The 56,244-nt window shown below is 70.5% G+C and carries 55 protein-coding genes and 1 riboswitch (2 of these 56 running past the window's edge); of the genes, 39 read left to right on the forward strand and 16 right to left on the reverse strand.

What is annotated here, in order from left to right; translation table 11 throughout:
- Together ABTX78_RS03240 and ABTX78_RS03245 are read left to right on the forward strand one after the other, a co-directional pair.
- Positions 1–201, forward strand: the 3' end of a protein-coding gene (locus ABTX78_RS03240) for a citrate synthase/methylcitrate synthase (RefSeq protein ID WP_352205108.1). It extends 948 nt beyond the left edge of the window; only the last 201 of its 1,149 coding nucleotides appear in the window; its start codon lies beyond the left edge, outside the window; the stop codon is at positions 199–201.
- Between the two features lie 52 nt (positions 202–253).
- On the forward strand, positions 254–1,363 hold the full coding sequence (locus ABTX78_RS03245) for a CobW family GTP-binding protein (RefSeq protein ID WP_352205109.1): 1,110 nt from the start codon (positions 254–256) through the stop codon (positions 1,361–1,363).
- A 37-nt stretch (positions 1,364–1,400) separates the two neighbouring features.
- Here ABTX78_RS03245 and ABTX78_RS03250 read toward each other — a convergent pair whose 3' ends face one another.
- A complete protein-coding gene (locus ABTX78_RS03250; protein WP_352205110.1) occupies positions 1,401–3,851 on the reverse strand; it encodes a DNA gyrase/topoisomerase IV subunit A in 2,451 nt (816 codons plus the stop codon).
- A gap of 164 nt (positions 3,852–4,015) precedes the next feature.
- Between ABTX78_RS03250 and ABTX78_RS03255 the strand changes: the two genes are divergently transcribed.
- From ABTX78_RS03255 to ABTX78_RS03270, 4 genes are all read left to right on the forward strand, one after another.
- Positions 4,016–5,359, forward strand: a complete 1,344-nt coding sequence (locus tag ABTX78_RS03255) for a M16 family metallopeptidase (protein ID WP_352205490.1) — start codon at positions 4,016–4,018, stop codon at positions 5,357–5,359.
- 26 nt (positions 5,360–5,385) lie between these two features.
- On the forward strand, positions 5,386–6,753 hold the full coding sequence (locus ABTX78_RS03260; RefSeq protein WP_352205491.1) for a M16 family metallopeptidase: 1,368 nt from the start codon (positions 5,386–5,388) through the stop codon (positions 6,751–6,753).
- A 259-nt stretch (positions 6,754–7,012) separates the two neighbouring features.
- Positions 7,013–7,184, forward strand: a riboswitch (cyclic di-AMP (ydaO/yuaA leader).
- Positions 7,185–7,197: 13 nt separating this feature from the next.
- Positions 7,198–7,983, forward strand: a complete 786-nt coding sequence (locus tag ABTX78_RS03265; RefSeq protein ID WP_352205111.1) for a M23 family metallopeptidase — start codon at positions 7,198–7,200, stop codon at positions 7,981–7,983.
- 316 nt (positions 7,984–8,299) lie between these two features.
- Positions 8,300–8,977: a GntR family transcriptional regulator gene (locus tag ABTX78_RS03270; protein WP_352205112.1), complete on the forward strand. Its 678-nt coding sequence runs from the start codon at positions 8,300–8,302 to the stop codon at positions 8,975–8,977.
- 209 nt (positions 8,978–9,186) lie between these two features.
- On the opposite strand, the gene ABTX78_RS03275 is transcribed toward ABTX78_RS03270, so the two are convergent.
- Positions 9,187–9,468, reverse strand: a complete 282-nt coding sequence (locus ABTX78_RS03275) for an HPr family phosphocarrier protein (RefSeq protein ID WP_313943649.1) — start codon at positions 9,466–9,468, stop codon at positions 9,187–9,189.
- A 163-nt stretch (positions 9,469–9,631) separates the two neighbouring features.
- Here ABTX78_RS03275 and ABTX78_RS03280 point away from each other — a divergent pair, with 163 nt between their 5' ends.
- The 4 genes from ABTX78_RS03280 to ABTX78_RS03295 all read left to right on the forward strand — a co-directional run bounded on the left by ABTX78_RS03280 (position 9,632) and on the right by ABTX78_RS03295 (position 15,092).
- Positions 9,632–12,502 carry a bifunctional acetate--CoA ligase family protein/GNAT family N-acetyltransferase gene (locus ABTX78_RS03280; protein ID WP_352205113.1) on the forward strand — a complete coding sequence of 957 codons (2,871 nt, stop codon included), beginning with the start codon at positions 9,632–9,634 and terminating at the stop codon, positions 12,500–12,502.
- A 37-nt stretch (positions 12,503–12,539) separates the two neighbouring features.
- Positions 12,540–13,124 carry a DUF5998 family protein gene (locus ABTX78_RS03285; protein ID WP_352205114.1) on the forward strand — a complete coding sequence of 195 codons (585 nt, stop codon included), beginning with the start codon at positions 12,540–12,542 and terminating at the stop codon, positions 13,122–13,124.
- On the forward strand, positions 13,124–14,359 hold the full coding sequence (locus ABTX78_RS03290; RefSeq protein WP_352205115.1) for an alkaline phosphatase family protein: 1,236 nt from the start codon (positions 13,124–13,126) through the stop codon (positions 14,357–14,359). Before ABTX78_RS03285 ends, ABTX78_RS03290 begins: the two co-directional genes overlap by 1 nt.
- A 67-nt stretch (positions 14,360–14,426) precedes the next feature.
- Positions 14,427–15,092, forward strand: a complete 666-nt coding sequence (locus ABTX78_RS03295) for a thymidine kinase (RefSeq protein WP_313943644.1) — start codon at positions 14,427–14,429, stop codon at positions 15,090–15,092.
- On the opposite strand, the gene ABTX78_RS03300 is transcribed toward ABTX78_RS03295, so the two are convergent.
- Positions 15,067–15,834, reverse strand: a complete 768-nt coding sequence (locus tag ABTX78_RS03300; protein ID WP_352205116.1) for a VOC family protein — start codon at positions 15,832–15,834, stop codon at positions 15,067–15,069. The genes ABTX78_RS03295 and ABTX78_RS03300 overlap by 26 nt on opposite strands.
- A 227-nt stretch (positions 15,835–16,061) precedes the next feature.
- Between ABTX78_RS03300 and ABTX78_RS03305 the strand changes: the two genes are divergently transcribed.
- Positions 16,062–16,889: a sulfurtransferase gene (locus ABTX78_RS03305; RefSeq protein WP_352205117.1), complete on the forward strand. Its 828-nt coding sequence runs from the start codon at positions 16,062–16,064 to the stop codon at positions 16,887–16,889.
- A 121-nt stretch (positions 16,890–17,010) separates the two neighbouring features.
- On the opposite strand, the gene sepH is transcribed toward ABTX78_RS03305, so the two are convergent.
- Complete coding sequence (sepH, locus tag ABTX78_RS03310; RefSeq protein ID WP_352205118.1) at positions 17,011–18,054, reverse strand: septation protein SepH; 1,044 nt, start codon at positions 18,052–18,054, stop codon at positions 17,011–17,013.
- A gap of 482 nt (positions 18,055–18,536) precedes the next feature.
- On the opposite strand from sepH, the gene ABTX78_RS03315 reads away from it, so the two are divergent.
- Positions 18,537–19,388: a hypothetical protein gene (locus ABTX78_RS03315; RefSeq protein WP_352205119.1), complete on the forward strand. Its 852-nt coding sequence runs from the start codon at positions 18,537–18,539 to the stop codon at positions 19,386–19,388.
- Positions 19,389–19,481: 93 nt separating this feature from the next.
- Here the strand turns inward: ABTX78_RS03315 and ABTX78_RS03320 are convergent, their stop codons facing one another.
- Both ABTX78_RS03320 and ABTX78_RS03325 read right to left on the reverse strand, forming a co-directional pair.
- Positions 19,482–20,804 (reverse strand): D-arabinono-1,4-lactone oxidase, encoded by a 1,323-nt coding sequence (locus ABTX78_RS03320; protein ID WP_352205120.1) that lies wholly within the window; start codon positions 20,802–20,804, stop codon positions 19,482–19,484.
- Positions 20,761–22,008: an MFS transporter gene (locus ABTX78_RS03325; RefSeq protein WP_352205121.1), complete on the reverse strand. Its 1,248-nt coding sequence runs from the start codon at positions 22,006–22,008 to the stop codon at positions 20,761–20,763. The genes ABTX78_RS03320 and ABTX78_RS03325 overlap by 44 nt, the downstream gene beginning before the upstream one ends.
- A gap of 137 nt (positions 22,009–22,145) precedes the next feature.
- Here ABTX78_RS03325 and ABTX78_RS03330 point away from each other — a divergent pair, with 137 nt between their 5' ends.
- Positions 22,146–23,273: a ferrochelatase gene (locus ABTX78_RS03330; protein ID WP_352205122.1), complete on the forward strand. Its 1,128-nt coding sequence runs from the start codon at positions 22,146–22,148 to the stop codon at positions 23,271–23,273.
- 22 nt (positions 23,274–23,295) lie between these two features.
- The gene (locus ABTX78_RS03335) at positions 23,296–24,096 is read left to right on the forward strand and encodes an inositol monophosphatase family protein (RefSeq protein ID WP_352205123.1); all 801 of its coding nucleotides are present in this window, start codon (positions 23,296–23,298) and stop codon (positions 24,094–24,096) included.
- 117 nt (positions 24,097–24,213) lie between these two features.
- Here the strand turns inward: ABTX78_RS03335 and ABTX78_RS03340 are convergent, their stop codons facing one another.
- Complete coding sequence (locus ABTX78_RS03340; RefSeq protein ID WP_313943635.1) at positions 24,214–24,399, reverse strand: hypothetical protein; 186 nt, start codon at positions 24,397–24,399, stop codon at positions 24,214–24,216.
- 333 nt (positions 24,400–24,732) lie between these two features.
- Here ABTX78_RS03340 and ABTX78_RS03345 point away from each other — a divergent pair, with 333 nt between their 5' ends.
- From ABTX78_RS03345 to ABTX78_RS03360, 4 genes are all read left to right on the forward strand, one after another.
- Entirely contained in the window at positions 24,733–25,386 is a 654-nt protein-coding gene (locus ABTX78_RS03345) for a response regulator transcription factor (RefSeq protein ID WP_313943634.1), read from the forward strand.
- Positions 25,387–25,390: 4 nt separating this feature from the next.
- Positions 25,391–26,629, forward strand: coding sequence for a sensor histidine kinase (locus ABTX78_RS03350; protein ID WP_352205124.1), 1,239 nt, complete (start codon positions 25,391–25,393; stop codon positions 26,627–26,629).
- Positions 26,630–27,023: 394 nt separating this feature from the next.
- Positions 27,024–27,320 carry a DUF4193 domain-containing protein gene (locus ABTX78_RS03355; protein ID WP_005310959.1) on the forward strand — a complete coding sequence of 99 codons (297 nt, stop codon included), beginning with the start codon at positions 27,024–27,026 and terminating at the stop codon, positions 27,318–27,320.
- A gap of 13 nt (positions 27,321–27,333) precedes the next feature.
- Entirely contained in the window at positions 27,334–28,263 is a 930-nt protein-coding gene (locus tag ABTX78_RS03360) for a hypothetical protein (RefSeq protein WP_352205125.1), read from the forward strand.
- A gap of 21 nt (positions 28,264–28,284) precedes the next feature.
- Here the strand turns inward: ABTX78_RS03360 and ABTX78_RS03365 are convergent, their stop codons facing one another.
- A complete protein-coding gene (locus tag ABTX78_RS03365; protein WP_352205126.1) occupies positions 28,285–28,743 on the reverse strand; it encodes a DUF3093 domain-containing protein in 459 nt (152 codons plus the stop codon).
- A 58-nt stretch (positions 28,744–28,801) separates the two neighbouring features.
- Between ABTX78_RS03365 and ABTX78_RS03370 the strand changes: the two genes are divergently transcribed.
- From ABTX78_RS03370 to ABTX78_RS03400, 7 genes are all read left to right on the forward strand, one after another.
- The gene (locus ABTX78_RS03370; RefSeq protein ID WP_502993748.1) at positions 28,802–29,455 is read left to right on the forward strand and encodes a PaaI family thioesterase; all 654 of its coding nucleotides are present in this window, start codon (positions 28,802–28,804) and stop codon (positions 29,453–29,455) included.
- Positions 29,452–29,967, forward strand: coding sequence for a dUTP diphosphatase (gene dut, locus ABTX78_RS03375; protein ID WP_352205492.1), 516 nt, complete (start codon positions 29,452–29,454; stop codon positions 29,965–29,967). Before ABTX78_RS03370 ends, dut begins: the two co-directional genes overlap by 4 nt.
- Before the next feature lies 1 nt (position 29,968).
- Positions 29,969–30,751, forward strand: coding sequence for a DUF3710 domain-containing protein (locus tag ABTX78_RS03380; protein ID WP_352205127.1), 783 nt, complete (start codon positions 29,969–29,971; stop codon positions 30,749–30,751).
- A gap of 307 nt (positions 30,752–31,058) precedes the next feature.
- Entirely contained in the window at positions 31,059–33,602 is a 2,544-nt protein-coding gene (locus tag ABTX78_RS03385; protein ID WP_352205128.1) for an ATP-binding protein, read from the forward strand.
- Between the two features lie 86 nt (positions 33,603–33,688).
- Entirely contained in the window at positions 33,689–34,378 is a 690-nt protein-coding gene (locus tag ABTX78_RS03390) for a response regulator (RefSeq protein ID WP_352205129.1), read from the forward strand.
- 76 nt (positions 34,379–34,454) lie between these two features.
- Positions 34,455–34,871 carry an OB-fold nucleic acid binding domain-containing protein gene (locus ABTX78_RS03395; RefSeq protein ID WP_352205130.1) on the forward strand — a complete coding sequence of 139 codons (417 nt, stop codon included), beginning with the start codon at positions 34,455–34,457 and terminating at the stop codon, positions 34,869–34,871.
- Positions 34,872–34,874: 3 nt separating this feature from the next.
- Entirely contained in the window at positions 34,875–35,612 is a 738-nt protein-coding gene (locus tag ABTX78_RS03400) for a DUF3159 domain-containing protein (protein WP_340475881.1), read from the forward strand.
- Between the two features lie 91 nt (positions 35,613–35,703).
- On the opposite strand, the gene ABTX78_RS03405 is transcribed toward ABTX78_RS03400, so the two are convergent.
- Together ABTX78_RS03405 and ABTX78_RS03410 are read right to left on the reverse strand one after the other, a co-directional pair.
- Complete coding sequence (locus tag ABTX78_RS03405; protein WP_327679386.1) at positions 35,704–36,375, reverse strand: potassium channel family protein; 672 nt, start codon at positions 36,373–36,375, stop codon at positions 35,704–35,706.
- A complete protein-coding gene (locus tag ABTX78_RS03410; protein ID WP_352205131.1) occupies positions 36,375–37,043 on the reverse strand; it encodes a potassium channel family protein in 669 nt (222 codons plus the stop codon). The genes ABTX78_RS03405 and ABTX78_RS03410 overlap by 1 nt, the downstream gene beginning before the upstream one ends.
- Before the next feature lie 184 nt (positions 37,044–37,227).
- Here ABTX78_RS03410 and ABTX78_RS03415 point away from each other — a divergent pair, with 184 nt between their 5' ends.
- Both ABTX78_RS03415 and ABTX78_RS03420 read left to right on the forward strand, forming a co-directional pair.
- Entirely contained in the window at positions 37,228–39,276 is a 2,049-nt protein-coding gene (locus ABTX78_RS03415) for an APC family permease (protein WP_352205132.1), read from the forward strand.
- A 101-nt stretch (positions 39,277–39,377) separates the two neighbouring features.
- Positions 39,378–40,706, forward strand: a complete 1,329-nt coding sequence (locus tag ABTX78_RS03420) for a class I SAM-dependent RNA methyltransferase (protein ID WP_352205133.1) — start codon at positions 39,378–39,380, stop codon at positions 40,704–40,706.
- A gap of 787 nt (positions 40,707–41,493) precedes the next feature.
- Here the strand turns inward: ABTX78_RS03420 and ABTX78_RS03425 are convergent.
- From ABTX78_RS03425 to ABTX78_RS03450, 6 genes are read right to left on the reverse strand one after another with little or no spacing between them, the layout of a single operon-like run.
- Positions 41,494–42,711 (reverse strand): methyltransferase domain-containing protein, encoded by a 1,218-nt coding sequence (locus ABTX78_RS03425; protein WP_352205134.1) that lies wholly within the window; start codon positions 42,709–42,711, stop codon positions 41,494–41,496.
- Positions 42,708–43,280, reverse strand: coding sequence for a dTDP-4-dehydrorhamnose 3,5-epimerase family protein (locus tag ABTX78_RS03430; protein WP_352205135.1), 573 nt, complete (start codon positions 43,278–43,280; stop codon positions 42,708–42,710). The genes ABTX78_RS03425 and ABTX78_RS03430 overlap by 4 nt, the downstream gene beginning before the upstream one ends.
- Positions 43,277–44,389: a DegT/DnrJ/EryC1/StrS family aminotransferase gene (locus ABTX78_RS03435; protein WP_352205136.1), complete on the reverse strand. Its 1,113-nt coding sequence runs from the start codon at positions 44,387–44,389 to the stop codon at positions 43,277–43,279. Before ABTX78_RS03435 ends, ABTX78_RS03430 begins: the two co-directional genes overlap by 4 nt.
- Positions 44,386–45,420 carry an NAD-dependent epimerase/dehydratase family protein gene (locus ABTX78_RS03440; protein WP_352205137.1) on the reverse strand — a complete coding sequence of 345 codons (1,035 nt, stop codon included), beginning with the start codon at positions 45,418–45,420 and terminating at the stop codon, positions 44,386–44,388. Before ABTX78_RS03440 ends, ABTX78_RS03435 begins: the two co-directional genes overlap by 4 nt.
- The gene (locus ABTX78_RS03445) at positions 45,420–46,829 is read right to left on the reverse strand and encodes an NDP-hexose 2,3-dehydratase family protein (RefSeq protein WP_352205138.1); all 1,410 of its coding nucleotides are present in this window, start codon (positions 46,827–46,829) and stop codon (positions 45,420–45,422) included. Before ABTX78_RS03445 ends, ABTX78_RS03440 begins: the two co-directional genes overlap by 1 nt.
- Entirely contained in the window at positions 46,826–47,872 is a 1,047-nt protein-coding gene (locus ABTX78_RS03450; protein ID WP_352205139.1) for a glycosyltransferase family 2 protein, read from the reverse strand. The genes ABTX78_RS03445 and ABTX78_RS03450 overlap by 4 nt, the downstream gene beginning before the upstream one ends.
- A gap of 492 nt (positions 47,873–48,364) precedes the next feature.
- Here ABTX78_RS03450 and ABTX78_RS03455 point away from each other — a divergent pair, with 492 nt between their 5' ends.
- From ABTX78_RS03455 to mpaP, 12 genes are all read left to right on the forward strand, one after another.
- On the forward strand, positions 48,365–49,324 hold the full coding sequence (locus ABTX78_RS03455) for an LLM class flavin-dependent oxidoreductase (RefSeq protein ID WP_352205140.1): 960 nt from the start codon (positions 48,365–48,367) through the stop codon (positions 49,322–49,324).
- A 17-nt stretch (positions 49,325–49,341) separates the two neighbouring features.
- The gene (gene mpaB, locus ABTX78_RS03460; protein ID WP_352205141.1) at positions 49,342–50,448 is read left to right on the forward strand and encodes a daptide biosynthesis RiPP recognition protein; all 1,107 of its coding nucleotides are present in this window, start codon (positions 49,342–49,344) and stop codon (positions 50,446–50,448) included.
- Positions 50,445–51,266, forward strand: a complete 822-nt coding sequence (gene mpaM, locus ABTX78_RS03465) for a daptide-type RiPP biosynthesis methyltransferase (protein ID WP_352205142.1) — start codon at positions 50,445–50,447, stop codon at positions 51,264–51,266. Before mpaB ends, mpaM begins: the two co-directional genes overlap by 4 nt.
- Entirely contained in the window at positions 51,263–52,441 is a 1,179-nt protein-coding gene (gene mpaD / locus ABTX78_RS03470; RefSeq protein WP_352205143.1) for a daptide-type RiPP biosynthesis aminotransferase, read from the forward strand. Before mpaM ends, mpaD begins: the two co-directional genes overlap by 4 nt.
- The gene (locus tag ABTX78_RS03475; protein ID WP_352205144.1) at positions 52,399–52,545 is read left to right on the forward strand and encodes a hypothetical protein; all 147 of its coding nucleotides are present in this window, start codon (positions 52,399–52,401) and stop codon (positions 52,543–52,545) included. Before mpaD ends, ABTX78_RS03475 begins: the two co-directional genes overlap by 43 nt.
- On the forward strand, positions 52,542–53,744 hold the full coding sequence (gene mpaC, locus ABTX78_RS03480; RefSeq protein WP_352205145.1) for a daptide-type RiPP biosynthesis dehydogenase: 1,203 nt from the start codon (positions 52,542–52,544) through the stop codon (positions 53,742–53,744). The genes ABTX78_RS03475 and mpaC overlap by 4 nt, the downstream gene beginning before the upstream one ends.
- Positions 53,745–53,840: 96 nt before the next feature.
- A complete protein-coding gene (locus tag ABTX78_RS03485) occupies positions 53,841–54,029 on the forward strand; it encodes a daptide-type RiPP (RefSeq protein WP_328861966.1) in 189 nt (62 codons plus the stop codon).
- A gap of 90 nt (positions 54,030–54,119) precedes the next feature.
- Positions 54,120–54,296 (forward strand): daptide-type RiPP, encoded by a 177-nt coding sequence (locus ABTX78_RS03490; RefSeq protein ID WP_328861967.1) that lies wholly within the window; start codon positions 54,120–54,122, stop codon positions 54,294–54,296.
- Positions 54,297–54,425: 129 nt separating this feature from the next.
- Entirely contained in the window at positions 54,426–54,620 is a 195-nt protein-coding gene (locus ABTX78_RS03495; RefSeq protein ID WP_328861968.1) for a hypothetical protein, read from the forward strand.
- Positions 54,617–55,351, forward strand: coding sequence for an ABC transporter ATP-binding protein (locus ABTX78_RS03500; RefSeq protein WP_352205146.1), 735 nt, complete (start codon positions 54,617–54,619; stop codon positions 55,349–55,351). The genes ABTX78_RS03495 and ABTX78_RS03500 overlap by 4 nt, the downstream gene beginning before the upstream one ends.
- A complete protein-coding gene (locus ABTX78_RS03505) occupies positions 55,344–56,087 on the forward strand; it encodes an ABC transporter permease (RefSeq protein WP_352205147.1) in 744 nt (247 codons plus the stop codon). The genes ABTX78_RS03500 and ABTX78_RS03505 overlap by 8 nt, the downstream gene beginning before the upstream one ends.
- Positions 56,084–56,244, forward strand: the 5' portion of a protein-coding gene (gene mpaP / locus ABTX78_RS03510; protein ID WP_352205148.1) for a daptide biosynthesis intramembrane metalloprotease. 1,561 nt of this gene lie beyond the right edge of the window; the window shows 161 of its 1,722 coding nt (coding positions 1–161); its start codon is at positions 56,084–56,086; its stop codon lies off the right edge, out of view. Before ABTX78_RS03505 ends, mpaP begins: the two co-directional genes overlap by 4 nt.

Here is a 56,244-nt window from a genome sequence, read left to right on the forward strand (position 1 = left end):
CTGCACACGAACGTGGAGTTCTACGCGGGCGTGGTCATGGAGCTGTGCGGTCTGCCCAGGGAGATGTTCACGCCGACGTTCTGCGCGGCGAGGGTGGTGGGCTGGAGCGCGAACATTCTGGAACAGTCGGAGGACTCCAAGATCATCCGCCCGGCGGCGAGGTATGTCGGGCCGCCGCCGGTGCTGCGGCAGGCGTCCTGAAGCGCGGTGCGCGGCCCGGAGTTGTCGGCCGCGTCCACTACGCTCGAGCCCCATGACCAGCAAACCCGTGCCCGTCATCGTCCTCGCGGGCTTCCTGGGATCCGGCAAGACCACCCTGCTCAACCACCTTCTCCGCGCGAGCCGTGGCACCCGTATCGGCGTCGTCGTCAACGACTTCGGGGCCATCGAGATCGACGCCATGACCGTGGCCGGGCAGCTCGGGGACTCCACCGTGTCCCTCGGGAACGGGTGTCTGTGCTGCGCTGTCGACGCGAGCGAACTCGACGTCTTCCTGGACCGGCTCACCCGCCCCGACGCGCGTCTCGACGTCATCGTCATCGAGGCGAGCGGGCTCGCCGAGCCACAGGAACTCGTGCGGATGGTGCTCGCCGGCGAGAACGAGCGCGTCATGTACGGCGGGCTCGTCGAGGTCGTCGACGCGGCCGAGTTCGACGCCACCCTGGAGCGGCACCCCGAGATCGCCCGGCACCTCGGCATCGCCGACCTCATTGTGCTCAACAAGGCTGACCGGGTCGGGGACGCGGCGGGGGAGCGGCTGCGGGAGCGGATCCGCGGGCTCGGCCGTGGGGCGCTGGTCAGTGCGACGTACGGGCGGATCGACCCGGAGCTGCTCTTCGAGTGCCGGCCCCGGGGCGAGCGCGTCGGCCAGCTCTCGTTCGAGGACCTGCGGGAAGAGGACGAGGACGCGGCCGGCGCCGGGGACGGGGACCGGGGCGACGGGTGCGAGGTCGGCGACGGCCACCGTCATGGGCGTGCGCACGGCGACCATCTGCACGCCGCCTACGAGAGCGTCTCCTTCACCGCGGACGAGCCGCTGCACCCGCGCCGGCTGCTGGACTTCCTCGACTCGCGGCCCGAAGGCCTGTACCGCATCAAGGGATTTGTCGACTTCGGCGCCCTCGATCCGCGCAATCGCTACGCCGTCCACGCCGTCGGCCGGTTCCTCCGGTTCCACCCGGAGCCCTGGCCGGCAGGCGAGCGGCGGCAGAGCGGGATCGTCCTGATCGGCTCGGGCATCGACACCGCGGCCCTGCGCAAGGAGCTCGACGCCCTCCCCGTGGCCGGACCGCAGGACGCCCCTGACGAACACACCCTGTGGGGCGTCCTGCGCTTCGTACCGGACGGGCCGGAGGGCTCGTAGAGCCCGCCGACCTGTCCATTCGGATCCAGCGCCTCGATCAGCTCGACGGGCCGGCCAGCACCGCCACCTGCGACGGCGGCGGGGTGCCCGAGCCGTCCCGGCGCGGGTCCAGGTCCGGGAGCCGCGCCGGGGTGCCGTTCGGCTGGGCCGCCCGGACCGGGTTCGCGCCCGCCCAGGCCAGCAGCAGGACGTCCTCACCCTTGAGGAAGCGCTGGCAGCGCACGCCACCGGTCGCCCGCCCCTTGCGCGGGTACTGGTCGAACGGCGTCATCTTCACCGTCGTGATGGAGTCGTCCAGCGCGCCGGTCGAGCCCGCGGCCGTGAACACCACCGCCTCCGCGGCCGGGTCCACCGCGGTGAACGAGATCACCTGTGCGCCGTCCGCGAGCTTGATGCCGGCCATGCCGCCCGCCGCCCGGCCCTGCGGCCGTACCTGCGAGGCCTGATAGCGCAGCAGCTGTGCGTCGGAGGCGATGAACACCAGGTCCTCCTCGCCGGTCCGCAGCTCGACACCGCCGACGATCCGGTCGCCCTCCCTGAGGGTGATGACCTCCAGCTCGTCCTTGTTCGCCGGATAGTCGGGCACCACCCGCTTGACGACACCCTGGAGGGTGCCGAGCGCGAGGCCCGGGGACGACTCGTCGAGCGTGGTCAGGCAGATCACCGTCTCGTCCGTCTCCAGCGAGAGGAACTCCGAGAGCGGCGCACCTCCCGACAGATTCGGCGCGGACGCGGTGTGCGGCAGCTGCGGCAGGTCGATCACCGAGATCCGCAGCAGCCGGCCCGTCGACGTCACCGCTCCCACATCGCCTCGCGCCGTCGCGGGGACGGCGGAGACGATCACATCGTGCTTGGCGCGCTTGACCTCGTCGTCCGGGATCGGCTCGCCGGTGACGGTACGCGCCAGCAGTCCGGTCGAGGACAGCAGCACCCGGCACGGGTCGTCCGCGACCTCCAGCGCCACCGCCGCGACCGGCGTGGCACCGGACTCCAGCAGCACCGTGCGCCGGTCGGTGCCGAACTTCTTGGCCACCGCGGCCAGTTCGCCCGAGACCAGCTTCCGCAGCTCGGCGTCCGAATCCAGGATCGCCGTCAGCTCGTCGATCTCGGTGTTCAGCCGGTCGCGCTCGCTCTCCAGCTCCAGCCGGTCGAACTTGGTCAGCCGACGCAGCGGGGTGTCGAGGATGTACTGGGTCTGGATGTCGCTCAGCGAGAAGCGCTCGATCAGTCGCTGCTTCGCCTCCGCGGAATTCTCGCTGGACCGGATGAGCCGGATGACCTCGTCGATGTCGATCAGCGCGACGAGCAGGCCCTCGACCAGATGCAGCCGGTCGCGGCGCTTGGTGCGGCGGAACTCGCTGCGCCGGCGCACGACCTCGAAGCGGTGGTCGAGGTAGACCTCCAGCAGCTCCTTCAGCCCCAGCGTCAGCGGCTGGCCGTCGACCAGTGCCACGTTGTTGATGCCGAAGGACTCCTCCATCGGCGTCAGCTTGTAGAGCTGCTCCAGGACGGCCTCGGGGACGAAGCCGTTCTTGATCTCGATCACCAGACGCAGGCCGTGCGCCCGGTCGGTGAGGTCCTTGACGTCGGCGATGCCCTGGAGCTTCTTCGCGGAGACCAGGTCCTTGATCTTCGCGATCACCTTCTCCGGGCCGACCGTGAAGGGCAGTTCGGTGACGACGAGTCCCTTGCGGCGGGGCGTGACGTCCTCGATCACGGCCGTGGCACGGATCTTGAAGGTGCCGCGGCCGGACTCGTACGCGTCCTTGATGCCGGCGAGGCCCACGATCCGGCCGCCGGTCGGCAGGTCCGGCCCCGGGACGTATCGCATGAGGGTCTCGAGGTCCGCGCCCGGGTGCTTGATCAGATGGCGGGCCGCGGCGATGACCTCGCCCAGATTGTGCGGCGGCATGTTCGTCGCCATACCGACCGCGATCCCGGACGCGCCGTTGACCAGGAGGTTCGGGAAGGCCGCCGGAAGAGCGACCGGTTCCCGCTCCTGGCCGTCGTAGTTCGGCGAGAAGTCGACGGTGTCCTCGTCGATCGACTCGGTCATCAGCGACGTCGCGTCGGCCATTCGGCACTCGGTGTAACGCATCGCCGCGGGCGGGTCGTCATTACCGAGCGAACCGAAGTTTCCGTGTCCGTCGACCAGGGGCACCCGCATGGAGAAGGGCTGCGCCATCCGCACCAGGGCGTCGTAGATCGAGGCGTCGCCATGGGGGTGCAGCTTGCCCATCACCTCGCCGACGACACGTGCACACTTGACGTATCCGCGGTCGGGCCGCAGGCCCATCTCGTTCATCTGGTAGACGATGCGGCGGTGCACCGGCTTCATGCCGTCGCGGGCGTCGGGCAGGGCGCGTGAGTAGATCACGGAGTACGCGTACTCGAGGAAGGAGCCCTGCATCTCGTCGACGACGTCGATGTCGAGGATCCGCTCCTCGAAGTCGTCGGGCGGAGGGGTCTTCGTGCTGCGGCGGGCCATCGCGGCTGCTGCTCCTTCACGTACCGGATCTGGATCTGACGCGGACCATTGTGGACCGTCCCACTGACAACGCAGACCACGACCCGGGAACTTCGCCAGGTGTCAGCCCGCTTGCATACAGTGGCAGCACTCTCCATATCGCGATCGAAGGGACGTACATGCCCATGGGTCACACGGCCACAGCGCAGGCCGGCTCCGGCGGCCTGACAGCGACTGAGCATCGGCTGGCCAACGGCCTGCGCGTGGTGCTCTCCGAGGACCACCTGACCCCGGTCGCCGCGGTCTGCCTCTGGTACGACGTGGGCTCGCGCCACGAGGTCAAGGGCCGTACAGGGCTTGCTCACCTCTTCGAGCACCTGATGTTCCAGGGCTCGGGCCAGGTGAAGGGGAACGGTCACTTCGAGCTCGTGCAGGGCGCCGGCGGCTCGCTGAACGGCACCACCAGCTTCGAGCGCACCAACTATTTCGAGACGATGCCCACCCACCAGTTGGAGCTCGCGCTCTGGCTGGAGGCCGACCGTATGGGCTCCCTGCTCGCCGCCCTCGACGACGAGTCCATGGAGAACCAGCGCGACGTCGTCAAGAACGAGCGCCGTCAGCGCTACGACAATGTGCCGTACGGCACGGCGTTCGAGAAGCTGACCGCCCTCGCGTACCCCGAGGGCCACCCGTACCACCACACCCCCATCGGCTCGATGGCCGACCTCGACGCCGCGACCCTCGAGGACGCCCGCGCCTTCTTCCGCACGTACTACGCGCCGAACAACGCGGTGCTGTCGGTCGTCGGCGACATCGACCCGGAGCAGACGCTCGCCTGGATCGAGAAGTACTTCGGCTCCATCCCTTCCCACGACGGCAAGCAGCCGCCGCGCGACGGCTCCCTGCCGGAGATCATCGGTGAGCAGCTGCGCGAGGAGATCCGGGAGGAGGTTCCGGCGCGTGCGCTGATGGCCGCCTACCGGCTGCCGCACGACGGGACCCGCGAGGCCGACGCCGCCGACCTGGCGCTCACCGTCCTCGGCGGCGGCGAGTCCTCCCGGCTGCACAACCGTCTGGTGCGGCGGGACCGCACGGCCGTCGCCGCCGGGTTCGGCCTGCTGCGTCTGTCCGGCGCGCCCTCGCTCGGCTGGCTGGATGTGAAGACGTCCGGTGGGGTCGAGGTCCCGCAGATCGAGTCCGCCGTCGACGAGGAGCTCGCGCGGTTCGCCGCCGAGGGCCCGACGCCGGAGGAGATGGAGCGCGCACAGGCGCAGCTGGAACGCGAATGGCTGGACCGGCTCAGCACGGTCGCCGGCCGCGCCGACGAACTGGCCCGTTACGCCGTGCTGTTCGGCGACCCGCAGCTCGCGCTGACGGCCGTCAACCGCGTGCTGGACATCACCGCCGAGGAGGTGCAGGCGGTCGCCCAGGCCCGGCTGCGCCCCGACAACAGGGCGGTGCTGGTGTACGAACCGGTCTCCGCCGACCAGGACGACCAGAGCGACCAGGAAGAAGGGGCGGACCAGTGAGCGACGCCGCCGAGCCGTTGACCGCGATGACGTTCCACCCGCAGCCGCAGGCGGGTACCGCCAGGCCGTGGGCCTTCCCCGCGCCCGACCGCGGCACCCTGGACAACGGTCTGACCGTCCTGCGGTGCCACCGGCCCGGTCAGCAGGTCGTGGCCGTGGAGATCTCTCTCGACGCCCCCCTCGACGCCGAGCCGGAGGGCCTCGACGGCGTCGCCACGATCATGGCGCGCGCCCTGTCCGAGGGCACCGACAAGCACTCCGCCGAGGAGTTCGCCGCCGAGCTGGAGCGCTGTGGGGCCACCCTCGACGCCCACGCAGACCACCCCGGCGTCCGGGTCTCGCTGGAGGTCCCGGTCTCCCGGCTCCCCAAGGCGCTCGGGCTGCTCGCCGAGGCCCTGCGTGCCCCCGCCTTCGACGACAGCGAGGTCGAGCGGCTGGTGCGCAACCGGCTGGACGAGATCCCGCACGAGATGGCCAACCCGGCCCGCCGCGCCGCCAAGGAGCTGTCCAAGCAGCTCTTCCCGGCATCGCTGCGGATGTCGCGCCCGCGTCAGGGCACTGAGGAGACGGTGGCCCGGATCGACGCCGCGGGCGTCCGGGCGTTCTACGACGCCCATGTCCGGCCCGCTACCGCGACCGCGGTGATCGTCGGCGACCTCACCGGGGTCGACCTCGACGCCGTGCTCGCCGAGACCCTCGGCGAGTGGACGGGCGACACCGCGCAGTCCCGGCCCGTCCCGGCGATCACCGCGGACGACACCGGTCGCGTGATCATCGTGGACCGGCCCGGAGCCGTGCAGACGCAGCTGCTGATCGGCCGCGTCGGCCCGGACCGCCACGACCGCGTCTGGCCCGCCCAGGTGCTCGGTGCGTACTGCCTCGGCGGCACGCTCACCTCCCGTCTCGACCGCGTGCTGCGCGAGGAGAAGGGCTACACCTACGGCGTACGGGCCTTCGGCCAGGTCCTGCGCTCGGCACCCGACGGCACGGGCGCCTCTCTGCTCGCCATCAGCGGCTCGGTGGACACCCCCAACACCGGCCCGGCGCTGGACGATCTGTGGAAGGTGCTGCGCACGCTGGCGGACGGGGGTCTCACCGACGCCGAGCGCGATGTCGCCGTGCAGAACCTGGTGGGTGTCGCCCCGCTGAAGTACGAGACGGCGGCGTCCGTCGCGAGCACCCTCGTCGATCAGGTCGAGCAGCACCTGCCCGACGACTACCAGGCGCAGCTGTATGTGCGGCTGGCCGAGACGGGCACGGTGGAGGCGACGGCAGCGGCCGTCAGCGCCTTCCCCCAGGACCGTCTCGTCACGGTGCTCGTGGGTGACGCGTCCGCGATCGAGGAACCGGTCAAGGCCCTCGGCATCGGTGAAGTGACGGTTGTCACCAGCTGATTGAGGCCGTCGCCCCGCTTCTGCTTCTCGGCGGAGCGGCTTCCGCCTCCCGGTGGAGCGGTCTTCGCGGTCCGGTGGGCGCGGCCAGGGAACCCCGGCATCACACGATGCCGGGGTTCCGCTGTTTGCCCGATTTGCTGCGGGGCTTCCCCTCTGCCCTGTGGCATGCGCTACAAACAGGGCTGTCTGTTTGGTGATTGAAAGTTGCCACGCTTAGCGTCGGTCCGGCTGTTCGCCAGTACCGCCGCATCCGCGGCACGGACAGCCATCGCCGAGTCCCCGTCAGGCGCGAGCCTGGGGAGCCGGGGACCCACACGCAGTCCCTGGGGTGAATCGGATGCCTTCGCAGCTGTGCCGCGGCGGAGGCGCCCGTAGGAGACCTTCCTGCTCCGAACCCGTCAGCTAACCCGGTAGGCGAGAAGGAAGGAAAGGACCAGCCACTTCATGGCGTTCGCCCGTCCCACCGGGAAGCACCGTGCCCCGAACCGTGTGACGCGCAGAGGCGCGAGCATCGCCGGCGTCGCGGCCCTTGCCACCACCGGCGTCATCGGAACCCTCGCCTCTCCGTCGCTGGCCGCCGAGACCGGATCCGCCGCGTCCGGCACCGTCACTCTCGAGAGCACCGGCCTGAGCACGGCCGTCGGCGCCGACTCGCTCGCCACCGAGATAGCCGACCAGGCCGCGGCGCAGGAGCAGGAGGCCGAAGAGGCCGTCGCCCGCGCCAAGGCCGCCGCCGAGGCCGAGCGCAAGGCCGAGGCCCGCGCCAAGGAGGCCCGCGAGGCCCGGGAGCGTGCCGCCCGCGCGGCCGAGCGCAAGCGCCTGAACGCCTTCGTGTCACCGGTCTCCGGCTCGTACGTCTCCACCGGCTACCGGGCCGGCGGAGCCGTCTGGTCCTCCGGCACCCACACCGGCATCGACTTCCACGCCGCCACCGGCACCCCGGTGCACGCGGTCGGCGCGGGCACCGTCGTCGAGGCCGGCTGGGGCGGCGCCTACGGCAACAACATCGTGATCAAGATGAATGACGGCTCGTACACCCAGTACGGCCACCTGTCGTCGCTGAACGTCTCGGTCGGCGAGACCGTGACCCCTGGCCGGCAGATCGGCCTGGCCGGCTCGACCGGCAACACCACCGGGCCGCACCTGCACTTCGAGGCCCGCAGTGGCGCCGAGTACGGCTCGGACATCGACCCGGTCGCGTACCTGCGCTCGCACGGCGTCACCATCTGAGCCGCGTGACCGTCTGAAGCCCGCGGATCGTCCGGGCCGGCGGATCATCTGAGCCCGCAGACCGTCCGGGCTCGCAGATCGTCCGGGCCGGCGGATCGTCCCGGCCGCACCCAAGGCCCCGGCCCACCGCCGGGGCCTTCCGCGTGGGCCGATGTGTGCGCAGGCGCGGGCATGTCGCGTGGTGGCAAGCCGGCGACTGGCCAAAAGATATCCATGAATGCCCGCCGGGCATCGGAAAATGTGGACCGCTGCAATAGAGTCACCGAACGGTCGTCAATCGGCTGCGTTTCGCGCGGATTAAAGCGGAGGTTCGGTCATGCGCATTCCCGCGCACTCGGTATGCACGGCGATCCGCGACGACATCGTCTCCGGTGTGTTCCGGCGCGGCAGCAGACTCACCGAGGAGCAGCTGGCCCGCCGTTACGGCGTCTCGCGCGTCCCGGTGCGCGAGGCCCTGCGGACGCTGGAGTCCGAGGGCTTCGTCACCACCCGGCGTCATGCGGGCGCGTGCGTGGCGGAGCCGACCGAGCGGGAGGCGGCCGACCTGCTGGAGGTGCGGATGCTGCTGGAGCCGTTGGGTGCGGCCCGGGCGGCACAGCGGCGCACCGAGGCCCATCTCAAGGTGCTGCGCGGCCTGGTCAGGCTGGGCCAGGAGCGTGCTCGCCGTGGTCAGGGCGAGGATCTGCGTTCGCTCGGCGGCTGGTTCCACGAGACGCTCGCCCAGGCTTCCGGCAGCCCGGGCCTGATCGCTCTGCTCACCCAGCTGCGGCACAAGATCGCCTGGATGTACGTCGTGGAGCAGCCGGCCGCGCCTGTCGAGTCGTGGGCGGAGCACGGCGCGATCGTGGACGCCGTCGCACGGGGCGACGCCGAACGGGCCCGGGCGCTGACCGCCCTGCACGCCGAGCGGGCGGCGGCAGCGCACCGGCCGCGGAGCACGGAACGCGTGAGGACTTCGCAACATTCCGTAAACACCGCGAGCGCCCGCAATTAACAGTCGCGCCGTATACAAAGAGGAAGCATTCCGCGGGGGCTTCTTTTCTGCTGTCCGGATTCCTTTCACGGGACCGGAAAGTCCGGCGGAGTCGTCCGAATATCCAAGGGTGCCCGGGAAATGGCGGACGAGCCGGTCCGGGAAAGGAAAAAGCCGCGGCTTCCCGTATTCGGGACGCCGCGGCTCCTGGCCGCCGGACCGTCGGGTGGTCAGACGGTCTCGGGAAGCTCGTCGAGGCCCTCGGCCACCAGCTTGGCGAGCCGGTCAAGGGCGGCGTCGGCGCCGTCCGCGTCGGAGGCCAGCACGATCTCCTCGCCACCCTGGGCGCCCAGGCCGAGCACGGCGAGCATCGAGGCGGCGTTGACCGGGTTGCCGTCGGCCTTGGCGATCGTCACGGGGACGCCGGAAGCCGTGGCGGCACGGACGAAGATGGAAGCGGGGCGGGCGTGAAGGCCCTCGGCCCAGCCGACGTTGACGCGGCGCTCAGCCATGGTGTTGCCCTTCAAGTCTTAGCGGTTGTCTAGACCAGTCTCTCATGTACGGTCGCGGGTCGGCACCGGCCCCGGGTCCGACCGCGGACGCCTGCGGGCCATCCTCAGACTGCCGCGCCCCAACACCCTCCGCGACCGGTGATCGCGCCGTACGCTTTCTGCCATGCAGACCCAGCCGGACCACGCCTACCCCGCTCACTGGGAAGCAGACGTGGTGCTGCGCGACGGGGGCACCGCGCGCATCAGGCCGATCACCACCGAGGACGCCGATCGCCTGGTCAGTTTCTACGAACAGGTCTCGGACGAGTCGAAGTACTACCGCTTCTTCGCCCCCTACCCCCGGCTGTCCGCCAAGGACGTCCACCGGTTCACCCATCACGACTACGTGGACCGGGTGGGTCTCGCGGTCACGGTCGGCGGCGAGTTCATCGCGACCGTGCGCTTCGACCGGATCGATCCCACGGGACGCCCGGCGAGCGCGCCCGCGGACGAGGCCGAGGTCGCGTTCCTGGTCCAGGACGCGCACCAGGGCCGAGGAGTGGCCTCCGCCCTGCTCGAACACATCGCGGCGGTGGCCCGGGAGAGGGGTATCCGCCGCTTCGCGGCCGAGGTGCTGCCCGCGAACAGCAAGATGATCAAGGTTTTCCGGGACGCCGGCTACACCCAGAAGCGCAGCTTCGAGGACGGCTCCGTCCATCTCACCCTCGACCTCGAACCGACGGCGGAGTCCCTCGCGGTGCAGCGCGGCCGCGAGCAGCGTGCGGAGGCGCGCTCGGTGCAGCGGCTGCTCGCGCCGCGCTCGGTCGCGGTCATCGGCACCGGCCGGGCGCCCGGCGGTGTGGGCCGTACGGTGCTGCGCAATCTGCTGGGGGCGGGCTACACCGGCCGTACGTACGCGGTGAACCGGGCTTTCCCCGAGTCGCAGACGGAGCTGGACGGAGTGCCGGCGTTCCGTTCGGTCGGCGCGATCGTCGCCGAGACGGCGGAGCAGGTCGACCTGGCGATCGTCGCCGTACCCGCCGAACGGGTGCCGGATGTCGTCGCCGACTGCGGAGAGCACGGCGTTCAGGGCCTCGTCGTGCTGTCCGCCGGGTACGCGGAGTCGGGTGCGCAGGGACGGCTCCTCCAGCGGGAACTGGTGCGCCGGGCCAGGTCGTACGGCATGCGGATCATCGGTCCGAACGCCTTCGGCGTCATCAACACCTCGCAGGCCGTCCGGTTGAACGCCTCGCTGGCGCCCGAGACCCCGGCCGCCGGCCGCATCGGTCTGTTCACCCAGTCCGGGGCGATCGGCATCGCGCTCCTCGCGGGGCTGCACCGCAGGGGCGCCGGGCTCTCCTCCTTCATCTCGTCCGGCAACCGCGCGGACGTGTCCGGCAACGACTTCCTCCAGTACTGGTACGAGGACCAGGACACCGATGTCGTCCTGCTCTACCTGGAGACGATCGGCAATCCGCGCAAGTTCTCCCGCCTCGCCCGGCGCACGGCGGCGGTCAAGCCGGTCGTCGTCGTCAAGGGCGCCCGGCACAGCGGCAGCGAGCCGCCCGGTCATGCGGTGCCGGTGACCCGTGTCCCGGACGCGACGGTCGGTGCGCTGCTCCGCCAGGCGGGTGTGATCCGGGTCGACACCGTCACGGAACTCGTCGACGCCGGCATCCTCCTCGCCGACCAGCCCCTGCCCGCGGGCCCACGGGTCGCCATCCTCGGCAATTCCGAGTCCCTCGGTCTGCTCACCTACGACGCCTGCCTCGCGGCCGGTCTGCGCCCGCTGCCCCCGCTGGACCTGACGACGGCGGCGACGCCGTCGGACTTCCGCGCGGCACTGGCGCGGGCCCTGGCGGACGAGGGCTGCGACTCGGTGGTGGTGACGGCCATTCCGTGGGTGGGGGAGGACGGCGATCCCCAGGCGGGCCATGGCGAGGTCCTGGCGGCGGCGCTCCGTGACGCGGCCGCCACCGCCCCGGCGAAGCCGGTCATGGTGGTGCACGTCGAACTCGGCGGTCTCGCGGACGCACTGTCGGCGGCGACCAGCACACGCACCGCTCCCGGACAGCCGTCTCCGGCCGCGGCGCCGCCCGGGGGAGCCCCGGACACGCGCGGCCCCGCCGACGTGAGCGAGACCGACGGAGCCGCGCAGGACGCGTCCGGCGCCCGTCCCGCGGGCAGCCGCATCCCCGCCTATCCCGCGGCCGAGCGGGCCGTCCGTGCCCTGTCCGAAGCGGTCGGCTACGCCCAGTGGCGACGCCAGGCCGCGGACCCGGGGCGGGTCCCCGAGTACGACGACATCGACGAGAGCGGTGCCGGCGCCCGGATCGAGGCGCTGCTCCAGGCCCCGGGAGACGCCCGCGGCATCACCCTCGCCCCCGCCGACGCCCACGATCTGCTCGCCCGGTACGGGATCCATGTGCGGCCGACCCTGCCGGCTCCCGGGCCGGACGACGCCGTCAGGGCCGCCGCCCGGCTCGGCTACCCCGTCGCTCTCAAGACCACCGCCCCCCACCTGCGGCATCGCGCCGATCTCGGCGGTGTGCGGCTGGATCTGGCCAACGAGGAGCAACTGCGGCAGGCGTACACCGAGTTGACGGAGCTGCTCGGGAAGCCCGCGGAGCTGCAGCCGGTCGTGCAGGCGATGGCTCCGCGCGGGGTCGACACCGTGGTGCGCGCCGCCCTCGATCCCGCCGTGGGCGCGGTGCTCTCCTTCGGACTCGCGGGCGCCCCCTCCGAGCTGCTCGGGGACACCTCGCACCGTCTCGTTCCGGCCACGGATCGCGACGCGGCCGAGCTGATCCGGTCGATCCGCTCGGCTCCGCTGCTGTTCGGCTGGCGGGGTTCGGCGCCCGTCGACACTCCTGCCCTGGAGGAACTGCTGCTCCGCGTGTCACGACTGGTCGACGACCATCCGGAAGTGATCGGGATCAGTCTTGAACCGGTCGTTGTCGCTCAACACGGGCTCACGGTCCTCGGCGCGTCCGTCCGCCTCGCCCCACCTGCCACCCAGACCGACCTGGGACCCCGACGACTCCCCAGCTACTGAACGCTCACCGCTGTCGGGGCCCCGTAGGATGGGCCCCATGGCGAAGACCGGTACGACGACCCAGGGGCTGCGCGCGGCGATCGAGCGCAGCGGCTACTACCCGGCTCTCGTGGCCGAGGCGGTGGAGGCCGCCGTCGGAGGCGAGCAGATCGCGTCCTACCTGGTGCACCAGGAGACCACGTTCGACGCCAATGAGGTGCGCCGTCATGTGACGGTCCTCGTGCTGACGGCCAACCGCTTCATCGTGAGCCACACCGACGAGCAGGCCGCCGACTCCAGCTCACCGACGCCGTACGCCACCACCTCCACCGAATCGGTCAAGCTCAGCCGGATCTCGTCGGTCGTGGTCAGCCGGGTCGTGGCCAATCCGGAGTCGTACACCCCCGGCACCCTGCCCCGTGAGGTCGTCCTCACGATCGGCTGGGGCGCCGTCTCCCGGCTCGATCTGGAGCCCGCCGCCTGCGGCGATCCCAACTGCGAGGCGGACCACGGCTACACCGGCAGTTCCACCGCGGACGACCTGAGCCTGCGAGTCAGCGAGGCCGGCGACGGACCCGACACGGTCCGCCAGACGCTCGTCTTCGCCCAGGCGCTCTCCGAAGCCACGGCAGCCACGCGCTGATGGCCCGGCCCGCTGCCTGGAGAGACGACTCGACCCCGACCTCGGAGCCTGCCGGCTGGGGGAACGTCCACCCCGCCCCGCTCGGCGTCGACACCGCGCCCGTGCCCGCCTACGGCACCGGCTCCCTCGCCGACCTGCTGCCGACGCTCGCCGCCGGTCTGGGCGTCCCCGGCTTCACCCGGAGCATCCCCGAGCTCACCCCCGCCGACCGGAACTGCGTCTTCCTGATCGACGGACTGGGCTGGGAGCAGATCAAGAACCACCCCGACGAGGCCCCTTACCTCACCTCGCTGCTCGGCACCTCGCGCGGCGGCACGGGACGCCCCATCACGGTCGGCTTCCCCGCCACCACCGCGACCTCGCTGGCCTCCGTCGGCACGGGTCTGCCGCCCGGTGAGCACGGCCTGCCCGGCTACACCGTCCGCGACCCCGACGCGGGCACTCTGATGAACCAGCTGCGCTGGAAGCCGTGGACGCCGCCGAAGGTCTGGCAGCCGTACCCAACGGTCTTCCAGCTCGTGGACGCGGCGGGCGTGCACACCGCGCAGGTCTCCTCACCGACCTTCGAGCAGACCCCGCTCACGCAGGTCGCGCTCAGCGGAGGAACGTTTCACGGACGGCTCGGGGCCGAGGAGCGGATGGACCTGGCGGCCGAGCAACTGGCCGCCGGTGACCGCTCGCTGGTCTATACGTACTACAGCGAGGTCGACGGCAAGGGCCACCGTTTCGGTGTCGACTCGGACGCCTGGCGCGGCCAGCTGATGTATGTCGACCGACTGGTGCAGCGACTGGCCGAGCAACTGCCGCCCCGCTCCGCGCTGTACGTCACCGCCGACCACGGCATGATCGACATCCCCTTCGACGAGCAGTCGCGCATCGACTTCGACGAGGACTGGGAACTTCGCGCCGGAGTCGCCCTGCTGGGCGGCGAGGGCCGCGCCCGTCATGTCTACGCGGTGCCCGGCGCCGAGGCCGACGTCCTCGCCGTCTGGCGCGAGGTGCTCGGCGAGCAGTTCTGGGTGGCGGGCCGCGAGGAGGCGATCGAGGCGGGCTGGTTCGGTCCCGTGATCGACGACCGCGTGCACGGCCGGATCGGCGATGTGGTGGCCGCGGCCTGCGACGACGTCGTGGTGACCGCCTCCGTGCGTGAGCCGAACGAGTCGGCCATGGTCGGGATGCACGGCTCGATGACCCCCGTCGAGCAGCTCGTGCCGCTGATCGAAGTACGCTCGTAGCCGTTTCGCTGCCCCGTACCTCACCCCCTGAACGACGCCCACAGACCCGAAAGGTCCTCAACCTCCCATGCCCGAGCTGGTGTTCTTCTCCGGAACCATGGACTGCGGAAAGAGCACCCTCGCTCTTCAGATCGAGCACAACCGGTCCACGCGTGGTCTCCAGGGCATGATCTTCACGCGCGACGACCGGGCCGGTGAGGGCAAGCTCTCCTCCCGGCTCGGCCTGGTGACCGACGCGGTCGAGGCCGCGGAGGGCTTCGACTTCTACGCGTACCTGGTCGAGAGCCTCTCCCAGGGCGGCCGTTGCGACTACGTGATCGCCGACGAGGCGCAGTTCCTCGCGCCGGAGCAGATCGACCAGCTCGCCCGTGTGGTGGACGACCTGGACCTGGACGTCTTCGCCTTCGGCATCACGACCGACTTCCGCTCCAAGCTCTTCCCGGGCTCGCAGCGGCTGGTGGAACTCGCGGACCGGGTCGAGGTGCTTCAGGTCGAGGCGCTGTGCTGGTGCGGCGCTCGGGCCACGCACAACGCCCGTACGGTCGGCGGGGTGATGGTCGTCGAAGGCGCCCAGGTCGTGGTCGGGGACGTCAACGCGGGCGACGAGGTGGGCTACGAGGTGTTGTGCCGGCGGCACCATCGGCGCCGGATGACCGCTGCGAGCGCCCGTGCCGCGACGCTGTCCCCGGACGTTCTGCCGGTGGACGTCAACGGAGTGACCGTACGATCGTGAACACCGCGCCCTCCGGGTCGGCGACCCTCGCAAGCCGTCCGTGGGGCCCGTCCGCGGGCGGTTCGAGGACCTGGCCGCCGAGCCTGGCGATCTGGCGTGCGGTCATGTCGGGGTCCTCGACCTCGAACCAGGTCATCCAGTGGCTGCCCCGGTCGCGGGTCCGGGACGGGACGCCGTGCAGGGCGGCCACGGGACGGCCGTCCAGGCACAGCGTCACCCGGTCCTCGCCGGGATCGCCGCCGGGCTCGATGTCGTAGCCGAAAACGGCTTGGTAGAACTTCGCGACGGACTGCGTCTCCGTGGTGAGCAGCTCGTTCCACACCGGCGTGCCATGTGTGCCGTGCAGGGCGGTCCCCGCGTGTGCGGCCGGTTGCCACAGACCGAACACGGCGCCCGCCAGGTCGGTCACGATCGCCATGCGGCCGGCGTCGCCGGCGTCCAGCGGGCCGACGCCCACCGTGCCACCGCAGCTGCGGACCGCCTCCGCGGTCACATCCGCGTCGTCGGTCGCCAGATACGGCGTCCACGCGGTCGGCAGATGCCGGTCGACGGGCAGCCGTCCGATGCCCGCGACCTCGTTGCCGTCGATCAGGGCGCGGACGTACGGGCCGAGTTGCTGCGGCCCGGGCGAGAACTCCCAGCCGAACAGCTCGCCGTAGAAAGCCTGAGTCGCCTCAAGGCCGTGCACCATCAAGCTGACCCAGCAGGGTGTGCCGGGCGTGTGCCGAGTCGCCTCGGTCATTGTCTTCTCTCTCCTCGGACCATCGTGGTGGCCGTGCGGGGGAACAGGATGTGGGCCGTTGTGCGGAACGGCCGGTCGCCCCAGCAGATGCTTGCACTCCAAAGCGTCCGACGCGCCCCGGCCGCGCCGGATTTGGCGGGTTCCCGATGGAGGATGCCCGTTTTGAGGCGGCACATCCGAATCAGCGGCGTTACGGGAGGGGCCGGTGCTGCGCGAGGATGGCTTTCATGAACCCCATCATCCCCGCCGCCGAGCTCGCGAGTGAGCTGGCCGGCCCCCGCCCGCCGGTGCTCCTCGACGTCCGCTACCAGCTCGGCGGGCCGCACGGGCGGCCCGACTACGACGCCGGCCACATCCCCGGCGCGGTCTTCGTCGATCTGGACGCGGAACTGGCCAACCCGCCCGGAGCGGCGGGCCGCCATCCGCTGCCCGATCCTTCCGTGTTCGGAGCGGTGATGCGCCGCGCCGGAGTCTCCTCCGGCACGCCCGTGGTCACGTACGACGCGGCCCAGGGGTGGGCGGCCGCCCGCGCCTGGTGGCTCCTGCGCTGGACCGGCCACACCGATGTACGGGTCCTGGACGGCGGCCTCGCGGCGTGGACCGGGCCGCTGGAGACCGACGCACCGGAGCCCGAGGAGGGCGATTTCCTGCCCGCCCCGGGGGCGCTGCGGGTCCTGACGGCGGACGCCGCGGCCGCGCTGGCGCGCTCGGGCCTGCTCCTGGACGCCCGCGCGGGGGAGCGGTACCGGGGTGAGGTCGAACCGATCGACAAGGTGGCGGGCCACATCCCCGGCGCGGTCTCGGCCCCGACGACCGAGAATCTGGACGACAAGGGCCGCTTCCTCCCGCCCCAGGCGCTGGGGGCACGCTTCGCGGCGCTGGGAGCCGAACCCGGTACGGAGATCGGCGTCTACTGCGGTTCGGGCGTTTCCGCCGCCCAGGAGGTCCTCGCCCTGGAACTGGCGGGCTTCCACCCCGCCCTCTACGCCGGCTCCTGGTCGGAGTGGTCCCAGGACCCGGACCGCCCGGTGGCGACGGGCCCGGACAGGGGTTAGGTCCTGGCGTTCGGATCCGGCCCGGTCCGAACGAAAGGGCCTGGGCGCCCGCCGGCATCCGGACGGGACAGGCGAAGGGCCCGGCACTCACGGTGCCGGGCCCTTCGCGTCACTTCACCTGCTACTCCTGCTTCTTGCGCCGCGTGCCGAAGACGATCTCGTCCCAGCTCGGGACCGCCGCACGCCGGCCCGGACGGACGCCGTCCGCCTCGGCCTGGCGGTCCGTGGTGCCGGTCAGACGGTCGCGGTGACCCGCCACCGACCGGGGCATCAGCACATCCGCGTACGCCGAACCCGCGCCCGCGGAGGCCGCCGGAGCCACCGGCTCCTCCGCCTCGGGCTCCTGCGCGGGCTCCGCCGGCGGCTCGGGCGGGGCCGGGCGCTCCGGCACCACCATGTCGCCGCGGAAGCTCGGTACCGCCTCCAGCAGACTCGTCAGCGAATCGCGCTCACTGGTGCCGTTGCCGTTGCCGTTGTCCTCCGCCGACGGGGGCTCCGCCGGACGCTCCGTGCCACGGTCCAGCGGCCGGTCACGCGGCAGCCGCGCGATGCGCGGGACGAACGGAAAGCTCGGCTCCTGCGAGGCGATCGTGTCGTCGGTCTCGCCGATCAGCGCGCGCGCCTCGTCGTCGACGGCCTGGACGAGCCGCCGCGGCGGGTCGTACGTCCAGCTCGCCGAGTGCGGTTCGCCCGCCACCCGGTAGACCAGCAGCACTTCCCAGGTGCCGTCGTCACGGCGCCACGAGTCCCACTGCACGGCGTCCTTCTCCGCGCCGCGCAGGGTCAGCCGCTCCTGCACGGCCTCTCCGAGCTGCGGTCCGGTGTTCTCGCCGGGGCGGCGCACGGGAGTCTTGCGTGCCCGCTCCGCCATGAACGCGCGCTCGGCGAGCACGGGCCCCTCGAAGCGGCGTACGCGGTCGACCGGGATGCCGGCCATCTGCGCGACCTCTTCGGCGGAGGCACCTGCGCGTATACGTGCCTGGATGTCGCGGGGACGGAGGTGGCTCTCCACCTCGATCTCGATCTGCCCGAGGCGGGCGCGGTCGTTGCGCACGGCGGCGCGCAGCCGCTCATCAATCGGAAGCGTGTATTCCGTGCTGTCCGCAGCCTTGAGCACCAGTCGTGTGCCGTCGTTGGAGACGGCCACGACACGCAGTTCGGGCATGGGGACCTCCCGGGTGGTGCCTGCCGACGTCACGTGCGTCGCTGCTTCCGCTAGTCGAGTGTGGCCTGCCCGGGTGCAGCCTGCCACAACCTTGCCGAGTTGCCCGGCGTGTCGGGCACAGGCCCTGGATCGCCGTTATGGCACGGTTACCTGTTCGGCACTCAGCGTGACCATCGGTCACTCTGCGTGCAGGTTCCCGTGCGGTACCGCGGCGCCGCCGGATCGAGCGCCACATTCGGCCCCCTACCTGGGGTCCTGGCATCCACAAGGGACGCCGGGCCCAGGGCTCGCCACAGTACTCCATTCGGGCCATGTGGGTGGACTGCCGCGCCGCCGAACTTCTGCCTGCGTACGGCAGTTCGGGGCGGGGGCGTGGGTGACGGGTGTCGTGATTCACAGAATCTTCCCAAAGGGAACTATTCACTTCGCTCGTTTGTCCTTCATTGGTACAGACGTGACAGAAGGGCAAGCAGGGACTGAGGATGCATCAGAAGCCGGACACCGGAGCACAGCGCACGGAAGAGGGAGGACAGCGACTGGACCTGAGCGTCCCGCAAGTGGCGGGCAGCGGGCTCGCGGCGATCGCGGCGGCGGTGCTCGCCTCCCAACTCGGCGTCTACGGCACGATCATCGGGGCGGGCCTCGTCAGTGTCATCGCCACCTGTGGCGGCTCGGTGTTCCAGCACTTCTTCCGGCGCACCGGAGAGCAGATCCGCGATGTGACGGTCCAGGCGAAGCCGAGGGGCCGTCAGGTGCCGCTGCCTCCGGCCGACGACGCGACACAGATGCTCCGGCAGGTCCACCGGGACGAAGCACGGGAGGAGTTCAGCGCGGCGAGTACCCATGGCACCCGCGTCCGCGGCTGGAAGCGGCCCCTCGTCGCGGCGTCCGTGGTGTTCGGGGTGGCCATGCTCGGGATCACCGGGTACGAGGTGGCCTCCGGGTCCGAGCTGGGCGGCGGCAACGGCACGACCGTCGGCTCGGCCGTCCGCGGCGGAGGCGGCGGGGGCGGGGAGAGCGGGAATCCCTCGCCGGCCACCAGCCCGTCGCAGAGTCCCGACGACAACCGCGATCAGGGGCGCTCTCCGGAGGGGGAGACGAACACGAGCCCCGATAGCGGCCGTTCACAGGATTCCGGGACCGGCCGGCAGGGCGACGGAGCGCACACCGAGCCGACCACCCCCGACTCGTCGCCGTCCACCGGCGACGACGGGACACAGCGCCCCACGCCCACGCCCACACCGACTCCCACGCCGTCCGGCTCCGCCCCGGATCCCGGTTCCGGCACCGGAACAGGAACCGGCGCGGACGCGGGCACCGACGGCGCCCGGTGAACGGACTGCGGCACCGACGACGGCCGGTGAACGGACGCGGGTACTGACGACAGCCGGTGAACGGTCTCCGGGCCGGGGACGCCCAGTGAGCGGTCAGTCGCCCAGGACCCGCCGGAGATAGTCGTTCCCGAACCGCCGCTCCGGGTCCAGCCGGTCACGCAGCGCCGTGAACTCGCCGAAGCGCGGGTACACCTCGGCGAAGTACTCCGCGTCACGGGTATTCACCTTGCCCCAGTGCGGCCGGCCGCCGTGCGCGGTCATGATGCGCTCGACCGCCGTGAAGTACGACTGGTAGGGCGTCCCGCGGTACATGTGCACCGCGATGTAGGCGCTCTCCCGGCCCGAGGCCGTGGACAGCGTGATGTCGTCGGCCGGGGCCGTGCGGACCTCCACCGGGAAGCTGACCCTGAGCGGGGAGCGCTCGATCATTGCCTTCACCTCGCGCAGCGCAGCCACCGCGGTCTCCCGCGGGAGCGCGTATTCCATCTCCATGAAGCGCACCCGGCGCGGTGAAGTGAAGACTTTGTACGGGATGTCGGTGTAGGTGCGGGCGGACAGCGCCCGGCTGGAGACCTTGGCGATCGCGGGGATGGTCGCCGGTACGGTCCGGCCCACCGAATTGACCACCTGGAACAGCCCGTTGGAGAGCAGCTCGTCCTCGATCCAGCCGCTGACCGTGCCGGGAGGGGCCGCCGGGCCCATGCTGCGGTTGTTGCGCTTGGTGTTGCAGTTGCCGGTGTGCGGGAACCAGTAGAACTCGAAGTGCTCGTTCTCCGCGTGCAGCGCGTCGAACTCCGCGGTGACCCTGTCGAAGGTCATCGGTTCCTCGCGCGCCCTCAGCAGAAAGATCGGCTCCACGGCGAAGGTGATCGCCGTGATCACGCCGAGAGCGCCGAGACCGATCCGGGCCGCCGCGAAGACCTCAGGACGCTCCCTCTCCGAGCACGTCAGCAACGAGCCGTCGGCCGTCACCAGTTCGAGTCCCCTGATCTGGGCGGCGATCGAGGCGGACTCGCGGCCCGTGCCATGGGTACCGGTGCTGGTGGCGCCCGCCACCGTCTGCTCCATGATGTCGCCCATGTTCGTGAGCGACAGGCCCTCCCGGGCGAGGGCCGCGTTCAGCCGCTTCAGCGGGGTGCCCGACTCGACGGTCACGGTCATCGCCGTTCGGTCGATGTGCCGGATGCCCGTGAGCAGGTCGGGCCGTATCAGCAGTCCGTCCGTGGCGGCGACGGCCGTGAAGGAGTGACCGGCACCCGCCGTCTTCACCCGCAGACCGGCCTCGGCCGCCTGCCGTACGACGTCGGCGACCTCCTCGGCCGATGCGGGGGAAGCCTCCCTGGCCGGGCGAGCGGAGACGTTTCCGGCCCAGTTACGCCACGTGCGGCTCGTGCTCGTCGTGCTGATCGTGCTCATCGGCCCGCCCCTCCCGCGTCGGCACCGGCCTGTTCAGCCGGCGATACCCCAGGAACGCCACCACGGCCGCGACGGCTCCCGCGACAGCGGGCACCGCGTACCCCGCCTCCGCTCCGGCGGCATCGACCGTCCAGCCGGCGGCCGAGGAGCCGAGCGCCACTCCGACCGCGAGGCCGGTGCTGATCCAGGTCATGCCTTCGGTCAGTTTGGTGCGCGGTACGTGCGCTTCGACGAGAGCCATCGTGGTCACCATCGTCGGTGCGATGGACAGGCCCGCGACAAAGAGCGCCACGGCCAGGAAGGTGAGGCTCCCGGCCAGTTGGAGGGGGATCATACTCACGGCCATCGCGCAGACTCCCACCAGCCACCTCCGGCCGGCCGGGCCCTTCAGGTGCAGCAGTCCGAAGACGAGGCCCGCGACGCAGGAGCCGAGCGCGTAGACCGCCAGCACGACGCTGGCCGCGGCCTTGTGCCCCTGTTCCTCCGCGAACGCCACGGTGACCACGTCGACCGCTCCGAAGATCGCGCCCGTGGCCACGAAGGTGAGCACCAGGACCTGAAGTCCGCCGGAGCGCATCGCCGACGCCCTGGTGTGCTGCTCGCGCGGATGCGGCACCGGCTCGGTGGAGCGCTGCGCGGTCAGCCAGAAGACGCCGATGAGCAGCAGGACGGCCGCCAGCAGCGGTCCCGCCTCGGGGAACCACGCCGTGGACAGACCGATGGCGACGATCGGACCGAGGATGAAGCACGCCTCGTCGACGATCGACTCCCACGCGTACGCGGTGTGCAGTTCGCGGGGCGAGCCCCGGTAGATCGCGGCCCACCGGGCGCGGACCATCGAGCCCACGCTCGGCACGCACCCGGCCGCGGCCGAGAAGACGAACAGCGTCCAGTCCGGCGCACCCTGCTGCGCGCAGACGAGCAGGCCCGCCACGGCGGCCACCGACGCGAGGGTGGCCGGACGCAGCACTCTGGCCTGGCCGTGCCGGTCCACCAGCCGGGAGATCTGCGGGCCCATCACCGCGGCCGATATGGCCAGCGTCGCCGAGAGCGCGCCGGCCAGCCCGTACCGCCCGGTGAGCTGGGAAATCATGGTCACGACGCCGATGCCCATCATCGACAGCGGCATACGGCCGAAGAACCCCGCGAAGGAGAAACCCTTGCTGCCGGGGGCGGCGAAGATGGCGCGGTAGGGACTCGGCAACGGGGCGCTCCGTAAGGCGTATCAGTGACGTTGACAGATTACGTCCGCTGGGGGAGGCCGCGCACCGCAGTTTCCGGTTCGCCTGCGTGGGGTGGGTCCCCGACGGACGGCGCGGGGGTGGTGGCAGGATCGTTTTCATGTCCGACGATCGCGATCCCAGCCCCTACGACGCCCTGCTGCTGCTCTCCTTCGGCGGCCCCGAGGGCCCGGACGATGTCGTTCCGTTCCTGGAGAACGTGACGCGCGGCCGCGGTATCCCCACGGAGCGGCTCAAGGAGGTGGGGCAGCACTACTTCCTGTTCGGCGGCGTCAGCCCCATCAACGACCAGAACCGTGCCCTCCTGGGCGCCCTGCGCATGGACTTCGCGGACCACGGACTGGATCTGCCGGTGTACTGGGGCAATCGCAACTGGGCGCCGTATCTGACCGACACCCTCCGCGAGATGACCCGCGACGGCCACCGTCGTATCGCGGTCCTCGCCACCAGCGCCTACGCCTCGTACTCGGGCTGCCGCCAGTACCGCGAGAACCTCGCGGACGCGCTCGCCACCCTGGAGGCGGAGGGGCTGGAGCTCCCGCGCGTCGACAAGCTGCGGCACTACTTCAACCACCCCGGCTTCGTCGGCCCCATGACCGAGGGCGTGCTGCGCGCCCTCGCGGACCTCCCCGCCGAGGTGAGCGAAGGAGCGCACCTCGCCTTCACCACCCACTCGATCCCGACCGCCGCGGCCGACACCTCGGGCCCCGTCGAGGACCACGGGGACGGCGGCGCCTACGTACGCCAGCACCTGGACGTGGCCCGGCAGATCGCCGACGCCGTGCACGCGCGGACGGGCATCGAGCACCCCTGGGAGCTCGTCTACCAGTCCCGCAGCGGCGCCCCGCACATCCCGTGGCTGGAGCCGGACATCTGCGACCACCTGGAGGAGCTGCACGGCTCCGGCGTTCCGGCGGTGGTGATGGTGCCGATCGGCTTCGTCTCCGACCATATGGAGGTCCTGTACGACCTCGACACCGAGGCCACCGCCAAGGCGGCCGAGCTGGGGCTGCCCGTACGCCGGTCGGCGACCGTGGGCGCCGACCCGCGCTTCGCCGGAGCCATCCGCGACCTGGTGCTGGAGCGCGCCGCCGCCGAGCGCGGAGCACCCGCCGAGCGCTGCGCGCTGGGCGCCCTCGGCCCCTCCCACGACCTCTGCCCCATCGGCTGCTGCCCCGCCCGGGCTCCTCGTCCCGCGGCCGCCGGCGCCGACAGCCCGTACGCATGATCCGTACGCCCAAGGAGTCGCCGTGACCGACCCTCTCCTGTCCGAACTGCTCGACATCGCCCTGGAGGCCGCCCGGCGGGCGGGGGAGCTGCTGCGGGACGGCCGCCCCGCCGACCTCGGCGTCGCCGCCACCAAGTCCAGTCCCATCGACGTCGTCACCGAGATGGACATCGCCGCCGAGAAGCTGATCACCGGTTTCCTGGCCGAACGCCGTCCCGAAGACGGCGTACTCGGCGAGGAGGGCGCCTCCACCGCCGGCACCAGCGGAATCCGCTGGGTCGTCGACCCGCTCGACGGCACGGTGAACTATCTGTACGGCCTGCCGACCTGGGCCGTCTCCATCGCCGCCGAGCGCGACGGCGAAACGCTCGTCGGTGTCGTCGAGGCCCCCATGCGCCGGGAGACCTACCGTGCGGTGACCGGCGGCGGCGCCTACGCCAATGACCGGCCGCTGCGCTGCCGGCCCGCACCCCCGCTGGCGGAGGCCCTCGTCTCGACCGGCTTCAACTACGTGGCGACCGTGCGCAGCCACCAGGCGGACGTGGCCCAGCGGCTGATCCCACTGCTGCGCGACATCCGCCGCAGCGGTTCGGCGGCCGTGGACCTCTGCGACGTCGCGGCGGGCCGCCTCGACGGGTACTACGAGCGCGGGCTGAGTCCCTGGGACCTCGCGGCCGGTGACCTCATCGCCCGCGAGGCGGGCGCGCTGACCGGCGGGCGCCCCGGGGAGCGGCCGTCCTACGACCTCACGCTGGCGGCGGGCCCGGGCGTCTTCGAGCCGCTCCAGGGGCTGCTGGAGGAGTTCGGGGCCTGGCACGACTGACGCCCCTCCCCGCGCACGGAACCCCGCGTACGGAACCCCGCGCACGCGACGGAACCAGCACGCACAGGGGCCCCGACGCCGTCCCGCGGCGCCGGGGCCCCTGTGCGTGGTCCGGCGTCAGGCTGCGCCGACCCGCTGCTCCTCGTCGACGTGCACACCGTGCTCGGCGGCCAGGCGGTGCAGGTCGTCCAGCTCGGCCTGCTCGACATCCGCAAGGAAGTCGTCGCCCGTCTCACGCGCCAGTGTCAGGTCGGTCTCTGCGGCCTTTATGCGCTGAAGCAGTCCTGCGGTGAATGCGTCCATGTGCGCCCCCTCGTCGTGGGTCGGTGGCACGGGGGTGTGCCTTCGGGGTCCCCCTGCCGCAGCAGAGGTGGGGTGATCCACCCTGGAACAGGTTGTGGCGTGCCACATCACAGGGCGTGATCGCGGGTGTTTAGTCGTCCTCCCCGGCGCCTCCCTCAGGGAAACCTCAACCGGCCCAGGAATCCGCCCCTTTCCGGAAGACCCTGGTCCGCCGGGGCCGGCCGTCTGCGCCTTACAGCCGGTTTACGCGCGTAACGGGCAGGATGGAGACACACAGACAGTGCTCAACCAGCCCTGATCATGGGTGACGGGCCCCGGAGGAAGGAACGCGACGTGCGCGTACTCGTCGTCGAGGACGAGCAGCTGCTCGCCGATGCGGTGGCCACCGGACTACGCCGGGAGGCCATGGCCGTCGACGTCGTGTACGACGGCTCGGCGGCCCTGGAACGGATCGGTGTCAACGACTACGACGTGGTCGTCCTGGACCGCGACCTGCCCCTCGTCCACGGCGACGACGTCTGCCGGAAGATCGTCGAACTCGGCATGCCGACCCGCGTGCTGATGCTGACGGCATCCGGTGACGTCAGCGACCGGGTCGAGGGCCTGGAGCTCGGTGCCGACGACTATCTGCCGAAGCCCTTCGCCTTCACCGAGCTCACCGCCCGGGTGCGCGCGCTCGGCCGGCGTACGACGGTGCCGCTGCCGCCGGTCCTGGAGCGAGCCGGGATCAAGCTGGACCCCAATCGCCGGGAGATCTTCCGCGACGGCAGGGAGATCCAGCTCGCCCCCAAGGAGTTCGCGGTCCTCGAAGTCCTGATGCGCAGCGAGGGCGCGGTCGTCTCGGCCGAGCAGCTGCTGGAGAAGGCCTGGGACGAGAACACCGACCCGTTCACCAACGTCGTGCGCGTGACCGTCATGACCCTGCGCCGCAAGCTCGGCGAACCGGCCGTGATCGTCACCGTGCCCGGCTCCGGATACCGGATCTGACCCCGTGACCGCCGCTCCCGCGCCGCCCGAGGCGCCCCCGAAGCCGACCTGGGACCCGCGCGACCCGGTACGCCCCCTGTTGCGTCCGACCATCCGGATACGGCTCACGCTGCTGTACGGCGGGATGTTCCTGATCGCGGGCATCCTGCTGCTGTCGATCATCTATCTGCTGACCGCGCAGGCCCTGCACGCCGGCAACGGCGTGCCGATCAAGCTGCTCCCCGACAGCAGGGTGCAGCTGACCGACAACAGCTGTGCCGGCCTCACCTCGGACCTCTCCGCCGACGAGGCGAACGCCGCCCTGCGGGCCTGCGTCTCGCACCAGCGCGAGATCGCCCTGGACAACCTGCTGCGCCGCTCACTCTTCGCGCTGCTCGGGCTCAGCATCATCGCCTTCGCCTTCGGCTACGCCATGGCGGGCCGCGTCCTGTCGCCGCTCGGCCGGATCACCCGCACCGCCCGCCAGGTCGCCGGCTCGGACCTCTCGCGCCGTATCGAACTGGACGGCCCCGACGACGAGCTGAAGGAACTGTCCGACACCTTCGACGAGATGCTGGACCGCCTGGAGCGGGCCTTCACCGCCCAGCAGCGCTTCGTCGCGAACGCCTCGCACGAGCTACGGACCCCTCTCGCCATCAACCGCACGCTGCTGGAGGTCCACCTCTCCGATCCCGGGGCACCGGTGGAGCTCCAGCAGCTCGGCAAGACCCTGCTGGCCACCAACGAGCGCAGCGAACAGCTCGTCGAGGGGCTGCTGCTGCTCGCCCGCAGCGACAACCAGGTCATCGAGCGCAAACCGGTGGACCTGGCGGAGGTCGCGACCCGCGCGGTCGACCAGACACGGGGCGAGGCGGAGGCCAAGGGCGTGGAGATCCGCGGCGAGCGCGGGCCCGCCACCGTGCAGGGCAACGGTGTCCTGCTGGAGCGGATCGCGCTGAACCTCGTACAGAACGCCGTGCGCTACAACGTGCCGGACGACGGCTGGGTGGAGGTCACCACGGACACGGAGGGCGGCCAGGCGGTCCTGGTGGTGTCGAACACCGGACCGGTGGTTCCCGCGTACGAGATCGACAACCTCTTCGAGCCGTTCAGACGGCTGCGGCAGGAGCGCACGGGCAGCGACAAGGGCGTCGGCCTGGGGCTCTCGATCGCCCGCTCGGTGGCCAGGGCTCACGGAGGCCGTATCATCGCGGAGCCTCGCGAGGGCGGAGGCCTCGTGATGCGAGTCACCCTGCCCGTCTGAGACAGTGGTCGGCACCTGCGCACTTAGTTCGCTTTACGCGGAATTTTCGGGACCTGTTCCGAAGTTGAGGGTGTGGGATCGATCACAGATATGAATTTCAGGCCATCTACTCTCCGTGATCAAGACTCTTGCCGGAAAGCCGGGAAAAGTCCGGGTTTCCGGGGGTCCGGATCACGGGAAGTACACGGGGTGGCGCTGTGAAGTGCAGCATTCGGACCGTGTACGGTCCCCTTCGCCACTCAACGGATCACCTCTCGAGGGATCCGGTTGGGTGTCGATTGAGTAACAGACCTTGATGTGAGGCAAAATCTCCGCCTCAGGTCGGGCACAAGTCCGGCCTCTCACGCGTTACGTGCGCTGGAGACACTGCAACCACCCAGAGGGGGAGAGCGACATGGCAACGGACTACGACACCCCACGCAAGACCGACGACGACGTCGATTCCGACAGCCTTGAGGAACTGAAGGCCCGCCGGAACGACAAGTCGACCTCGACCGTCGACGTCGACGAGTTCGAGGCAGCCGAGGGCATGGAACTGCCCGGCGCGGACCTTTCCAACGAGGAACTGGCCGTCCGGGTCCTTCCCAAGCAGGCCGATGAGTTCACCTGCATGAGCTGCTTCCTCGTGCACCACCGCAGTCAGCTGGCGCGCGAGAAGAACGGCCAGCCCATCTGCCGCGACTGCGACTGAGGGCAGGTCGGCCGTGGCAGGCGACACACCGTCCAGGAAGCGGCGTTTCCGGCGTCAGAAACCGTCGGAGACGCTCCAGGGCGGTTCGGGACCCGCAGAAGGCGCCACGCCTTCTGACGGGCACTCGGCCGTCCTCCTGCCTCACGGCGCAGGAGACGACGGGCGGGGCCGTCCGGCCTCGCTCGAAGAACCCCCGCACGCGGCGGACGAACCCGGGACCCCGGCCAAGCCGGGGCGTCTGGCCGCGATGCGCCAGGGTGTCCGCAGGAGCGGCGAGGGCGCCAGGGCGGCGCTCGGCCACCTCGCGGACCGGATCATCGAGATCGCACCGCGTGTGCCGGTGCGTGATCTCGACACGCTCCGCCGGCAGTTCCCGGCCCTCGGCCCCGAGCAGCTCGCTGACAAACTCGTCGCGGGCGCTGCCAACGCCACCTCCACGGTGGGCGCGGGCATCGGAGCCGCGGCGATGATGCCCGTACCTCCGGCGATGCCGGCCGAACTGGCCGCGGAGATCGCCGGCGTCGCGGCGATCGAACTGAAGCTCATCGCCGAGCTCCACGAGGTCTACGGCATGCGGCCGGAAGGCAATCTCAGGGAGCGCAGCACCGCGTATCTGACCGCCTGGTCGGAGGAGCGCGGGCTCGACGTGACCAAGCCGGCCACCTACAAGAACGTCGCGCTGAGCGGCGGTCTCAAGCGCGAGCTGCGCCAGCAGATCATGAAGCGCACGATCCGCAACCTGCCGAACCTGATGCCGTTCATGGTCGGCGCCGCGGTCGGCGCGGTGATGAACCGACGGGACACCAAGAAGCTCGCGGACCGCATCCGCAAGGATCTGCGCACCCGGCAGGTGCCCTGGGACGCCCTGCCCGCTCTGCCGCCCCTGGAACAGCACAAGGACGCCTTGGACGCGAGCCAGTGGCCCCGGGAGCTCGGGCACTGAGCCCGACGCCCGGCCCGGCTGTCAGGCCGCCCGCACCGCCGTGACCGCCGCCGCCAGTGCCTGCGGATCGCGCGTCGACACATACACGTACGTAGTCGGGTCGTCCGGGTCCGTGATCTCGACCTTCAGCGCGGTGGGCACGTAGCTGCGCAGCAGCATGAACGCCCGCGGATCGGCCTTGTACGACCGCCAGGCCCGCGCCTCCTCGGCGTCCAGCACCACGGGCTCCCCGAGCGCAGTCAGCGGGATCCGGGCATCGCCCGCGACCAGCGAGCCGGCCACCACCCGGATGCGGACGGAACCGTAGGAACTGACCACCAAAGCCGCCACCGCGAAGGCGCCCACGAGCCCCGCGAGCATCGGCAGTGTGCCGAGCGGGAGGGCGACGAGACCGCCCGAGATGCCGAGGAGAGCGGTGATGGCCCACCACGAAGCGGGAGCGGTCAGACGTTCGTCGTAGTGCGGGGCGGAAGGCTGCATGCGGTCAAGCTTGGCACGGTGCGGCCGGGGGGTATGCGCGCGGGTAAGGTCTGCGCCTGTGAGTACTGCGAAATCCCGGGGGGAGAACCCCGGATCCTCTCCCTCCGCCCCCGGGACGCGGGGAGACCGCCAGGACCGGGCCTCGGCTCTGATCCCGCCGGCCGACGCCATAGCGCCTGCCCGGCACCCCGATGCCCCGGCCCCCGGTGAACTCCTCGGCGCGCACTACGACCACTGCTTCGGCTGCGGCGAGGGTCAGCCCCACGGACTCCATCTCCAGGCGCGTGCCGGTGAAGGCGTGAGCATCACCGCCGAGTTCACCGTCAAGGAGGCCCACCAGGGAGCGCCGGGCCTCGCACACGGCGGGGTGCTCGCCACCGCCCTGGACGAGACGCTCGGCTCGCTGAACTGGCTGCTGCGGACCATCGCGGTCACCGGCCGGCTGGAGACCGACTTCGTGCGTCCGGTGCCCGTGGACACCGTGCTCCATCTGAAGGCCGAGGTCACCGCCGTCGCCGGCCGCAAGATCTACTCCACCGCCGTGGGCCGGATCGGCGGACCCGAAGGGCCCGTCGCCGTCCGCGCCAACGCTCTCTTCATCGAGGTCAAGGTCGACCACTTCATCGACAACGGCCGTACGGAGGAGATCCGCGCGGCCATGGCCGACCCCGACCAGATCCGGCGCGCACGCGCCTTCGAGGTGAACCCCTGATGCCCCATCCTGTCGACGTGCTGATCCGTCGTGTGGACCCCGAGGTTCCGCTGCCGGCGTACGCGCATCCCGGCGATGCCGGTGCCGATCTGGTGACCTGCGAGGCCGCCGAACTCGCCCCCGGTGAGCGCGCGGTGCTGCCGACGGGGGTGTCCATCGCCCTCCCCGACGGGTACGCGGCGTTCGTGCACCCGCGATCGGGTCTCGCCGCCCGCTGCGGAGTAGCCCTCGTGAATGCCCCGGGGACCGTGGATGCCGGGTACCGTGGGGAGATCAAGGTGATCGTGGTCAACCTCGACCCGCGCGAGAGCGTGCGGTTCGATCGGTTCGACCGGATTGCCCAACTGGTCGTCCAGCAGGTCGAGAAGGTGCGCTTCCACGAGGTGGCGGAGCTTCCCGGCTCGGCGCGGGCCGAAGGGGGCTTCGGGTCCACCGGCGGTCACTCCGTCGTGGACGGCTCTACGGGTGGGAATCGATACGCTTCGGCCGTATCCGACCGGGAAGGACAGTGACGTGTTCGGACGTCGCAAGAAGAGTGGTTCCGCGGAGGACGCGGACGCAACGGGCGAGGCCGAGCGCGTCGCAGACTTGTCTGCCGAGCGCGACACGGAGTTTGCCGACGACGAGGACGGCCCCCGCCGGACGAATCTTCCGCCGGCGCCGCGGCCCGACGGCCCCTGGGACCTCTCCGAGGTCTCCAAGCCCGGCGAGGGTCGGGTCGATCTGGGCGGCCTCTTCGTGCCCGGAGTCGAGGGCATGGAGCTGCGCGTCGAGGTGGCGGGCGACGCCATCGTCGCCGCCACGGTCGTCCTGCGCGACAGCGCGGTGCAGCTCCAGGCGTTCGCCGCGCCCAAGAAGGAAGGCATCTGGGGCGAGGTCCGCGAGGAGATCGCCTCGGGCATCACCCAGCAGGGCGGCATCATCGACGAGGTCGAGGGCCCGCTCGGATGGGAACTTCGGGCCCAGGTACCGGTCCAGCTCCCCGACGGCACCGGCGGTGTGCAGCTCGTGCGCTTCGTCGGCGTCGACGGCCCCCGCTGGTTCCTGCGCGGAGTGATCTCCGGCCAGGGAGCGGTGCAGCCGGAGGCCGCCGGTCTGCTTGAGCAGATCTTCCGGGACACGGTCGTCGTACGCGGCGAGGGCCCGATGGCTCCGCGCGACCCGATCGTCCTCAAGCTGCCCGACGACGCCCAGATGGTGCCCGAGGGTGTCCAGCAGGAGGAGCAGGAAGGCTCGCGCTTCTCCGGAGGCATGGGTCAGCTGCAGCGGGGCCCCGAGATCACCGAGGTCCGCTGAGGCCGGTCACGCACGACGGATCGCCGACAGCGGTCACGTACGACGGATGGGCCGCACTCCCCGGGCGGGGGTGCGGCCCATCCGGCTGTCCGGCCGCCATGGCGGGATGGAGTGCCGTCACGGGATGGGCGCCGCGTGCCGTGTCGGGGCAGGCCCTTGAGGTGGCGGCCCCCGGGCGCCATGGCCGCGGACGCATCAGAGTCACGTCAAAGACACCGGTCACGGCGGCCATCGGTCCGATATGTCCTAAACCCGCGCCGTAGGGTGCACGCAGGTTGACCAGCGGTATCTGAAAGACAATGGGGCCATGGCACGCGGCAAGCTACGGATCTACCTCGGCGCGGCGCCGGGTGTGGGCAAGACCTACGCCATGCTCTCCGAGGCACACCGCCGCGTCGAGCGGGGCACGGACTGCGTTGTGGCCTTCGTGGAGCACCACGACCGTCCCCGTACCGAGGTCATGCTGCACGGCCTCGAACAGATCCGGCGGCGCGAGATCGAGTACCGCGGCAGCCTCTTCACCGAGATGGATGTCGACGCCGTGCTGGAACGGCGGCCCGCCGTCGCCCTGGTGGACGAGCTGGCCCACACCAATGTGCCGGGCTCGCGCAACTCCAAGCGCTGGCAGGACGTCGAGGAACTGCTCGCGGCGGGGATCGACGTCGTGTCGAGCGTCAACATCCAGCACTTCGAGTCGCTGGGTGACGTCGTCGAGTCGATCACCGGCGTACGGCAGCGCGAGACCGTACCCGACGAGGTCGTCCGCCGGGCCGACCAGCTCGAACTGGTCGACATGTCGCCACAGGCACTCCGCCGCCGCATGGCTCACGGCAACATCTACAAGCCGGACAAGGTCGACGCGGCACTCTCCAACTACTTCCGCCCCGGCAACCTCACCGCCCTGCGCGAACTCGCGCTCCTGTGGGTCGCCGACCGGGTCGACGAACACCTCCAGCAGTACCGCGGCGAACACAACATCCGCTCCACCTGGCAGGCCCGGGAACGCATCGTCGTCGGTCTCACCGGCGGACCCGAGGGCCGCACCCTCATCCGGCGTGCCGCCCGCATGGCCGCCAAGGGTTCCGGCAGCGAGATCCTCGCCGTCTACATCGCCCGCAGCGACGGACTGACCTCCGCGTCGCCCAAGGAGCTGGCCGTCCAGCGGACCCTCGTCGAGGACCTCGGCGGAACCTTCCACCACGTCATCGGCGACGACATCCCGGCGTCGCTGCTGGACTTCGCGCGCGGGGTCAACGCCACCCAGATCGTGCTCGGCTCCAGCCGCCGCAAGGCCTGGCAGTACATCTTCGGCCCCGGCGTCGGAGCCACGGTCGCCCGTGAGTCGGGGCCCGACCTCGACGTGCACATCGTCACCCACGGCGAGGCCGGCAAGGGCCGCGGTCTGCCGGTGGCGCGCGGCGCGCGGCTCGGCCGCTCCCGCATCATCTGGGGCTGGATCGTCGGGGTCGCCGCACCAATACTGCTCTCCCTGCTGCTCACCGCCCTCGACGACCGTCTGGGCCTCGCCAACGACGTCCTGCTCTTCCTGTTCCTGACCGTGCTGGCGGCGCTGCTCGGCGGGCTGCTGCCCGCCCTGGCCTCCGCCGCGGTGGGCTCGCTGCTGCTGAACTACTACTTCACCCCGCCCACCCGCACCCTCACGATCGCCGACCCCAAGAACCTCGTCGCCATCGTGATCTTCTTCGCGGTGGGCGTGGCGGTGGCCTCCGTGGTCGACCTCGCGGCCCGGCGCACCCATCAGGCTGCCCGGCTGCGTGCCGAGTCCGAGATCCTCTCCTTCCTGGCCGGCAGCGTGCTGCGCGGCGAGACCACCCTGGATGCCCTGCTGGAACGGGTCCGCGAGACCTTCGCCATGGAATCCGTGGCACTGCTGGAAAGACAGAGCGACGTCCATCCGTGGACCACCGCGGGCAGCGTCGGCCCCAGCTCCGTCGTGCGGCCCGAGGACGCCGAGGTGGACATGCCCGTCGGCGACCACATGGCGCTCGCGCTCTCCGGACGGGTGCTGCCCGCCGAGGACCGCCGGGTGCTGGCCGCGTTCGCCGCGCAGGCCGCGGTGGTCCTCGACCGCCAGCGCCTGGTCGGGCAGGCGGAGGAGGCCCGCAGGCTCGCGGAGGGCAACAAGATCCGTACGTCGCTCCTCGCCGCCGTCAGTCATGATCTGCGCACACCGCTTGCCGCCATCAAGGCCGCCGTCACCTCGCTGCGCTCCGACGATGTCGCGTGGTCGCAGGAGGACCGGGCAGAGTTCCTCGAAGGGATCGAGGACGGTGCCGACCGGCTCGACCATCTCGTCGGCAACCTCCTCGACATGTCCCGACTCCAGACCGGCACCGTCACCCCGCTGATCCGGGTGACCGACCTCGACGAGGTGGTGCCGATGGCTCTCGTCTCGGTCCCCGACGACAGCGTGGAACTGGATGTGCCGGAGACCCTGCCGATGGTGGCCGTCGACCGTGGCCTGCTGGAGCGTGCCGTCGCCAACATCGTGGAGAACGCCGTCAAGTACAGCCCCGACGCCACCCCGGTCACCGTGGCCGCCAGCGCCCTCGGCGACCGGGTCGAGGTGCGCGTCACCGACCGCGGCCCCGGCGTCCCCGATGACGAGAAGGAGCGGATATTCGAACCGTTCCAGCGCTACGGTGACGCTCCACGCGGTGCCGGAGTCGGCCTCGGCCTCGCGGTCGCCCGCGGCTTCGTCGAGGCCATGGGCGGCACCCTCAGCGCCGAGGACACCCCCGGCGGCGGCATGACCATGGTCCTCACGCTCCAGGCGGCCCCTCGCCATGAGCCCGCCGAGCCCGGTCTCCCCTTCGGGGTCACGTCGTGACCGGCCGGGCCGGGGGAGCCCTGGGCGGCGGGGGCGGCGACAGCGGGGACAGTGGAGAAACGACAGTGCAGAAAGGCAGGCCCGCCATGACCCGGGTGCTCGTGGTCGACGACGAGCCGCAGATCGTACGTGCCCTCGTGATCAATCTGAAGGCACGCAAGTACGACGTGGACGCGGCTCCCGACGGTGCGACGGCGCTCCAGCTGGCCGCCGCCCGGCACCCCGACGTCATCGTCCTGGACCTCGGCCTGCCGGACATGGACGGCGTCGAGGTGATCAAGGGCCTGCGCGGCTGGACCCGGGTGCCGATCCTGGTCCTCTCCGCGCGTCACACCTCCGACGAGAAGGTCGAGGCGCTGGACGCCGGCGCCGACGACTACGTCACCAAGCCCTTCGGCATGGACGAACTGCTCGCACGGCTGCGGGCCGCCGTCCGCAGGGCCGAGCCGGTCGGCGGCGGTGACGACGACGTCGTGATCGTCGAGACCGAGGGCTTCACCGTCGATCTCGCCGCCAAGAAGGTCCACCGCGAAGGACGCGATGTGCGGCTGACCCCGACCGAGTGGCATCTGCTGGAGGTCTTGGTGCGCAACGCCGGCCGTCTGGTCAGCCAGAAGCAGCTCCTCCAGGAGGTCTGGGGCCCGTCGTACGGCACCGAGACCAACTATCTGCGGGTCTACATGGCCCAGCTCCGCCGCAAGCTGGAGACCGATCCCTCGCACCCGCGGCACTTCGTCACCGAGCCCGGAATGGGCTACCGCTTCGAGCGCTCCTGAAGGCCCTTCCGGCCGCCCCGGCAACCGTGGCACCGGGGCTCCCGGGGCCGCCCCCGGCGGCCGGTAGGCTTGCTGTATGAGCGCTGTACCCCGTTCCGGGAATGCCGACAGGGCACCGAAGCCCGCCGGCCGCTTCCGCCGCATGCTCGACCGGCTGTCCAGCTCGCAGGAAGACCTCGAATCGGAGGAGCTGCGGGAGGACGCGCAGGCATCGGGGTGTACCCGCATATCCGAGTGCAACGACCGCCAGATAGTCCGGGTGGCTGGTACCTTGCGCACGGTCACCCTGCGCCCGCGGGCCGGAGTGCCCGCTCTGGAGGCGGAGCTCTTCGACGGCACGGCCCCACTGGACGTCGTCTGGCTCGGCCGCCGGTCGATCGTGGGCATAGAACCGGGCCGCAGGCTCATCGCCTCGGGACGGATCTCCATGAGCCACGGCCGCCGGGTGCTGTTCAATCCCAAATACGAACTCCGACCACTCGGACAGGAGTAGCCGGTGACGTCTGTCGACAAGCCGACCACGACGAACGACCAGCAGCAGCAGGACAGGGACGCCAAGGCGGTCACCGAGGCGGCCCTGTTCGAGGCCTTCGGCGGCGTGCGCGGCATGGTGGAGACCGTCCTGCCCGGACTGCTGTTCGTCACGATCTTCACGATCAACAAGGACCTGCACATCGCGGCGATCGCGGCCCTCGCGGTCTCCCTCGCTCTCGTCGCGGTCCGTCTGCTGCGCAAGGACACCGTCAAGCACGCCTTCAGCGGCGTCTTCGGTGTGGCCTTCGGTGTCGTCTTCGCGATGATGACCGGCAACGCCAAGGACTTCTACCTGCCGGGCATGCTCTACACCCTCGGCCTGGCACTCGCGTACATCATCACGACCATCGCGGGCGTCCCGCTGATCGGTCTGATCCTCGGACCGGTCTTCAAGGAGAACCTGTCCTGGCGCACCCGCAACCCGGGCCGCAAGAAGGCGTACGCCAAGGCCAGTTGGGCATGGGGCCTGATCCTGCTCGCCAAGTGCGCGATTCTCTTCCCGCTGTACTGGTGGGCCGACACCACGCAGTTCGGCTGGGTCCTGGTCGCCCTGAAGATCCCGCCGTTCCTGCTGGCCGTCTATCTGACCTGGCTGTTCCTGGCGAAAGCGCCCCCGCCCATCGACGTCTTCGCCGAGATGGAGGCGGAGGAGCTCGCCGAGAAGGAGCGCAAGGCGGCGGCGCAGCAGCGCGAGGCGTAGTTCTCGCGCCGGCGCAGTGAGTTCTGATCACGAGAGGGGCCCCGGACCGATCGGTCCGGGGCCCCTCTCGTCGTGCTGTGCCGTCAGGAGGTCAGGAGGTCTCCCGGCGGACCGAGAGCAGGTCCTCCAGTTGTTCCTCACGGGCCTGGGCCGCCACGAACAGCAGCTCGTCACCCGCCTCCAGCGTCTCCTCCGTGCTGGGCGTGAGCACCCGCGAGCCGCGGATGATCGTGACCAAGGAGGTGTCCTCCGGCCAGGCCACATCGCCGACCGAGGTGCCCGCCAGCGCCGACTCCGGCGGGAGCGTCAACTCCACGAGGTTCGCGTCGCCGTGGCTGAAGCGGAGCAGCCGGACGAGATCACCGACGCTCACCGCCTCCTCCACCAGCGCCGACATCAGGCGCGGTGTGGAGACCGCGACGTCGACACCCCAGGACTCGTTGAAGAGCCACTCGTTCTTCGGGTTGTTGACCCGGGCCACCACCCTCGGCACCCCGTATTCGGTCTTCGCCAGCAGCGAGACGACCAGATTGACCTTGTCGTCACCGGTGGCCGCGATCACGACGTTGCAGCGCTGGAGCGCCGCCTCGTCGAGCGAGGTGATCTCGCACGCGTCGGCCAGCAGCCACTCGGCCTGCGGCACCCGCTCCACCGAGATGGCGGTCGGCGCCTTGTCGACGAGGAGGACCTCGTGCCCGTTCTCCAGCAGCTCGCCCGCGATGGAACGGCCCACCGCGCCGGCGCCCGCGATTGCGACGCGCATCAGTGACCGCCCCCCTCAGGGCCTTCGGCGAACGCCGCTTCGACCTTCTCGATCTCGTCCGTGCGCATCATCACGTGGACGAGGTCGCCCTCCTGGAGCACGGTCTGCGACGTCGGCAGCTCCGCCTCCCCGAGCCGGGTGAGGAAGGCGACCCGTACGCCGGTCTCGTCCTGGAGGGTGCTGACCTTGTGCCCGATCCAGGCGTCGGAGGTGTGCACCTCCGCGAGCTGGACCCCGCCACTCGGGTCGCGCCACAGGGGCTCCGCCCCCGACGGCAGCAGCCGCCGCAGCATCTGGTCGGCCGTCCAGCGCACCGTGGCGACGGTCGGAATGCCGAGACGCTGGTAGACCTCGGCGCGGCGCGGGTCGTAGATGCGGGCGGCGACGTTCTCGATGCCGAACATCTCGCGCGCCACCCGCGCCGCGATGATGTTGGAGTTGTCGCCGCTGCTGACGGCCGCGAACGCGCCGGCTTCCTCGATGCCCGCCTCGCGCAGGGTGTCCTGGTCGAACCCGACACCGGTGACCCGACGGCCACCGAACCCCGAGCCCAGGCGGCGGAAGGCCGTGGGGTCCTGGTCGACGACGGCGACCGTGTGCCCCCGCTGCTCCAGGGTCTGCGCGAGAGCGGATCCCACTCGCCCGCATCCCATGATGACGATGTGCACGCCCGTCCTTCCGGCTGTCAGTTCTCCAAAGGGCCTTACTCAGGCTTAACAGGGTCTCAGACCGTGGCCCAAGCTACACACGCGCGGTCGGCCCGGGGACTCTCGCGAGGCCGGGGGCGAAGAATCCCGGGTCACGGGGGTGGTGGGTGGGCACCGTTCATATCGACCGCATACGATCCTCTGCGTGTCCAAACTGACCGACATTCCCAAACGGATCCTCATCGGAAGGGCCCTGCGCAGCGACAAGCTGGGGGAGACGTTGCTCCCCAAGCGCATCGCGCTTCCCGTGTTCGCCTCCGACCCGCTGTCCTCGGTGGCCTACGCACCCGGTGAAGTCCTGCTCGTGCTCTCCATCGCGGGCGTGTCGGCCTACCACTTCAGCCCCTGGATCGCGCTGGCCGTCGTGGTTCTGATGTTCACGGTGGTCGCCTCCTACCGGCAGAACGTCCACGCGTACCCGAGCGGCGGCGGCGACTACGAGGTCGCCAACACGAACCTCGGTCCGAAGGCCGGCCTCACCGTCGCCAGCGCCCTGCTCGTCGACTACGTCCTGACCGTTGCCGTCTCCATCTCCTCCGGGGTCGAGAACCTGGGCTCCGCGATCCCGTTCGTCGTCGAGCACAAGGTCTTCTGCGCCATCGGGATAATCGTGCTGCTCACGCTGATGAACCTGCGCGGCGTGAAGGAGTCGGGCAAGCTCTTCGCGATCCCGACGTACGTCTTCGTCACCGCCGTGTTCCTCATGATCGCCTGGGGTGCGTTCAGGGGCGTCGTCCTCGACGACATCATGAAGGCCCCGACGGCGGACTTCGAGATCAAGCCCGAGCACCAGGGGCTCGCCGGCTTCGCCCTGGTCTTCCTGCTGCTGCGGGCGTTCTCCTCCGGCTGTGCCGCGCTGACCGGCGTCGAGGCGATCAGCAACGGCGTGCCGGCCTTCCGCAAGCCCAAGAGCAAGAACGCCGCCACCACGCTGGCTCTGATGGGCGGCCTGGCCGTCACCATGTTCTGCGGCATCATCGGCCTGGCGATGGCCACGGACGTGAAGATGGCCGAGCAGCCCGCGCACGACCTGCTCCGCGACGGCACCCCCGTCGGGGAGAGCTACGTCCAGAACCCGGTGATCTCCCAGGTGGCGGCCGCCGTCTTCGGCGACGGGACGTTCTTCTTCATCGTCCTGGCCGCCGCCACGGCGCTCGTCCTGTTCCTGGCCGCGAACACCGCGTACAACGGATTCCCGCTGCTCGGCTCGATCCTTGCGCAGGACCGCTATCTGCCCCGACAGCTGCACACCCGCGGTGACCGGCTCGCGTTCTCCAACGGCATCGTGCTGCTGGCCGGCGCGGCCATCCTGCTCGTCTGGGTCTACGGAGCCGACTCCACCAAGCTGATCCAGCTCTACATCGTCGGCGTCTTCGTGTCCTTCACGCTCAGCCAGACGGGCATGGTGCGGCACTGGAACCGTCATCTGCAGACCGAGAAGAACGTCGCCAGGCGGCGCCGCATGATCCGCTCCCGGGCGATCAACACCTTCGGTGCCTTCTTCACCGGCCTCGTGCTCGTGGTCGTGCTCGCCACCAAGTTCACCCACGGCGCGTGGGTGGCCCTGCTGGGCATGGTGATCTTCTACGGCACGATGAGTGCGATCCGTAAGCACTACGACCGGGTCTCCGAGGAGATCGCGGCACCGGACGAGCCCACTGACGACACCGCGCGGCCCTCCCGGGTGCACGCCATCGTGCTCGTCTCCAAGCTCCACAAGCCCACCCTGCGCGCTCTCTCCTACGCCAAGCTGATGCGGGTCGACAAGCTGGAGGCGCTCAGCATCAGCGTGGACCCCGCGGAGACGAAGGCACTGCGCGAGGAGTGGGAGCGGCGGGGCATCAACGTGCCGCTGAAGATCCTCGACTCCCCGTACCGCGAGATCACCCGGCCGATCATCGAGTACGTGCGGGGACTGCGCCGCGAGAGCCCGCGGGACGTGGTCAGTGTCGTCATCCCCGAGTACGTGGTCGGCCACTGGTACGAGCACCTGCTGCACAACCAGAGCGCGCTGCGGCTCAAGGGCCGGCTGCTGTTCACGCCGGGCGTGATGGTCACCTCGGTGCCGTACCAGCTGGAGTCCTCGGAGGTGGCGAAGAAGCGCGCACGCAAACGCCAGGACTGGAACGCGCCCGGTTCGGTGCGCCGCGGCCCCGTGGACCAGCGGCCCAAGGAGCCGACCGGCAAGGGCTGATCCCGCGCTGAGACGTTCATGGCAAGCGGCCGGTCGGGACCCACGTACAGTGGTGGGTTGTTGTCCGGCCGTTTTCCTTTGATCCCTGGAGTCACCCCGCCATGCAGAACGCACCTGAGTCTTCGCTGGTCGGGGAAGAGTACGAGGTCGAGGTCGGACCGGTCGCGCACGGTGGCCACTGCATCGCTCGCACCGAAGAGGGGCGCGTGCTGTTCGTCCGGCACACGCTGCCCGGCGAGAGGGTCGTCGCCCGCGTCACCGAGGGCGAGGAGGACTCCCGCTTCCTGCGCGCCGACGCGGTACGCATCATCGAGGCCTCCAAGGACCGGATCGAGGCGCCCTGCCCGTACTCCGGCCCGGGGAACTGCGGCGGTTGCGACTGGCAGCACGCCAAGCCGGGTGCCCAGCGGCGGCTCAAGGGCGAGGTGATCGCCGAGCAGCTCCAGCGGCTCGCGGGCCTCACCCCCGAGGAGGCCGGCTGGGACGGCACGGTCATGCCGGCGGAGGGCGACAAGCTGCCGCAGGGCGAGGTACCGGCCTGGCGCACGCGCGTGCAGTACGCGATCGACACGGAGGGCCGCGCGGGTCTGCGCAAGCACCGCTCGCACGACGTCCAGCCGATCGACCACTGCATGATCGCGGCTCCGGGCGTCACGGAGCTGGGCATCGAGAAGCATGACTGGGCCCAGATGTCCACGGTCGAGGCGGTCGCAGCCACCGGCTCCCACGACCGCCAGGTCATCCTGACCCCGAAGCCGGGCGGCCGGCTGCCGCTGGTCGAACTGGACAAGCCGGTCTCGGTGCTGCGGGTGGACGAGCGCGACGGCGGAGTGCACCGGGTGCACGGCCGCGCCTTCGTCCGCGAGCGTGCCGACGACCGCACCTACCGCGTCGGCAACGGCGGCTTCTGGCAGGTCCACCCGCAGGCCGCGGACACCTTGATGAAGGCCGTCATGCAGGGCCTGCTCCCGCGCAAGGGCGACATGGCGCTCGACCTGTACTGCGGCGTCGGCCTGTTCGCGGGCGCGCTCGCCGACCGGGTGGGCGAGAAGGGCGCGGTGCTCGGCATCGAGTCGAGCAAGCGTGCGGTCGAGGACGCGCGTCACAACCTCCAGAACTTCGAGCGCGTCCGCATCGAACAGGGCAAGGTCGACCAGGTACTGCCGCGCACACAGATCACCGAGGTGGACCTGATCGTCCTCGACCCGCCGCGCGCGGGGGCGGGCAAGCAGACGGTGAAGCACCTGGCGGGCCTGGGGGCACGCCGGATCGCGTACGTGGCATGCGACCCGGCGGCGCTGGCGCGGGACATCTCGTACTTCGCGGAGAACGGGTACCGGGTGCGGACGCTGCGGGCGTTCGACCTGTTTCCGATGACGCACCATGTGGAGTGCGTGGCGATCCTGGAGCCCGCCACAAAGGGCTCCTGACCTGCAGGTTCGGGTGGTGTGCGTTATGTGCACCGTGGGCGTTACGGGCGATATCTTGACGCTGAAAGGACGCTCGTGACGCTCAAATGACGCTCGTTCTGACGGGGCGTCACCTGGTTGATCGTGCAGGTCATGCTGGGTGGGAGGCGCACTCCCCAAGGGCTGGCTTAGCGGGAACTTGAAGAAGATCAGTCGGGTTCCGGCGCCCCTGATTGCGGCGGCAGCGCGTCTGCCGCCGCACTTCGGCGGGCCGAATGTCTGGCGGAGCGTGCGCTCAGCAGGTGGGCCCGTAGGGGCTCCAGCCGTGCATGAACGGCTAGAGTTCTTAGGGGCGGGGTTCGGGGATGTCCGGCAGCAACGGTGAACCGTTGAGGGGGTTCAGGCGTTGCACGTGACTCTCGGCCCACATGATCCATGCCTCGGCTTCGTCCCTGGCCGGTCCGGTCGGCAGGCTCTCTGCATGGAGGCGTAGCGCACTGACGTACTCGGCCAAGCCCGCTGCCGCCGCCACGCTTCTTCCGGGCTGCCGCCAGCGGATCGGTGCGGGCCCCGGGGCACCCGGCCACTGACGGCCGTGACGCTCACATGACGCTCGCCGGGCACCTTTCCTGACGAGTCGTCAGCAACAGACCGCTCATTCAACGCTCGTCCTGATGGCCTGACAGATGCTCTGCGCCCGCCACTCGGAGAGTCTCCCGGCTGCGCGGGATGCCAACGTACAAGTGGCGAAGGGGGCCGGGGCCACTGTCCCGGCCCCTTGGTGACCCCCGCAGGCGCTGACGGGGGGTCAGACAACGTGCACGTCCGGGGTGTAGAAGATCCACTTTCCGCCCCGCGCGCGGAACTCCCGCTCCTTCGCCATGATCTCCTCCGCGTGATTCCAGGCGAAGAGCAGCGCGTATTCGGGGTAGGGGTCGCCGAAGGCGTCCGAGGGCCGGACCGGGATGTGGGAGCCGGGAGTGAGCCGCCCCTGCTTGGCGGGCGTAGTGTCGCAGACGAAGGAAATCAGCTCAGGCCCGATGCCGCAGTAGTTGGCGACGGTGGCGCTCTTGGCCGTGGCACCGTACGCGACGACCCGGTGGCCTTCCGCCCGCAACCGGGTGAGCAAGGCGGTCAGCTCGTCGCGGGTGCGCCGGACGTCGGCGGCGAAGCGTTCCAGCGTGGCCGGCTCGGCGAGTCCCTTGCTGTCCTCGTCGACCAGCAGCTCGGCCACGGCCGCCGTGGGCACCCGTGTGCCGTGGCGCGCGAGGGTGTAGCGGACCTCGCCGCCGTGCACGGGCAGACGGAGGACGTCGACCAGCTCGAAGCCGTAGCGGTGGGCCATGTTCCGCACCGAACGGGCCGTGAAGAAGTAGAAGTGCTCGTCGTAGATCTGGTCGAAAGAGGTCCGCTCGACGATCTCGCCGAGGTAGGGGTCCTCGAAGACGAACACCCCGTCCGGCTTGAGCAGCGCGTCCAGACCGCGGAAGATCGAGTCCAGGTAAGGGACGTGGCACAGGGTGTTGGCCGCGTAGACGACATCCGCCCGGCCGTCGGTTGCAGCGATGTCGAGCGCTGTCTCCTCCTCGAAGAACGCGGTACGGACCCGCACTCCCTTGGCCCGCGCCCGGTCGGCCACGCCCGCTGAGGGATCGACACCCAGATGACGCCCCCCGGCCGCGGCGACGGTCGCCAGCATGACGCCGTCGTTGCAGCCGATCTCGACGACGAACGGGTCCTGGCTGTCGGCCACGCCGGCGAGGATGCCGCGGGCCGTGGTCTCGAAGTGCTCCCGCATCACCGAGGAGCCCGAGGAGTGGTACGGGTAGTCCTCGTGGAACATCCGCTCGCGGGGAACCTCCTCCATCAACTGCACCATCGTGCACGAACCGCACCGCCCGACGGCGAGCCTGAAGAAGAACTCGCCTTTGGTCTCCCCGGGCTTGGGGAAGGCGTCGGAGTTGGGCTGCGCCCCCAGATCGAGGAACTCGGTCAGCGGTCCCGCGCAGATACGGCAGGTGGTCATCGGTTCTCCTGAGGATGTGCGAAGAGCGGAAGCATGCCCTCGTCGGCGGCTTCCGCGAGGGTGACCGCCAGCCGGTCCCGTTGCGAGAGGACCGGGGTGATGTCACGGGGAATGGGCAGGCCGAGTTCCGGGTCCAGGACGGACACGGCGAGCTCGTGCTCTGCGACGTAGCCGGTCGACAGCAGGTAGGACATGACCGTGTCGTCCTCCAGGGCCACGAAAGCGTGCCCCACGCCGGGCGGGAGGTACACGGCGCGGAAGGTCCGGTCGTCCAGGACGACGGAGTCCCAGGTGCCGAACGCCGGCGAACCGACGCGGAGGTCGACGACGAAATCCAGCGCCGAACCGCGCGGACAGTGGACGTACTTCTCGGTGCCCGGGGACACGGCGGTGTAGTGCACACCCCGCACCACGCCCCTGCGGGAAAGACTCTGACTGGCCTGTCTCACCGGGAAGAGCGGCCCGAAGGCCCGCTCCTGGAAGGTGGAGACGAACAGGCCGCGGTCGTCCACGTAGCGGGTGGGGGTGTACTCCACCGCGCCGGGCACCGAGAGCTCGCGTGCCTTCACGACAGTTCCGCCAGTACGTCGCGCAGCGCGCCGATCACCCGGTCCTGCACATCGCGTGGCAGTGAGGGGTACATGGGAAGCGAGAAGATCTCGCCCGCGAGGGTCTCCGTGACCGGAAGCGCGCCCCGGGAGTAACCGAGGTGGGTGAAGCCGGACATGGTGTGCACCGGCCACGGATAGCTGATGTTGAGGGAGATACCGCGTGCCTTCAATGCCTCGATGACGCGCTCCCGTTGGGGATGGCGGACCACGTAGACGTAGTAGACGTGGTCGTTGCTGGGCGCGGTGGCCGGAAGGATCAGCTCGGTGTCCGCCAGTCCCTCGGCATAGCGCCGGGCGACAGCGCGACGGCCCTCGATGTAGGCGTCGAGGCGACCGAGTTTGCGGCGCAGGATCTCGGCCTGAAGCTCGTCGAGCCGGCTGTTGTGCCCGGGCGTCTCGACGACGTAGTACCGCTCCTCCATGCCGTAGTACCGCAGTCGGCGCAACCGGTCGGCCACGGCCGCGTCGGAGGTGATCGCCGCGCCGCCGTCGCCGTACGCCCCGAGCACCTTCGTCGGGTAGAAGGAGAACGCGGAGGCGTCACCGATGGTGCCCGCCTGCCGGCCGTGTCGGCGGGCGCCATGCGCCTGGGCGCAGTCCTCGAGGAGAACCAGGCCGTGTGCCGCGGCGAGTTCCTTCAGCACATCCATGTCGGCGCACTGTCCGTAGAGGTGGACCGGGAGGATGCAGCGCGTCCGGGGGGTGATCGCCGCGGCGACCTGGTCGGTGTCCATGAGGAAGTCCTCCTCACGCACATCGACGAAGACCGGCGTGGCACCGACCGCGTCGATCGCCACCACCGTGGGGGCGGCCGTGTTCGACACGGTGATCACCTCGTCGCCCGGGCCGACTCCCAGGGCCTGGAGGGCGAGCTTGATCGCGTTGGTGCCGTTGTCGAGGCCCACGCAGTGGTCCACGCCGTGGTAGGCGGCGAACTCCGTCTCGAAGCCGTGCACGCTCTTGCCGAGCACGAGCTGCCCGGAGCCGAAGACCGTTTCGACGGCGTCCAGGATGTCCGTACGCTCCTTCGCGTACTCCTCCAGGTAGTCCCAGACGTACGTGGTCACAGGTGGATCCCTTCCTTGGTCGAGAGACCGGCGTGCGGGGGTGTGGGGGTGTGTACGTGTCCGGTGGATGCGGAGTGTGCGGCGACGGCCTGTTCCAGCGCGTCGCGCAGGACTGCCCGGGGCCGCCACCCGGTGACCGACCGGAAGGCGGACGAATTGGCGCGTACACTGCGGAAGTTCATGCCGATGGCACCTTCCGGCGGGTTCACCCGCAGCACGGGTACCGGTGGATGCCCGGTGTGCCGACCGACGATCTCGGCGATCGTCCGGAACACATCCCCGAGGCCGTGGCCGAAGCCGCAGCCGGCGACCCAGTATCGGCCGGCCAGGGCTTCCGCGTGGTCCAGCGCCGACAGGAAGGCGCCGGCCGTGTCCTCGACATGGAGGAGATCGACTTCGATCGTGCCGTCGTGCCACATGGTCAGCGGCTCACCGGCGACGGCCCGGCGGATCATGGCCGCCACCACGCCCCGGCCGAGGTCTCCCGGTACGGGGCCGTGGCCGTAGACGGTCGGCAGCCGCAGGACCACGCCACGGAGCGAGCCCGCCGCGGAGGCCGCGCGCAGAGCGCGCTCCGAGGTCAGTTTCTGCCGTTCGTATGCGTTCGCCGGGGCCGGGCCGCCGGGCGGGAGGACCGTACTTGCGTAGATCACCGTGGGCGGCGGCCCGCCGGCCCGGCCGGAGCTGAGGCTCTCGATGAGGTCGCGCGTCACTGTGACGTTGGCCCGTTCGCCCTCCGGGTCGCCGTCCCTGGTCCGCCAGTCGCCCGCGGCCGACCGGTGGGTGACCAGGTGGATCACGGCGTCCGAGCCCGCCACCGCTTCGGCGAGCGAGACGGGATCGGTGAGGTCGGCCGTGCGGACGTCCAGTTCCGCGAGGCCGTCACCGGCCACGGTGCAAGGGCGGCGCGACACCGTACGCAACCGGACCGGCCGACCGCGCAGGAGCGCGACGACGGCCGAACCGATGTAACCCGACGCGCCGAGCACAGTGACCAGAGGGCGGGCAACTGGCGTCCGGGCCCCGGCCATCACCGTACTCCGGCGGGACTGGGCACCGTGGCCAGGGAGTGCAGACAGGCGAGCAGGCTGCGGGCCTCCATGCTCACGTAGTGGCTGTGACGCAGCAGGCCGGACAGCTGGTGCGGCGTCACCCAGCGGAAGTCAGGGTGCTCGGCCAACTCGGGGCGGTACGGCGTCTCGACGATGAGATGGCGGGTTCGCGCATGGTAGAAGCGGCCGCCCTCTTCCGACTGGACCGTGTCGAATCTGATGGCGGAGGCGGGCGCCCCCAGCACCTCGTCGAGCAGCGGCGGCCGGGCGGCGGGGGGAAGGACGTCGTAGTTCTCCGGCACGCACTGCAAGGTCGGGGCGAGTTCCACGGCATCCACGTAGCCGACTTCCGCGCGCAGTTGAACGAGAGCGTGCAGGACGCCGTCGATACGGGTGACGAGGAGGCCGACGACCCCCATGCCGTACGGCGCGATCATCGGCTGGTCCCAGCGGGCGACTTCGCGGCCCGCGGCCGTCACCTGTACACCGATGACGTCGAAGAACCGGCCGCTGTCGTGGGAGATACGGCCTTCCACCCGCCGCCATCCGGGGAGTCCGGTCAGTGGCACCCCGCTGACGGAGAGATCGGTGCGCACCCGCGTGTCGGTGATCCAGCTGAGGAGATTGTGCTCCGAATGCCGCGTGGGCGAGCCCGGGCGGCACGAACGGAGCAGCGCCATGGTGAATTCGTCCCGGTCCCGGTCCCGGTCCGGGTCCCGGTCCCGCTCGTGTTCCGGTTCCGGTTCCGGTTCCGTGGCGATGAGAGGCAGGCAGGCCAGTACCGAGCGGGTGTCCATGTTGACCAGATCGTCCTGGGCCAGCAGCCGGTGGAGCTGAGGAAGCGTCAGCCAGAGGAAACCGTGGAGGAGTTCCACCTCGCCCTGGACCTCGACCACCATGTTGCGATTGCGTTTGCGCAGGAACCAGGCGCCCTGCTCGGACTGGCGGACGTCGGCCACCACCCGGTGCCGGGAGGGTTCCCTGAAGTACTCGAGGTAGGGGACGGGGTTCCCGCCGTGCACTCGGAGGTAGTTGCTCCGGGTCGCCTGAACGGTCGGGGAGACCTGGATGCCGTCGCAGTTGCCAGGCTCGGCCTTCAGCTGCATCAGATAGTGCGGAACGCCGTCGAACTCCTTGACCAGGATGCCCAGGATACCGATCTCCGGCTGATTGATGATCGGCTGGGACCAGTGGTGGACCGGATGTCCCGGGCGGTCGACGCGCACCCCCTCCACGGTGAAGAAGCCGCCGCGGTGATGACGGATGGTCCCGGTGGCCGGGTCCGCGGACCACCCGGCCAGGGCGTCCAGAGGCACCCTTTCGACCGTGGTGAACATGCGCTCCCGGGCGTCGTCGAGCGCGCGGTAGAACTCCGCCAAGGACGTCACCGGGCCACACTTCCCGCGGGGAGGACATCCTCGAAGAACGCCTGCTGGTGGGTCATCGTGGTACGGAAGTGGGTGCTGTAGCGCTCGGCGTGATCAGCGGTCATGGTGCCCAGCACCATGGCGAGGGCGACATAGCCGTCCTTGGGTTCGATGATCAGGTTGTTCCACACCATCTGGACGGCTTCCACATGCCGGTCGACGGCCCCGGTCAGGGTGTCGGTGCCGCCTTCCCAGCCGAGGGGCAGCACCAGATCGCCGGTGTCGGCCAGCGAGCCGTACCAGTGATGGAGATCCGCGCGGCTGGCTTCGAGCCCCGCTCGGAAATGCCGGGGATGGGTGAGGGCCCGGTACCCGGCGCGGGCGGCACGGGCGTCCTCGAACCGCGCAATCTCATGGTCGTATTCGCACGGAAGGCTGTGCTGCCGGGTGCCGGGGTCGTCCAGCATGTTGACCGTGACGTCGAGGAGCGTCGTGCAACGCGCCCCCGCGTCGGTCATGCGCAGCCACAGGTCCCAGTCCTCAAGGCCGACCGGGGACTCGCGCCAGCCGCCCACCGACTCCGCGAGGCCTGCCCGATGCGCCGCGCACGAGTTCTCGAACAGGGGATTCATCAGCTGGAGTTCAGGCGCCCAGCACATGGTCAGCGGATCAGCGGTGGAGGTGACCGCGCCGGACGCGTTCACCTTCCTCGCCCGGGTGGCCACGAACTGCGCGCCGTCGTCGAAGGCTGCTGTCAGGAGCGCGAGATGGCCGCTCTCCCAACGGTCGTCGTGGTCCAGGTAGGCGATGTACTCGCCCTTCGCCTCGGGCAGGACGAGGTTGGTGGGGCCGGCCTGGAAGCCGAAGTGCGGGACCCGCCGCAGCCGGATCCGGTCGTCCTGCGCCGCGACTTCGGCCACGACCTCGTCCGTGTCGTCGTCGCTGCCGTCGGATACGACGATCATCTCCCAGTCACGCATCGACTGCGTACGGACGGAGTCCAGCGTGGGCAGGATGGCCCGACTGCGGTTGTAGGTCGGGCATATAACGGAGACGCGGGGCATCGGCGCTTCCTTCCGGTCGGCGAATTGGCAGGCGCGAAGGCTCTTTGGATTGCAGTGTTTCCGCAACGAACGGGCGTTGCTCTCGACCCTCGCGCCGAGCCGTCGGTCCCTGAGGAATTCCGCGGCCCGCGCCATTCGTAATGGAATGCCAGGGAACAGGTTGAACGGAAAGGGAGGTCGGTGTCAACAGGGGCGTTCTCGCGGGTCCGCAGGCCGTCCCGGGCGGCGTTGACCTGTACGTCACTGCAGGCAGAGGCCGTTATGGATGCCAGGTGGGGGACATCCCGGTCTGTGGAGGGGGCGATCCTAGCCCTGCGACGGGGGCGGTGCCCCACCCGCAGCGTTTATGTTTGTCCATGTCGCCAACGAGATTCCCGCAAGGGGGCCTTGGTGAAAGAATGCGGTTGACGACCGGACGTAATATGTCGCCGCAGTCGAAAGGATTCTCGTTGCACTCGAATTGACCATCGATGTGCGCGATTCGGGGGACAGATGACCACGTATTCAGTTCTTGTTCCGTTCCTGCCACGCAGGCCGGAACAGTTGCTGCCGTATGCCGCTCTGGTGGACTGGACCGCGGCGGAACGGCTGTGGCAGGGCCAGTCGATGCTCGTCGATCCCTTCCAGGGCTTCGCAGCCGCGGCGGGATCCGGGTTCCGGGTCCCGGTGGGGCTCGGTGTCACGCTGATGCCGTTGAGACATCCCTATGAGGCCGCGCACCAGGTCAGATCGCTGGCCATGGCCACCGGGAATCCGGTGGTGGCCGGGTTCGGGCCCGGCGGGGCGGCATTCCAGCGCAGTCTTCTCGGGGCCCCGTACGCCAGTCCGCTGACCGCGGCCCGTGAGTATCTCGGCATTGTCCGCGGGCTGCTCGACGGCGAAACCGTGCAGGCCGAAGGCGAGTACTTCTCATGCCACGGCGGGCTGTCGCCGAGCCCGGCTCCTCCGGTGGAACTCGGACTCGGTGTGCTGCGTCCTGGCATGGCACGCGTCGCCGGTGCGGTCGCGGGCTGCGCCATCACCTGGCTGACGCCGGCGTCGTACCTGCGCGACACCGTGCTCCCGGCCCTGCGGGAGGGTGCCGCGGCGGCAGGCCGGCCGGTGCCCCGGATCGTGGCCATGGTGCCGCTGGCCCTGCGCCGGCCGGACCGTGACCCGGCGGAGGTCGCACTGGCCGGCAACGCTCCACATCTCGCGGCACCGCACTACATCGACATGCTCCACCGCGCCGGTATCGCGGTGGACGAGGGCGACACGACACTGAGCGCCAAACGCCTGGTGGAGGGCCGCGGTTTCCTCCACGGGGACATCGGCGAACTGGTCGAACAGCTCGCCGAGTTCCGGGAGGCGGGGGTGGACGAGGTCGTGCTGAACACGACCGGAGTGTTCAACCTGCACGGCCATCATGCGGCCATGGCGGACCTCAAGACGATTCTGGCAGCTGTCGCGTAATGAAGGGCACGGGGGACATGGAACACAGTCAGCTCAAGTGGGCGAAGCGGCAGTTGGCGTCCTGGGGAACGGGCCGCACCGGCCCGGGGAACAACGGGCCGGCGCAGGACACCCGCACCGCGACCGTCGTACTGGAGAGCGCCGCACACCTCGCCTCGGTGCTGGCCTCGGACTTCGTCGGCGACCGGACTGTCGTCTTCGTGCCGGGCGGCCGTCCGGGAAGCCGGACGGATCCGCAGGCCCCGGGTGCGGTCGGGCCCCTCGTCGTCCCGTACGAAGGCTGCCTCGCCGAGCCCGGCGACGAGATGTCGGTCGGAGACTCCTTCTTCCTGCAGACCCAGGACTACGCCACCAGCGAGTACATGTCGGTGATCGGCCCGACGCTGATCAGGGTCACCGAAGAGGCCGACTTCGACGGGTACCTGGCGGACGCGGACCGCGCCCGGAACCAGGGGGCGTTCGTAGCCTTCGCCACCGATCCCGCCGTGCGTATCGGCGACCTCTCCGCGCTGGGCGCGGGCCCGGTCGGCGACGGCCCGTTCACCCGCATGTACGTGCGGTCCACCGGAGAGGTGTCCCTCTCGCCCGTAGCCCTGCCCCTGGGCACCGTCGCCGACGGCGGCGCGGCTCTGGCGGCGGAGTGGACCAGGCTCAACTCCGGAAGCGCCCAGCCCTGCGCGGTCTCCCTCGGTCTCGCCGTGCCCGACCGGTCACGTACCGACGCGCTGACCGCACGGCCGTGGCTCGGCCGGTATCTGGCCGCCCTCGACGCTGTCCGGGAGCTTCGTGCCCGGGGGATCACCGGCCTCAAGGTCTCCGGATTCGGCGGCCGCCTGGTGCCCGGCCTGGCCGAACTCGGCGAAAGCGCCGCCGACCGCCATGACGTGGATGCCCCGCTGCTGCTGTGGACCGAGGAGAAGGCCGTGGTGCACAGTGCCGGCACCGGCCGGTTCTTCGCCCTCGACCGTGCCGCCGCGGAGCTGGCCGAGACCCTGCTGGTCCACGGATCGGTCGAGGCCGCCTCCGCCCACGCGGACCGCGCCGCGCTGACCCAGGTCGAGACCTTCTTCTCCAGCGCCGGTGTCCGGCTCTCGGTCCCGGCCCCGATGGCGGGGGTCCGATGACGGCGACGGTCATCGGCGGAACGCCGCAGACGGTCCCCGGGCGGGCCGGCCGCGCGCTGGCCGAGCTCGGTGACCGGGTGGTCATGTGCGGGATCTACGACGAGGCCGGATCACTGATCTACGACGACCTCAGCAGAAACGACACCCATGAGGTCCGTGAACTGATCGGTCTCGTCCGTCGACGCCCCGGGCCGGTACTGGAACTCGCCGCAGGAACAGGCCGGTTGACAATGCCCCTTCTCGCGGCGGGCAAGGACGTCACGGCGCTCGAGCTGGAACGCTCCATGCTGGACCTGCTCCGGGCCCGCCTTCAGCAGGCTCCCGGGCGACTGCGCGAACGCTGCACCACCGTCGAGGGGGACATGACGTCCTTCGCCCTGGGCCGCCGGTTCGGAGCGGTCGTTCTCGGGACGACCTCGGTCTCGCTGCTCGACGAAGAGGGCCGTACCGCGCTCTATGGCACGGTGCGCGACCATCTGGCCCCCGGCGGAGCGTTCCTGCTCTCCACCACGTACCCCACCACCGGATCCACGCAGGACGAGATACGCATCGACATGCTCGGCGCCAGCGGTCGGCTCTATCACCTGCATGAGCACTGGTCCCCGCGGACCGGCACGCGCACCGTCACCCTCCACGCGGCCGAGCTCTCCGAAGGCCCGGTCCACGTGTGCACCTCGACCGTCGCGGCCCTCCCGGCCGACCTGCTGGAGGACGAACTGGTCTCCGCCGGGTTCCGGGTGAACGCCCGGCACACGCTGCGCACCGGTGGCGATCGACACGAATCCGTACTCCTGGAAGCAGAGGTGGAGACCCGATGAACGCCGGACAGGCCCTGTGGCCCTCACTGTTGCCGCCCGGGCAACAGGGCGACGATGCGCTGTGCGCGGTCTCCGCCGAAGGCGTCCGCGTGCGCTTCGCAGACGGCCGTGAACTGCTCTGCGGAACCAGCGGGTTGTGGAACACCAACATCGGCTACGGCAATCCCGTCATCGCCGAGGCGGTGGCGGTGGCCCTGCGCGACGCCTCCTACCTGAGCGTCTTCCGGTACGAGAACAGCTATGCCCGCGAAGCCGCGACGGCCCTCGTCGACCTCTGCGGCGCAGACCACTACGGCCGGGTGCTCTTCTCCACCTCGGGCGGCGCGGCCAACGACCTGGTGATGAAGGTCGCCAGGCTGCACCACGCGCTGCGTGGCGACGCCCGGCGCAAGGTGGTGGTGGGTCTGCGCGGCAGCTACCACGGCCTCACCTTCGGCAGCTTCGCGCTGACCGGCGATGATCTGGGCCAGTCGGTGTACGGCGTCGATCAGCGGCTGGTACGGCACGTGGCCCCGAACGACCCGGCCGAGTTGGTGTCGCTGCTCGGCAGACAGGGGAGCCAGATCGCGGCCGTTGTCGTCGAACCCGTCCTCGGCAGCGGTGCGGTACCGCTCACCGAGGAGTACGTGGACGCTCTGCTGCGGTTGCGTGACGAGCATGGGTTCCTGCTGGTCGCCGACGAGGTGGCCACCGGCTTCGGCCGTACCGGTTCCTTCCTCGCCTCGCAGCGGTGGTCCGGGCAGCCCGATCTGGTGGTCGTCTCCAAGGGGCTCACGAACGGCACCATGCCTGCCGCCGCCGTCGTCGTCTCGACCGAGGTGGCCCGGGTGTTCAGCGACGCGGGAGCCGTGCTGGCGCACGGCGAGACCCAAGCCGGAACCCCGGCGACGTGTGCCGCGATCCTCGCCACCATCGAGGAGATGCGCCGGCTCGACGCGATCGCCGCCGGCCGCAGGCTGGCCGAACTCCTGGACGCCGAGCTGGACCGGATGGTCGCCGATCGTCCCGATGTCACCGGCGCCACCGGCGTGGCTGCTTCCGGGCCCTGCGACTGTGCGGCCGGGACGGGACGCCCCTGCCGCAAACCGAGGTCCCGGCCGTGGTCGCGGCGATCAGGGCGGCGGGTGCCATCGTGCACCCCGGACCGCACGGCATCCAGCTCTTCCCCGCGCTGACCTACCGTGATGCCGAACTGGCCGAGCTGCTGAAGCGGGTACGTACCGGACTGACGGCGTACGCCCGGACGGCGACAGCCGGGGCGGCAGGGGTGGCCGGATGAACCTCAGCTGGCACTGCCCGACGCTCACCCTGTTCGGCGCCGACGGGATCGCCGGATGGCTGGAGGCACGGCCTGCCGCGCGGCACGTCACCGTACTGGTCGACGCGGCCGTCGCCGACGGGCCGATCGTCTCCCGGGTACGGACCTCGGTCGCAGGACCGAGCCGTGACGTGCGCGTCCTGGCTCTGGACGGTCCCGGTGACGCGGACGGTGTCCTCGCGCTGGCGGACCGCCTGAGCGATACGGATCTGATCGTCGGCGTCGGCGGCGGCGCCCTGCTCGACCAGGCCAAGCTGGCGGCCCTGGTGCGGAACAACCCGGCCGTCCGCACGCGGTTGACCCTGCCGCAGCGCAGCGGGCTGATCCTGCTCCCGCCCGAGATCCACCGCGGCCTTCCCGTGGTCGCGGTGCCTACCACCGTCGGTACGGGTGCGGAACTGAGCGCGGCGGCGTGCCTGGTCTTCCCGCAGGGCAGGCGGCTGATCCTGGGGGAGTCGCTGCGACCCGATGTCGCCGTACTGGACCCGCTGGCCACCGCCACACTGCCGGACGAGCTGATCGCCGAGGGCGTGCTGGAGGCCTTGTTCCGTGTGGTGAGCCTGTATGTGGGCGACCACCGGGACCTGCCGACCGAGGACGCGCTGGCCGAGACCCTGGCCGGGCGGCTAACCCGGCTCGGGCATCAGCTGCGTGACGTACGGCTGGGCGGCGGGCGCAGCGACGACCGGATCCGGCTGGAGATCGCCAAGGTGAGCGGACTGACCCACCTGGGCTGGACGTACATCGGACGCGATCGGTACGGGGCCAAGGGCTGGTACCTGGCCAACGAGCTGTCGTCCGTGCTCGGGCTGCGCAAGATGACCGCCGTGGCGGCGCTGCTGGAGCCGTTGTGGCGTGCCATCGCCGACGGCGACCAACGGCTGGGGTCGGCCCGGCGGTTGTCCCGGATGTGGGCGCTGCTGCGTGCCACCGATCCGGACGCCCTGCCCGAGGACCCGGCGGCGGGGATCGGCGCACTGACCGATGCCTGGCTGGTGGACCGGCGGATCAGCGCCGACGCCGCACGGCTGGACACGGTCACGGCCCGGACCGTGCGCGCCTGGGGAGCCGGACTGCCGATGCTCGGGGGGCTGCGGGCCGCCGACGTACGCGGCCTGCTCGACGGCGCCGTACTCGACGCGGAACCGGCACTGCGCTGACGCCGCGTCACCACAGACTTCCGGACCCCGCACCGTGATCACGGTGCGGGGAACGGGGGAACACACGAAATCCGATTTCAGAGGGAGGGAAACATCATGCAGGGAGTCATCGACTTCTCGCAGGACCTGTCTGTGCCGGCACTTGAGCTCGGCATGCAGGAGCTCGAGGCCATGGAGGCCCCGGGTTGGTCCACGTGGGCCGGCTTCGGCACGGGCACGGCTGTCACCAGCGCCATCGCCTACGGCAGCGTCTACGTGGCCGTCAGCGGCGCGGCGATCACCTAGAACGGCCCGGCCGCCCCCGGACCGCCTGACTGCGGTCCGGGGGCGACCAGCACCAACCGCCCCGAGTACCGATCGAGAAGAGGTATCGATATGCAGGCGATCTTCGAGCCCAAGACGGGCTTTGAGCTGAAGGATAATGGACCGGCTCTGGAGCTGGGGATGCAGGAGCTGGAGGCCATGGAGGCCCCGGGCTTCTACACCGGTTTCAAGGACGGCCTGATGTTCAGCATCGCAGTGGGTGCGCTCAGCGTGGCTGCCTCTACCTGATACCTGCCCGGGGGCGTGTGCCCCTCGCGGTGTCAACAGCGGTGACGCCCGGCCCCGGACGGCCCTCAACCGTCCGGGGCCGGGTGTGCGGAGCGTGAAACATCCTCAGAAGGAGAAAGGGAGAATCACATGTCGAACACCGGAAACCGGTATCCGTCGAACAAGTCGCTCACCATGATGACGGGGCTGCTCGCACTGATCCTCATGCCTGTCGGCGCCGCGCTCGACGGGACCGCGCAGTGGGTCCTGATCGGTGCCTCGGCCGTCTTCATCTTCATCTGCGCGTACCAGATGAACGCGAACAGGCGGGCGGGCAGGGGATGAGCGACACCGCAGCGGTCTCCGTCCGCGGCCTGACCAAGCGGTTCGGTGAGGTCGCCGCGGTGGAGGACGTGACGTTCGATGTCCGGCCGGGCCGCATCGTGGGGCTGCTCGGCCGCAACGGCGCGGGGAAGACCACCTCGCTGCGTATGCTCCTCGGGCTCGCACGCCCCAGTTCCGGCACCGCCACCGTCTTCGGGCGCCCCTACGCCGACCTGCCCGACGCAGCGCGCCGGGTCGGGGTCAGCATGGACGGCATCTCCCCGATGCCCGGCACCAGCGGGCGCCGCGATCTGCGGATCTGGGCCCGGATGCTCGGCCTGCCCGCGGCGCGCGTCGACGAGGTCCTGGACAGGGTCGGGCTGACCGGCAGCGGCGACCGGAAGATCAAGGGCTACTCCACCGGCATGCGGCAGCGGCACGCGCTGGCAGTGGCGTTGCTCGCCGACCCGGAACTGCTGGTGCTCGACGAGCCGGCCAACGGGCTCGACCCGGACGGCATCCGGTGGCTGAGGACCTTCCTGCGTTCACTGGCCGACGAGGGGCGCACCATCCTGCTCTCCAGCCACCTGCTCTCCGAGGTGGAACAGACAGTGGACGACGTGGTGATCCTGCAGCGCACCCTGCGGTACAGCGGTCCCATATCCGAGCTGGTCCCGGACAGCGGAACCAGCCTGGAGGCACGATTCTTCGATTTGGCCGGCACAGAAGCGGAAAGGCGCGTCGATGCGTGAGGTGCTGAACGCCGAATGGCTCAAGGCATGGAGCGGCCGCACCTGGTGGATCATGGCCGCACTCGCTGTGTTCATGGGCCTGTTGGGCAGCAGCGGCGCCGCAGCCGTGGCCGACCAGCAGATCGACTCCGGCGCGACCGACGCCGCAGCGGCCACCGCCGAGCTCATCCGTTCCTGGTTCTCCGTCCTCCTGGCCTCCGTCCTCTTCGGCGCCCTCTTCGTGAGCCGGGAGTACAACACCGGAGCCATCAACCGGTCCGTCCTGCTGTGCGGCAGCCGGACGAGGCTGCTCGCGGCCAAAACGATCGTCGGAACGGCCATGGGCCTGATCTTCGCGCTGCTGGCGGCGGGCCTCGCCCCGCTCTCCCTTTGGGGCTTCTTCACCCTGTTCGGCATGGACGTCCAGTGGAGCGGCGAGGCGACCTTGACGCTGCTCGGCGTGTTCACCGTGGCCGCGCTGGCCGCGCCGTGGGGGGTCCTGCTCGGATGGATCATCCGCAACCAGGCGGCGAGCGTGACGCTCGTGCTGGTGGTGACACTCTTCGTCGACGAGACGCTCTTCCGAGTGCTGCCCGCCGTCGGCAAGTTCACGATGGGCATCGCCATGGGCGCGGTCTACCGCGACGCCAAGCCGGAGATGCTGTCGATCCCCCTGGCCCTGCTCGTCATCGCGGGCTGGCTCGTGCTCGCCGGATACTCGGCCCGCAGGCTTCTCGTCACCCGGGACATCACATGACCCTGACCGACGAGCGGACCGCGCGGACCGCACCGGGCCCCGCCGGCCGGCCCCGGCGTCGCCGCAAGCGGGCCGACGCCGAACCGTCGGCGGCGGAGACGGCCGAACTGACCCGCCGCCCCCGGCTCGCCCCACGGGTCCAGGTGCACGAGCCGAC

Source organism: Streptomyces sp. NPDC096193, assembly GCF_040302905.1.
GTDB lineage: Bacteria > Actinomycetota > Actinomycetes > Streptomycetales > Streptomycetaceae > Streptomyces.

Coding starts and splice junctions, on each gene's coding strand:
- ABTX78_RS03245 (WP_352205109.1), top strand. CDS start 254: ATGACCAGCAAACCCGTGCCCGTCATCGTCCTCGCGGGCTTCCTGGGA.
- ABTX78_RS03250 (WP_352205110.1), bottom strand. CDS start 3,851: ATGGCCCGCCGCAGCACGAAGACCCCTCCGCCCGACGACTTCGAGGAG.
- ABTX78_RS03255 (WP_352205490.1), top strand. CDS start 4,016: ATGGGTCACACGGCCACAGCGCAGGCCGGCTCCGGCGGCCTGACAGCG.
- ABTX78_RS03260 (WP_352205491.1), top strand. CDS start 5,386: ATGACGTTCCACCCGCAGCCGCAGGCGGGTACCGCCAGGCCGTGGGCC.
- ABTX78_RS03265 (WP_352205111.1), top strand. CDS start 7,198: ATGGCGTTCGCCCGTCCCACCGGGAAGCACCGTGCCCCGAACCGTGTG.
- ABTX78_RS03270 (WP_352205112.1), top strand. CDS start 8,300: ATGCGCATTCCCGCGCACTCGGTATGCACGGCGATCCGCGACGACATC.
- ABTX78_RS03275 (WP_313943649.1), bottom strand. CDS start 9,468: ATGGCTGAGCGCCGCGTCAACGTCGGCTGGGCCGAGGGCCTTCACGCC.
- ABTX78_RS03280 (WP_352205113.1), top strand. CDS start 9,632: ATGCAGACCCAGCCGGACCACGCCTACCCCGCTCACTGGGAAGCAGAC.
- ABTX78_RS03285 (WP_352205114.1), top strand. CDS start 12,540: ATGGCGAAGACCGGTACGACGACCCAGGGGCTGCGCGCGGCGATCGAG.
- ABTX78_RS03290 (WP_352205115.1), top strand. CDS start 13,124: ATGGCCCGGCCCGCTGCCTGGAGAGACGACTCGACCCCGACCTCGGAG.
- ABTX78_RS03295 (WP_313943644.1), top strand. CDS start 14,427: ATGCCCGAGCTGGTGTTCTTCTCCGGAACCATGGACTGCGGAAAGAGC.
- ABTX78_RS03300 (WP_352205116.1), bottom strand. CDS start 15,834: ATGACCGAGGCGACTCGGCACACGCCCGGCACACCCTGCTGGGTCAGC.
- ABTX78_RS03305 (WP_352205117.1), top strand. CDS start 16,062: ATGAACCCCATCATCCCCGCCGCCGAGCTCGCGAGTGAGCTGGCCGGC.
- sepH (WP_352205118.1), bottom strand. CDS start 18,054: ATGCCCGAACTGCGTGTCGTGGCCGTCTCCAACGACGGCACACGACTG.
- ABTX78_RS03315 (WP_352205119.1), top strand. CDS start 18,537: ATGCATCAGAAGCCGGACACCGGAGCACAGCGCACGGAAGAGGGAGGA.
- ABTX78_RS03320 (WP_352205120.1), bottom strand. CDS start 20,804: ATGAGCACGATCAGCACGACGAGCACGAGCCGCACGTGGCGTAACTGG.
- ABTX78_RS03330 (WP_352205122.1), top strand. CDS start 22,146: ATGTCCGACGATCGCGATCCCAGCCCCTACGACGCCCTGCTGCTGCTC.
- ABTX78_RS03340 (WP_313943635.1), bottom strand. CDS start 24,399: ATGGACGCATTCACCGCAGGACTGCTTCAGCGCATAAAGGCCGCAGAG.
- ABTX78_RS03355 (WP_005310959.1), top strand. CDS start 27,024: ATGGCAACGGACTACGACACCCCACGCAAGACCGACGACGACGTCGAT.
- ABTX78_RS03365 (WP_352205126.1), bottom strand. CDS start 28,743: ATGCAGCCTTCCGCCCCGCACTACGACGAACGTCTGACCGCTCCCGCT.
- ABTX78_RS03385 (WP_352205128.1), top strand. CDS start 31,059: ATGGCACGCGGCAAGCTACGGATCTACCTCGGCGCGGCGCCGGGTGTG.
- ABTX78_RS03390 (WP_352205129.1), top strand. CDS start 33,689: ATGACCCGGGTGCTCGTGGTCGACGACGAGCCGCAGATCGTACGTGCC.
- ABTX78_RS03395 (WP_352205130.1), top strand. CDS start 34,455: ATGAGCGCTGTACCCCGTTCCGGGAATGCCGACAGGGCACCGAAGCCC.
- ABTX78_RS03405 (WP_327679386.1), bottom strand. CDS start 36,375: ATGCGCGTCGCAATCGCGGGCGCCGGCGCGGTGGGCCGTTCCATCGCG.
- ABTX78_RS03420 (WP_352205133.1), top strand. CDS start 39,378: ATGCAGAACGCACCTGAGTCTTCGCTGGTCGGGGAAGAGTACGAGGTC.
- ABTX78_RS03425 (WP_352205134.1), bottom strand. CDS start 42,711: ATGACCACCTGCCGTATCTGCGCGGGACCGCTGACCGAGTTCCTCGAT.
- ABTX78_RS03440 (WP_352205137.1), bottom strand. CDS start 45,420: ATGGCCGGGGCCCGGACGCCAGTTGCCCGCCCTCTGGTCACTGTGCTC.
- ABTX78_RS03450 (WP_352205139.1), bottom strand. CDS start 47,872: ATGCCCCGCGTCTCCGTTATATGCCCGACCTACAACCGCAGTCGGGCC.
- ABTX78_RS03455 (WP_352205140.1), top strand. CDS start 48,365: ATGACCACGTATTCAGTTCTTGTTCCGTTCCTGCCACGCAGGCCGGAA.
- mpaB (WP_352205141.1), top strand. CDS start 49,342: ATGGAACACAGTCAGCTCAAGTGGGCGAAGCGGCAGTTGGCGTCCTGG.
- mpaM (WP_352205142.1), top strand. CDS start 50,445: ATGACGGCGACGGTCATCGGCGGAACGCCGCAGACGGTCCCCGGGCGG.
- mpaD (WP_352205143.1), top strand. CDS start 51,263: ATGAACGCCGGACAGGCCCTGTGGCCCTCACTGTTGCCGCCCGGGCAA.
- mpaC (WP_352205145.1), top strand. CDS start 52,542: ATGAACCTCAGCTGGCACTGCCCGACGCTCACCCTGTTCGGCGCCGAC.
- ABTX78_RS03485 (WP_328861966.1), top strand. CDS start 53,841: ATGCAGGGAGTCATCGACTTCTCGCAGGACCTGTCTGTGCCGGCACTT.
- ABTX78_RS03490 (WP_328861967.1), top strand. CDS start 54,120: ATGCAGGCGATCTTCGAGCCCAAGACGGGCTTTGAGCTGAAGGATAAT.
- ABTX78_RS03495 (WP_328861968.1), top strand. CDS start 54,426: ATGTCGAACACCGGAAACCGGTATCCGTCGAACAAGTCGCTCACCATG.
- ABTX78_RS03500 (WP_352205146.1), top strand. CDS start 54,617: ATGAGCGACACCGCAGCGGTCTCCGTCCGCGGCCTGACCAAGCGGTTC.
- ABTX78_RS03505 (WP_352205147.1), top strand. CDS start 55,344: ATGCGTGAGGTGCTGAACGCCGAATGGCTCAAGGCATGGAGCGGCCGC.